Consider the following 57,516-nt stretch of genomic DNA (forward strand, 5'->3'; position numbering starts at 1 on the left):
CGGGCCGCGCGCGACGATGAGCGCGGGCATGAGCCTGATGGGAGCGGGCCTGCTGGCCTTGAGCTGGGCGGCAGGCGAGACCGGCGGCGCGTTGCCGCTGGCCGGGCTGATGGCCCTGTTGCTGCTGCCGGGCATCGGCCTGGGGCTTAACACCGGTCCGGTGATGTCGGTTGCCGTGAGCAGCGTGCCGGCGGAGCGCACCGGCACGGCCGCCGGCCTGATCAACACTGCGCGAATGGTGGGCGCGACGCTGGGCGTGGCGGTGCTGGGCGCCGTCGCTGCGGCGCACATGATGCAGGCCGCGGGAGTGCATGGCTGGCCGGCGGGCTACGCGCTGGCTTTTCGCGGCGGCGGCTGCGTCGAGCTCGCCGGAGCGCTGGTGGCGTCGTGGAAAATCGAGCGCAATGCGCTGGTGCGGCAGCCGTCGTGAGCGTGAGGCGAGCGTCACGCTTGACTGCCTGGCCCGAATATGGATGACTATTGCTTTATCCACCCCACCAAAAGGCTCCCATGACCATGCACACTTGGCTCGCATTCGCGGGTGCAAGCCTCATTCTATTGATGATTCCCGGGCCGACGATTCTGCTGGTGATCGGCGATTCACTGGCCAACCGCGGCCGTTCGTCGTGGAGCACGGTGGCCGGCGTGGCCGCGGGCGACTTGACCGCAATGAGCCTGTCACTGGGCGGCGCGGGCGCCTTGCTGGCGGCGTCGGCCAATGCCTTTACCGCGCTGAAGATCGTTGGCGGCTGCTATCTGGTTTATTTGGGGCTCAAATCGATATGGGGCGCTCGCCACGCGCACCGAGCCCCGCTTGCCGCCGTCGAAAAGTCGCCGTCGCAGCGTTTCGTCGCGGCCTGGGCGGTGACGTCGCTCAACCCCAAGAGCATCGTTTTTTTCGTGGCCTTTGTGCCGCAGTTCATCTCGCCCGAAGGCTCCTTTTTGATGCAGGCCGTCGTTTTCCTGGTGACTTTCGTCATGCTGGCCGCGCTCAACGCCGCCGTGTTCGGCTTGCTGGCGCGGCGTTTGGCCAGCGGGCTGAGCGGCGCCGCCGCGCAACGCCAGATCGGCTACGCCGGCGGTGCGGTGCTGGTGGGCGCCGGCGCTTTGACCTTGGCGCTGCGCTCCCGGTGAGCGCGCATTGCCAGTCGGATCCGAGGCCGCGGCCCGGAAAAGGAGTCATTCGATGTCCAGCGACGCCTTGGTAACCTACTCGCCGCTCAATACCCTCAAGCCGATCGCGGAGCATCTGTGGATTGTCGACGGCCCGGCGATCCGCTTTGGGATCGCCGGTCTCAAAGTGCCGTTTCCGACCCGCATGACGGTGATCCGGCTGGCCGGCGGCGACCTGTTCATTCATTCGCCGACCGCACTGACGCCCGAACTGCAGGCAGCCGTCGGGCAACTCGGCAGCCCGCGCTGGATCGTCGGCCCCAATCGCATCCATTACTGGTGGATACCGGACTGGCACGCCGCCTTTCCCGCGGCCAGCGTATATTTGGCGCCACGTGCGCGCGAGCAGGCCGGCGCACACATCGCTTTCGAGTGCCTGCCGCTCGAGCGCGTCGACGGCTATCCGTGGGACACCGAACTGGCGACGCTGCCGGTGGTTGGCGGTTATATGACTGAAGTCGAATTTTTCCACCGGGCGAGCCGCACGCTGGTGCTGACCGACTTGATCGAGAACTTCGAGCCGGCCAAGGTCGGCTCGGGTCTCATGCGCTGGCTTATGCGCGTGGGCGGCGTGCTCGATCCCGACGGGCGCATGCCGCGCGATATGCGCATGACGTTCGCGAAGCATAAGCGGCAACTGCGCGCGGCCGTCGAGCAAATGATCGCGTGGGATCCCGAGCGCATCATTTTGGCGCACGGCCGCTGGTATGAAGGTCATGGCGCGGCCGAACTGCGCCGCGCATTCGACTGGGTGCTCGACTAGCGCGGGCAGGCGCTAATGTCCGCCGCTGACCGACGGTGCGTTGGTGCCGCGCGCGATTTCGTCGCCGGCGTTGGCCGGCAGGCGCGAGGTCACCGGGATCGAGCCGAACGAGAACAGCCCGACCAGCAGGAACGCCGGCCAGAAATCCGACCAGCGCGCCGTCTCATGCCCCTGCAGCACGCTGCTGGCCTGTACGGCGATGCCGGCAATGGTCACCCCCAGCCCCAGCGAAATTTGCTGGATCACGCTGGCCAGGCTGGTGGCCCGTCCGACATCGCGGCTCTCGATGTCGGCATAGGCGAGCGAGTTCAGGCTGGTGAATTGCAGTGCCGGGAAAAAGCCGCCGAGCAGCACCACGCACCAGATCGCCCAATGCGGCGTGCCGGGGAAAAACAGGCCGCAGGCGGCGATGGCGATGCCGGAGAATGCCGCGTTGATCGTCAGGACCGAGCGAAAGCCGTAACGGCGCAGCAGCGGCGAGGCGATGGTCTTCATGAACATGCCGCCAAAGGCGGACGCGCAAGTGATCAGCCCCGAGCGAAAGGCCGTCATGCCGAGCCCCTCTTGCAGCGTGAGCGGCAGCAGGAACGGCACGGCACCCAGCCCCATGCGAAACAGCGAGCCGCCCAGCACGCTGGCCTGAAACGTCGGGATGCGCAGGAACCGCAAATCGAGCACCGGCAGTTTGACGCGGTTGGCGTAGAACCAATACACGACCAGCAGCCCGGTGCCGAGCAGCCACGTCAGCAGCGCGGTGCGGCCCGAGGCGAGTTCGCCGCCGACCAGCGACAGACCCAGCAGAAAGAGGGCGCCGCCGCCGGCCGAGAGCATAAAGCCAAACCAGTCGATCGGTCCCGGGTGGGGTTCCTGCAGATTGGCGATATGCCGGTTGGTCAGGTAAATGCCGCCAATGCCGATCGGCACGTTGATGAAAAAGATCAGGCGCCAGTGCAGGTAGGTGGTGATGAAGCCGCCCAACAGCGGCCCCACTGCCGGGCCCAGCAGGGCCGGCACGCTCAGGTAGTTCATCGCGCGGATGAATTCGGATTTGGGCACTGCGCGGAAAATGATGATGCGTCCGACCGGCACCATCATCGCGCCGCCGATACCCTGCACGAAGCGCGCCAGCGTAAAGGTGAACAGTGAATTCGACGCGGCGCACAGCAGGGAGCCCAGCACGAAGATACCGATCGCAGTGCGAAACACGGTGCGGGCGCCGAAGCGGTCGGCGACCCAGCCGCAAATCGGAATGAACACGCCCAGCCCGACCACATAGCTGGTCACGGCGATCTTGAGCGAGACGGGGTCGCGCCCGAAGTCCCGCGCCATTGCCGGCAGGGCCGTGACGATCACGTTGGCGTCGACGCTCTCCATGAACAGTGCGCACGCAACGATCAACGGGACCAGCAAGGCCTTGGGGACGGGCGACGACATAGCGATCGGGGGGGAATGGCGCCAGTAAAGTCGCGATTATCGCACCGCGCACGGCCGGCTGCAGGGGTTTCCGAGGGGGCGGCTATGACGCGCCGCGCCGGCGCGAGCCGCCGCCCACGCTTTGACCGGCATCGTGCGCCATGCGCAGATAGCCGGCCAGGGAGGCCAGCGTGAGCAGGCCGGCAAACAGAAACGCCAGCCGGAAGTCGGCCAACGAAAAATGCAGGCCGCTGTGTACGCCGTCCTCCTGGTTCAAGGCCGCCGCCACGCGCAGCGCGACAGCACCGAAAGCGATGCCCAGCCCGATCGTCATTTGCGCGGCGGCACTCCAGAGCGTGCTGGCGGCGCTCATTCGCTCGGCGTCGACATCGGCATAGGCGAGCGTGGCGAGGGTCGAAAACTGCATCGAGCGCGCCAGACCGTAAACAAAGATGACTACCAGCACCCACGCCAGGGGCGAGTGCGGCGTGAGCATGCCGCAGGCCACGATCGATGCCGCGGCCACCACCACGTCGACGATGCACACCCGACGAAAGCCGAAGCGCTGCAGGATGGCGGTCGTGAGCGCCTTCATGCTGAGATTGCCCAAGGCGCTGGCCAGCAGCAGCAAGCCCGACTTGAAGGCCGAGAGTCCGAAGCCGATCTGGAACAGCAGCGGCATCAGATACGGGATCGCGCCGATGCCGATGCGGGTGATCGACCCGGTGACCACCGTTACGGAAAACGTCGGAATTCTCAGAGTAGTGAAATCGATCAGCGGATGGCGTTGGCGCGCCGCATAGCGCAACGCCAGCGCGCCGAGCGCCACGCCGGCGCCCACGCAGCCTGCCGCCACCCACGGGTCGGTGGCCGGTTGGCTCGCCAGCTCGGCGCCATACAGAATGGCGGTCAGCGAGGTGCCGCTCAGCAGCAAGCCGATAAGATCGAGCGGTTTGCGCTGGGAGCCGTGCAGATTCGGCACCAGCGCGACCACGGCGGCCAGCGCGGCCAGTCCGAACGGTACGTTGAGCAGGAAGATCCAGCGCCACGACGCGTAGGTGGTGATGAATCCGCCAATCGGCGGGCCCACCACCGGGGCGACGATACCCGGCCAGGTAATGGTCGCGATGGCCTGCATCAAGCGACTCTTGTCGGTAATGCGCACGACGACGAGGCGCCCGACCGGCACCATCATCGCCCCGCCGATGCCCTGCAGCACGCGGGCCGCGGTGAATTGCAGCACGCTGTTCGACATCCCGCACAGCACCGAGGAAAGCGTGAATCCCACGATCGCGGCGGCAAACACCGTGCGCGAGCCATAGCGATCGGCCACCCAGCCGCTGATCGGGATGAAAATCGCCAGGGCAAGCATATAGGCGGTCATGCCCAGGCTGAGCGCATTCGGGCCGACGCCGAACGAGCGAGCCATCTGCGGCAAGGCGGTGGCGATCACCGTGGTGTCGAGGTACTCCATGAAAAATGTCGCCGCAACGATATACGGCAACCAGTGGATGCGTCTGGCCGACAAAGGAGCGTTCATGCGGCGGGGCTCCTCCCCGAGCGCACGTGCTGCAGGCGCTGATAGAGCAGTGCACACAGCGTGACGATCACCGGCCAGATCAGGTACCAGCCTGTCATGATCAGCAGGGCCGCGTCGGCCACCAGCGCCACCAGCGCGCAGCGATGCGCCCAGCTGCCACGCTCGAGCAGACGCAATGCGGCGGCCGTGCCGAGCGCGTAGACCGTGACGAACGAGCCGGTGGTCAGCAAGACCAACGGTTTGGCGCCGACGTTGGCCAGCGCCGTCGCCGCGAGCGCTCCGATCGACAGACAGGCGATCACCGCCAGGCTGCGGCGCGGCACTTCGCCGGCGCTACTGCCCTCGGCCAGCCACGCCGGCAGCGCGCCATCGCGACCGAGCGCCGCGCCCAGCTTGGCGGCCCCGGCAAAATACGCATTCATGGTGCCGAGCGTGAGCAGCAGCGCGGCGGCCGCCGCCAGTACCTGAACCCTGCCGCCGACGCCAATCGCCAGCAACTCGGCCAACGGCGCGCGCGTCGTGCCCGCCGCGCTGCCCAATACCAGGATCGTGGCACCGGCCACCGCCAGATAGAGCAGCCCGACCACCACCACCGCGATAGCGGCCGCGCGCGGCATGTCGCGTGCCGGCTGCTGGAATTCGGCGGCCAGGTGCGTGATCGCTTCCCATCCGGCGAAGCTCCAGACCAGCAAGGCGGCCGCTGAGCCGACCGCCAGCCAGCCGTGCGGTGCGAACGGATGCAGGTTGCGAGGATCGGCGTGCGGCGCCGAGAAGAGCACCGCCGCTAGCAGCAGGGCCACCAGCAGCGCCGCCAGCAGCAGTTGCAGCTTGCCCGAGATGGTGACGCCGAACGCATTGATCAGCACCACCAGCGCGATCATCGCCGCCGCTGTGACGATCACGGTATGCGTGCCGCCGCCGATGGCGGCCGCCACATACGCGCCGGCAAAGGTCGCTGCGGCAGGTGCACCCGCCGGAATCGCGAAAAAGAAACACCAGCCGACGACTGCCGCTGCGCGCGGGCCGAAGGCGCGGCGCACGTAAGTGGAGACTCCGCCGGCATCGGGATAGCGCGAGCCGAGCGCCGCGAAGGTCGCGGCCAGCGGCACCGACAGCAACACCAGCGCAAGCCAGGCCAGCAGCGATGCCGGCCCGGCGGCTTGTGCCGCCAGCGCGGGCAATGCGATGACGCCCGTGCCGAGCACCGCGCCGATGTAAAGGGCGGCGCCTTGCAGGACGGTCAGGCGTCCGCCGCCGTGGAAATGGATCTCAGACTGTACAGGCTGTGCCATGAAAAACGCTCGATGGTGCGGTGCCGCATCGTGACGCGCAAAAGCATCGCTATGCGAATCATCTTGTTCGGAATATCGTCGGCTCGCGGCGAATGGCAGATCGTAGCGCAATTTGCCGATGGTTGCCGGTGCCGCCCCGGGGCGACGACCGACGACGGCCTGGCGCGTGTCGAGGCCGCTTTAGCCGAAGCTCATGTCGTCTGTGAGAAAACCTCCTTGAGTACGATCAGCGCGTTGCGCACCGCTGGCCCGCCAGCGTAGAACGTGAGCTGCAGCACCGTCTCGACGACCTGTTCGCGCGTCGCGCCGATCTGCAGCGCTGCTTCGACGTGCGCCCGCAGTTGAGGTGTCGCGTAACCGAGTGTCACGCACGAGGCGACCAGGATCAGTTCTCGCGTAACCAGATCGAGGCCGGGCCGGTCCATGATCGAACCGATGGCCCAGTCAATCGTCATATCGGCAAAGGCTGGGCAGACATCGCGCATTTCTGCAACCATTGCCTCGCCGGCATGCCCGCCATGCAATTGCGCGAGTAATTCGAGACCGCGGCGACGTAAAGGATTTGGGGCACACATAAAAGCTCCTGGAAGTGATCTTGCGTTGGGACGAGGAAGCTCGGGCAGTCCAAACCCGGTACACAGTTCCAGTATCGTCAGGGTGTGGCGATTGATAAACTGGCTGGCAGTTGGATCACTTGAAACCGGGAGTTGTTAATGCTTGATCGCTTCGTCAGCATGGCAGTGTTTATTTGCGTCGCCGACAAGCGCAGCTTCACGGCCGCCGCCGACGTGTTCGGCATCTCGGCGACGATGGTCGGCAAGCACATCCGCACCCTGGAGGCGCGGGTCGGAGCCAAGCTGATCAATCGCACGACGCGGCAACAGTCGCTGACCGAAGTCGGGCGTCTCTACTATGATCGCTGCAAGCAACTGCTGGCCGACGCCGACGCAGCCGACGCTTGCGCCGAAGATCTGCGCGCAGCGCCACGCGGGGTGCTCAAGATCCACGCGCCGGTCTCGTTCGGCAGCCAGCGCCTGGCGCCCGCGCTGGCCGATTACTTGCGGCGCTACCCTGAGGTCAGTGTCGATCTGGCGCTGACCGATCGCGCCGTCGATCTCATCGAAGAAGGCTACGAAGCCGCCATTCGCATCGGCGCCTTACCTGACTCGAGTCTGGTTGCCCGCGCCCTGAAGCCCTATCGTATGTGGCTGTGTGCCTCCCCTGCCTATCTGAGCGAGAGCGGCACGCCGCGCACGGCGCAAGATCTCGCCGGCCACAATTGCCTGGGCTTTGCCTACTGGCACAAAAAAGACACGTGGCGCCTGCGCAAGTCGGGCCAGACCGAACATGTCCGTGTACGGGGACGCCTCAATGTCAACCATGGTCATGCATTGCGCACCGCCGCCGTCGCCGGCCTGGGCATCATCATGCAGCCCGAGGTGCTGGTCGAAGACGAGATTGCCGCCGGCCGCCTGATTCGTCTCTTGCCCGACTACGAGCTCCCTTCACGTCCGATGCACGTCGTCTACCCTGCCGACCGCCGACCGACCGCCAAGCTGCAAACTTTTATCGAGTTTGTGGTGGGAGCATTCGGGGAGGACCGCGCTGCAAGCGGCTAATAATGGCGGCATTCCCGTGGTTTCAAATATTCATCGCCGGACTATTCATCGGTGAGGACAAGACGGCCGGGCCGGCAGGTTCACACGACCATTCGCCTGTGGACCGGCTCGATGACGGCGACGAGTTCGATAATCCGCGCGCTGCGTCCGACAATCACGTGAAATGGCAGATTTTGTCGTATTACGTTGATTGAAGACGGGCTTCCCCCTGCGGAAAATGAAACCTGTTTTCCATGGAGGTCCATCATGACTTTGAACGTTGCCGGGATTGCCGTCCCCGATAGCCAACTGGCCCGCGAGATTACCGAACTCGTCAGAGATACCGCCTCGCCCCTGTTGTTTCATCACTCCAGCCGCGTGTATTACTTCGCCGCGCTGGCCGGCTTGCGTCGCGGCCTGAGATTCGACCCGGAGTTGCTCTATTGCGGGTGCATGTTCCACGATATGGGGCTGACACATCGGCACAGCAGCGCATGCGAGCGCTTCGAAGTGGACGGCGCGAACGCCGCCCGGGATTTCCTGCAACGCCACCGCATTCATCAGCAGGACATCGATACGGTGTGGACCGCGATCGCGCTGCACACCACGCCGGGCATTCCGCAGCACATGCATCCCGTGGTCGCTTTGGTGACCGCGGGGGTCGAAATGGATGTCCTGGGTTTGGCGTATCAGGAATACAGCGATGCCGAGCGCGAGGCGGTGGTGCGCGCACATCCGCGCCCGCCGCACTTCAAAGAGGACATCATTCAGGCCTTCTACGACGGGATCAAGCACAAGCCGGAAACGACCTTCGGCAACGTCAAGGCGGATGTGCTGGCTGACAAGGATCCGCATTTCCACGCTGGAAATTTCTGCAGCGTTATTCGCTCGTCGGCGTGGTCGGCGTAGCGCGCGGCGGCAAGCGGCCCGCTTTTCGCGCGCCGTTCCCGAATGGCATGAAAATCCGTCATGCGGCCTATACTGCCAAATCATCAGTCGCTCGAAAGGGCTTGGGGGCTTCCCGGGAAATGGCAAAAACCGTCGCGATCCTGGCATTGCCGGGCGTCCAGCTACTGGACGTGTCCGGGCCGCTGGACGTGTTTTCTCAAGCGAACATCGAGGCATGCCAGACCTATTACGAATTGCGGGTCATTGCCTGTGAGTCGGGGCCGATCCGCAGTTCGTCCGGCGTGCGGCTGCTGCCAGACGCGATAGCGGGTCAGTGCGATCAGCATTTCGACACGGTGCTGGTGGCTGGCGCGCCCAACGCCGAACGGCTCGCATTGCCGGTCGGCGCGCTGGCCTGGCTGCGGGCAAGCGCCAGGCGTGCCCGCCGTTATGGCTCGGTCTGTACGGGCGCCTTCGTGCTGGCGGCCACGGGGTTGCTCGATGGGCGCCGTGTCACCACTCATTGGGCGGCGGCCGAGGCCTTGGCCCGCGCCTATCCGTCGGTCACCATCGACGAGGATGCGCTCTATGTGCGCGATGGCAAACTGCGCACGGCCGCAGGTGTAACGGCGGGACTCGATCTGGCGTTGGCCCTGGTCGAGGAAGACTTGGGGCGCGAGCTCGCCAGACGCGTCGCCGCTCAATTGGTGATGTTCTTCAAGCGGCCCGGCGGGCAACTGCAATTCAGCCGCAAGGGGCAGACGCGACCGGCTGGCCGCTCGGTGCTGCAGGAGGTCCAGCGCTGGGTTGCCGCCCACCCGGAATTGGTGCATACGGTCGCCAGTCTGGCGCAGCATGCCGGCCTGAGCCCTCGGCACTTTGCGCGGTTGTTTCACGCCGAGGTCGGCATGACCCCCGCGGCATGGGTCGAGGCTGCGCGCATCGCAGCTGCTCGCTCACTGCTCGAGGAAGGACACGACACGCCGAAACAGGTCGCCGCCAAGTGCGGCTTTGCGAGCGTCGACACGCTGCGACGGAGCTTCACCAAGCACGTCGGTGTCACACCGGCGGCATATCGCAAGTGCCAGACCGTGCCAACGAACTAGCGCATGCGGCGCCTGCGGCTGGGCGCGGCGGCGCTGCGGGCGCCAGATCATCGGACCTTCACCGCTGTCGACTCGCCGCCGCGCCGCCTGTCCCTGCCGGCGCGAAGGCCCTCGCATTGACCCCACCCCCCCGCGATGCGAGAATCGCTTCCAGTACAAAACAACGAAATATCAAGGAGACTGGATGAGCCCCCTGCGTCGTTTCCCGCTTGTTTGGCTGCTGCCCGCGCTGCTGGGCGCGAGCGCCCTGAGTGCCGGCATTGCCGGCGCGACCGAGCCGATCAAGGCCGGCACCATCACCAACAGCCCGCCGATGGTGTCGTATGCGTCGGACGGCACGACCTTGCAAGGGGTCATCGTCGATCTGGCAGCCGCCCTGAGCAAGCAGGTCGGGCGGCCCATCGAACTGACGGCGATTCCGTTCAGCGGCCTGCTGCCGGCCATGGAGGCCAAGCGCATCGACATCACGTTTACCGTGATGAACGATACGCCCGAGCGCGAGCAGCGTCTCGATTTTGTCGATTTCTTCAATTTGGGCACCAAGCTGCTGGTCAGAAAAGGCAATCCCGATCACGTGACGGACCTGGCGAGCCTGTGCGGCAAGACCGTGTCGACGGTGCAGGGCTCGACCCAGGTGCAGCTGGTGGATCAAGCCAACGCCCAATGCAAGGCGCACGGCAAACCGCTGATCACCAATTTGCAGTATGCGCAGCCGTCCGATGCGCGCCTGCAGGTGCAAACCGGCCACGTGGCCACCTTTTTCGGTAATTCGCCGGTGATGGTTTATCTGGCCAAGACGGCGGGCGGGGGCAAGGTTTTCGACGTGGTGCAGGGACAGGAGTATCAACCCGTGCCGCTCGGCATCGGCGTGGCGAAGTCCGACGCGGCCCTGCGCGATGCGCTGCAAAAGGGGCTCGACACCCTGATCAAGAACGGCACCTACCTGAGCATCCTGAAGAAGTACGGTGTCGAGGGCGGTGCGGTGAAATCGGCCACCATCAACGGCGGGCATAATCTTGCGATGTAGTAGCCGGGGCGATGCCGGGCAGGGGTTGATCCGATGAAGCAGGCAAGGCGCCCCGCCTCGACGGCCGGTGGCATGCAAACCGGCGGGCATGCCGACGATGCGCTGCGGGTGGTGCCGCTGCGCCATCCATGGCGCCGCGCGAGCAGCGTGCTGGTGTTTGCGATGCTGGCGTGGCTGGCATGGTCGATCGGCACCAATCCGAAGATCGATCATGCGGCGATCGCCAGGTATCAGTTCGCGCCGGCGATCCTGACGGGCCTTGCGGTGACCGTCGAACTGGCGCTGCTCGCCGAGGTCATCGGGGTGCTGCTGGGTACCGTGCTGGCGGTGATGCGCCTGTCGCCCAGCCCGGTGCTGCGGCTGAGCAGCGGCTTCTACTCATGGCTGCTGCGCGGCACGCCGCTGCTGGTGCAGATTCTGCTGTGGGGCAATCTGGCGCTGCTGTTCGAGCATATCGGGCCGTTCAGCACGAATGCGATCCTCACGCCGTTCGTGGCCTCGGTGGTCGCGCTGGGCCTGAACGAAGCGGCTTACATGTCGGAGGTGGTGCGCGCCGGCATCATCAGCGTCGACCAGGGGCAGCATAGCGCGGCGCAGGCGCTGGGCATGTCGCGCATGATGGCCATGCGCCGCATCATCCTGCCCCAGGCATTGCGCGTGATCATCCCTCCGGCGGCCAACCAGTTCATTTCGCTGCTCAAGGCAACCTCGCTGGTGTCGGTGATTGCCGGCGGCGATCTGCTCACGCAGGCCCAGAATATTTCGTCGGCGAACCTGCGCACCATCGAGTTGATGCTGGTCGCCACGTTCTGGTATCTGGTGCTCACCACCGTGACCAGCGTCGCGCAGTTCTTCCTGGAGCGGCGTCTGGGCCGCGCAAGCCATGCCGTCCATGCCTAGCCAAAATGCTCCCGACGCTTCGCCGGCGACGCTGCCCCAACCGATGGTGACAGTGCAGCGCGTGCGCAAGCGCTATGGACACGAAGAGGTGATCAAAGGCGTCGATCTCGAGGTGGCGGCCGGCGAAGTGCTGGCCCTCATCGGTGCGTCCGGCTCGGGCAAGAGCACGCTCCTGCGCTGCATCAATCATTTGGAGCGAATCGACGCGGGCCGCATTTATGTCGATGGCCAGCTCGTCGGTTACCGCGAGCGCGGCGGCCGCCTGTATGAGATGCCGGAGCGTGACGTATGCCAGCAGCGCGCGCAGATCGGCATGGTGTTCCAGCGCTTCAATTTATTTCCGCACCTGACGGTGCTGCAAAATGTGATCGAGGCGCCGCTGCAGGTCAAGCGAGAACCCCGTGCGCAGGCGGTGGAGCGCGCCATGGCGCTGCTCGAACGGGTTGGGCTTGCGGCCAAGGCGCAGGCCTATCCCGGTCATTTGTCGGGCGGGCAGCAGCAGCGCGTGGCGATCGCCCGGGCGCTGGCCATGCGGCCCAAGCTGATGCTGTTCGACGAGCCGACCTCGGCGCTCGATCCGGAACTGGTCGACGAAGTGCTCGCGGTCATGCGCGGACTTGCCGACGACGGCATGACGATGATCGTGGTCACCCACGAGATTGCCTTTGCGCGGGACGTGTGCGATCGCGTGGCCTTCATGGCCGACGGCGTCATCCTCGAACAGGGCCCGCCGGCCGAAGTGCTGGCGCGGCCTCGGCACGAACGCACCCGAACGTTTTTGTCGCGAGTGATCGGCGCGCAGCAGGCGCAGGAATGAGCGCGCATCATATTGGCCGCTCGCGGTCCGTCGAATGATTGGTTGGCCCGGGTGTGCGTTGCCGCGGCTTATTCCTTGACGCCGGCTGAGGAAAGCGCAAAAAAGTGCGGTGGCATAATGAGCGCCTTTTTGCGTCTGGATTGATATCGAGGGACCACACGATCATGAAAGCACACAGCTCTTCCAATGTTTCTCAGGGGGCGCGGCCGGTTGCCGACGAGGCGAAGCATCACGCGGACCTGCCGCGCATCGCGGTGCTCGGAACCGGAGGCACGATCGCATCCTCCGGCGGCAGCGCCACGCAACTGCACGACTACGACGTGACCGCCACCGTCGGCGAGGTGCTGAGCGCCGTGCCGCAACTCGGGGAGATTGCAACGATTTCCAGCGAACAGGTGCTGAATATCCCCAGTCACGATATCGATAATGCGATGCTGCTGAACATCGCCCGGCGGGTGAATGCGGCGCTTGACGACCCCGGGATCGATGGCGTGGTGATCACGCATGGCACCGACACGCTGGAGGAAACGGCCTACTTTCTCAACCTCGTTATCAAGTCGAACAAGCCCGTGGTGGTGGTCGGGGCCATGCGGCCGGCTTCGGCGCTGAGCGCCGACGGGCCGCTCAATCTCTATAACGCGGTGCTGGTGGCAACCTCTCCGGCGGCGCGCGACAAGGGTGTGCTGGTGCTGCTCAATGACCGCATCGTCGCTGCACGCAATGCGGCGAAACGGCATACGACCGGCACCGATGCGTTCCGCGCGGCGGAGTATGGAACGCTTGGCGAAGTCAGCGCCGGCGTGGTCCGCTTCCTTTGTGCGCCGCTGCTCTTGCACACGACGGCTACCGATTTTTCGGCCGGGCAGATCGACGACCTGCCGCTCGTGGACATCATTTACGACCACCAAAGTGCGCGCACGCATTTCTATCAGTCGGCCATCGCGGCCGGTGCGCGCGGCATCGTGCTGGCGGGGACCGGCAACGGTAGTTTGTCGACTGCGGCGCGTGCCGGCGCGCGCGAGGCGCTGGAGCATGGTGTGCGCGTGGTGAGAGCGAGCCGCGTAGGCGACGGCACGGTGACGCCGCTGTCCGAAGACGAAGCGTTGCAGACTATCGCAGCGAACTCGCTCAACCCGCAAAAGGCCCGCATCCTGCTGATGCTGGCGCTGACCAAAACCAGCGATTTTCGGGCGATTCAGCGCTATTTCGATACTTGCTGAAACAGCGTGATCGCCCCCAGGCTGCAGGCTTCCGGTTCGCGTCCGGTCTGAAGATGAACTATAGAAAGTCCGGCACGACCGGCGAAAATCGCCAACTGCGCTCACCCACGAACGAGGGGCCAGACCTGTGGCCGGCCGGATCGGTTTCGTCGGGGCTGGCGCGGGCCCACGCCGGTGCTATGTCGGGCGCTTGCCCGCCTCGCCCTGGTGCGTGACCCACAGGCGTCGGGGCCCCGAGCCCTGCGCGCCGAGCCGGTCCAGCGGGTTGCGCAACCGGCATCGGTCGATCGACAAACAGCCGCAGCCAATGCAGTCGTCGAGGGTGTCTCGCAGTTTCTCCATTTGTTCGATGCGCTCGTTCAGGGCGGCGCGCCATCCGCGGGACAGGCGCGCCCAGTCGGCCCGGCTGGGCGCGGCATTGGCGGGCAGGGTGGCCAGGGCCGCCTGGATGTCGGCCAGTGCAATGCCCACGCGTTGCGCCACGCGAATGAATGCCACGCGCCGCAGTACGTCGCGCGCGTAGCGGCGCTGGTTACCCGCCGTTCGGTGGCTGCTGATTAGCCCTTTCGTCTCGTAGAAATGCAGCGTGGACACCGATACGCCGCTGCGGCGCGCGAGCTCGCCAACCGGCAGCGCGGCAGGAAAGCCGGCTTGTTCGAGCGCCGCCTGGGCAGGTTTGAACGTCATCGCAAATCCCCTTGACCTCAAGTTAACTTGAGGTTTTATTATGCGCGAGACTTTCAACCAGCGCGAGAGCGCGTTCTTCATGAGGGTTTCACGCCATGCCCAATGCATCTGCTTCCGATCCCGCCGCCCCGGTGTTTCGTGTTGATAAATTCGTCGTGCCCGCCGAGGCGCTGCCCGAGGTCATTGCCCAGATAAAACGCGTGCACACCATACTCGAGAAGGTGCCGGGTTGCCTGCGGCGCCGGGTGCTGAGTCAGACCGGCGGCGCCGGCGAGTTCAACGTGATCAACTATATCGAGTGGGCCAGCGCCGACGCGATTGCCGCGGCGGTTCAGTTGGTGCAACAGCAGTTCGAGCACGAGGGGTTCGATCCGGCGGCGTTCATGAAGCAACTGGGGGTGAGGGCCGACATGGGGTTTTATAGCGAAGTCTGACGATTGGAGTGAACGTATGCACCGGCGGGCGTCATCGGTGGATCTTCGCTGACCCGATACAAGCCGGTGTCATACGCAGCAACGCGGGCCATAGCCGGGCCCAGTCGCCATCATGGCCAATGCCGGGCACCACGCGTGTCTTGGCGCATCGCCGGCCAGCGGCCGCGACAAAGCGTTGTGCCACGGCCGGCGGCACGACGGTGTCGTCGGCGCCGCTGAAGTGAATCTGCGGAATCCAAGCGACGCGGCTCGCAAAGTCGATGGGGTTGTCCGAATCAGGCATTGGCGACACATGGTGCAGTCGGTTGACGAACGCGTCGTCCAGATTACCCGCTACCGTGCGTATTGATGCGACATCGTGTCGGCGCGCGGCGATCAGCACGGCCAGTGCGCCGCCGCCCGAGTAGCCGATCAGGTTGATGCGCTGCCCGGGCACGCGCGCCGCAAACTGAGTCAATGCAGTGTTCATCGACGTCACAACTTCGGGGGAGAAGCGCTTGCTGGTCCAATACGGGATGGTGCAGCGCGGGTTCATCGCCATTGGGGTGAATTGGCATGGGCGCGCCAAATAAACGACATTCGGTGCGGGGTCTGCCGCAGCCAAAGCCAACGCCGTTGCCACGCGCGGCGTAGGGTCGAGCGAAGGCTGATAGCGCGTGATCCAGGCCAGGCCGTCACCTTCGATGTAGATGTCGAGAGGGGCGTCGGGCCGTGTGATGCGAGAAAACGCCGTGAGTGTGAAGCGGCCGCTATCGATCAGTTCGCGATGCAGGCCCGCAGGGGCGGCGAGCGCATCGGCGTGACCATTGCGGTCGAGCGACGCGCAAGCGGAGATCAAGCCGCTCAGGACGAGGCAGGCCAGCAGGGCGGTAAGTCGCTTTGCCGCGTTCGATAAATGCATGACGCGCTCAGGCTGAAAGGAGTTCAAGTTCTCGCGCCATCGCCGCCAGCACACCCGTCCAGTCTGCGCGCGCGGTTTGCCGGAACAGGCGCATGCCGGGGTACCAGGGTGTGTCGGGGCGCTCCAGCAGCCAACGCCAATCCGGCACGAAAGGCAGCATGACCCAGGCCGGTCTGCCCAGTGCGCCGGCCAGATGGGCCGGCGAGGAATCGACAGAGATCAACAGGTCGGCGACGGTCAGTATGGCGGCGGTGTCGTCGAAGTCCTGGATCTCGTCGCTTAACGACAGAAGCGACATGCCAGGCGGAGGGCTCGCGGCCTGCGCGGCGGCGGGGCCCTTCTGAATCGACAGGAAGGTGATGCCCGGCCGCGCCAGCGGCGCGAATTGCGCCAGCGCCAACGAGCGGTTGGCGTCGTTCAGGTGGGTCGGCCGTCCGGCCCACACCAGCGCCACCAGCGGCCGAGGCAGACTGGCCAGGCGGATCTGCCACTTTGCCAGGCGCTCAGGGTCGGCGCTCAGGTAGGGTACGGGGCCTGGCAGGTCGCTCAACTTCAGGCCGAGGGCCAACGGCAGGCTCATCATTTCGCAGTGCAGATCGAACCGTGGCGGCAAGGTGCCGCGCGCCAGGATGTCGTCGAAGCCTGCGCTGCGACGCGCGAGCGGGAGCGTTTCGGCGTTGATTTCGAGGATGATCCTTGCGCCGCTACGTTGCTTGGCCCATTGCACCAGGCGCATGAACTGAAAAGTGTCGCCGTAGCCCTGCTCGTCGTGAATCAACAACGTCTTGCCCGGAATCGGTTGACCGTCCCAGCGCGGTCGCTGCACTTTACGCTCGATCGCGGTGGTGTGCGGCAGGCTGTAGCGATAGCGGTACTCGCGCCAGCCGCGTTCGAATTCCCCTTGCAGCAACAGGGTCTCGGACAGATCGAAGCGTGTCGAGAAGTCGCCCGGCGCGTGCCTGACCAGCATCTCCTGAAGAGCCCGGGCTTCGGCGATGCGCCCTTGCGGACGGATCGCCGCGACCAGCAGCTTCCACAGCACCAAGGGGCCACTGCCCGAGGCGAGAGACTGTCGCAGCCGCGCCTCGGCTCGCTCGAAATCCCCGGCCGCGAGCAGCGCACGAACCTCACGCTCGATACTGGGCACATCGAATGCGTGGCCGGCGTCGATGGTCATGGGGCGGCGATCTCGAGCGCTTCGAGCAGCGGGCCAAGGTAAGGCGCGTATGCGTGCCAGCGGCTTTGCGGCGATTTGCGGGGCGGCTGTTCGATCTGGTTGGGGTTCACAATGCGGGTCATACCGCGGCTTTGCTCGCGCCAGCTCAGGCAGGCGTCGTTCCAGGGCAGGTCGAGGAAATCGATCAGCCGCCGGGCTTCGCCTTCGAGATTGCCGATCACCGCCTCATAATCGGTTTCGATGAGATGCTCGCGCGGCAATATCGCGCGCCAGTGTGCCATGAGTCGTTCGTAATGGCGATAGAACAGGCCAAGCTCGGTCTGGTCGTATGCAAATGGGTACGGCCCGTCCACCAGTTCGGTGTAGCAGGCCAGGCAGGTATTTACCGGGTCGCGCCTGACGTGAACGATGCGAGCGCCGGGCAGTATCAGCGGAATCAATCCTGCGTACAAAAAATTGCCGGGTGCTTTGTCGATCAAATGGGCTCGGCCCTGGGCGAGCGGACTCACGCGTGTCAGATATGCCTGCCCGCATTGGCGCAGCGCGGTTTGGACACCTGCGTCGTCGAGCGCGCAGACCCAGTCCGGAAAGACCCCGGCGCCCTCAATGGCCAAACGCAGCGCGGACAGCTCGCCTGCGCGGGCAGCCCGAGGGTGAGAGCGGAGAACCCGGTCGACCAGGGCGGTACCCGAACAGGGCATGCCGATAATGAATATGGGCAGCTCGGACGGCTCGCCCGCGCCATGCAATCGCTCATACCGCGCCGGCGAGAGGGCCAGGGCCAAGCGTTCCATCCACTGCTCGGTCAAGCTTGTGTCGTAGCTGAACGTCGCGCGCTTCTGACGGTTGCCCTCCTCGAAGTGCCGAAAGGCTTGCTCCGGATCGTCGATGTCCAGGTAGGCTTTGCCGAGGGCGAAATGAGCCGCGATCTGTTCCGCGAGCGGGCGATATCCGCTCTGGGCAACGGCCGCTTCGAGTGCCGCGATATCAGGATCGCCGGCCTCGAAACGACGGATGACGGCGCGACTGGCCCGAGCCGGCACCGATTCCGGAAAGGCCTTCAGCGCCTGGTCGAATGCGATAAGGGCCTCAGGCTCGCGACCATCTTCGAGCAATAGCCCGGCGCGCCCGATCAGCGCTTGCTCGGTCACTGTGCCTGGCAGTTGCGCGGCTTGCTCGAAGTGCACCAATGCCTCATCGGCGCGCCCGAGCGCCTGGCATACCAGGGCGAGCACGTAATGCGCGTCGGCCGTCTGCGGGGCCACCGACACGGCCTCGGTTGCGATGGCCAATGCGTCGTCGAGACGATCGAGTTGGCGCAGGACCTTGGCGCGTGCCAGCAGCGCGGTGGGATGGCGCGGCGCGAATACGACAAGCATGTCGAGGGTACGCAGCGCCGCATCGTGACGGCCCCGGCAGACCTCCACGTCAGCCAGATTCACATAGGCCTCGATCATGCGCGGATTGATGTCGATCGCGCACTGCGCCCGTGAGGCCGCTTCGTCGTAACGCCCCTGCGTAGACAGCAGGAAGGCCAGGTTGCAGTGCGCTTCGGCATAGTTGGGGTTGAGCGTTAGCGCCTGGCGATAATGTTGTTCGGCAAAATCCATGCGGCCCAGACGCCGTGCGGTGTTCGCCAGATTGTTATGGGCTTCGGCCCAGTCCGGGCGCAGCGTGATGACCCGCTCCAGGCCGGCAAGGCTCTCCTGGAGTTTGCCGGCCTCCTGTAACACGATGCCCAAGTTGTTCCAGCCCACCGCCAGTGCCGGGTCGATCGCCACGGCGCGCCGCGCGGCCTCCTCGGCTTCGCTCAATCGAGCTTTCTGGCGATACATCTCGGCGAGGTTGCTCCAATAGACGGCCGGCACGCGCGGCGCCATGCAGGCTTGGCGAATATGGGCGATCGCGACGTCGAGATTGCCATACGCATGTGCCATCAGGCCCAGCAGGTGCAGCGCATCGGTCTGGCCGGGCCAAACGGCGAGCACGCGTTGACAATATTGCTCGGCCTGGTCGGCCTGGCCTGCTTCCCAGTGGGCATGCGCGCGCGCGAGCGCCTCAGGGATGCTCAGGGTTTCCGGGCTGCTGAGAAAGGTCGACATGAGTACGGCGGCAAGGATTCGGGACGAATGATGTTGGCATGCTACTACGCATTTGCCCGCAGATCCGGCGCGCGTGCCGTGTGCTTCGCGCCAAGCGGCGCGGGCGGGCACGCCCGCAGGCGCGCGACGGATCGCGATAGCGGCGGGGCGAACCACGCCGCCCGGCCGCGTCGCTTCAGAACAGCTGCCTCAGACGCAGGGTGCCGGTCTGCGACATGAAGCCGGGTGCGGCCTGTATTTCGTAACGCACTGACACGCTCAGATTGTTCGCGCGCAGCAGCGTAGCCCCCAGCGTGATGTCGGCCAGGTCGGACACCGGTGTCGCCCCAACCGTCGTGAACGCAGTCTGGCCGGTCGGGTCGCCCGCGAAATCGGCGCCCGTGACTTGCCGCGTCCGGTTGTACTCGTGAATCCATTGCATCTGCAGCGCCGGCACGAGTTCTCCGTAGCGGGTCGAGAAGCCGCGCGACAGTCTTGCGCCGAGGCTGCTCTTGACTGAACTGGCATGACTCGCGTCGACCGACAGCGCGGCGCCATTGCCGCCGCTTTCCGTATACGCACTCTGGTTCAGGTAACTGTAGGTCAGGCTCGCCAGCGGCGTGAGCGCAACGTTGCCCAGTGCCAGCGGATACCCGAACTCCGCTCGCGCGACGTATTGTTGGCCACTGAAGCTTCCGTTGGCGATGCCCGAGAATCCCTGGAAGTTCACCGCGCGGGTGGTGTCATATCGCTGCTGCACCATGGCGCCCGAGAGATTGACGTACCAGGGATTGCCCGAGTAGCTTGCGTAACCGATCAGGCCATAAGCGTTGACGCGGGTCGTGTCGCCGGCTGTGTCGCCGCTATTGTTGATCCGCGTATTGCTGTAAGTGAGCGCGCCGCCGGCCCGCCAGCGCTCATTGAGAGCCCGATCCGCGCCGAGCAGCAGGCCGCCATAGTTCGCACTGTAACCGTCCACATGATCGCGCTCGCTCGCACTTGCGTGACCGCCGTAGGTTTGTCCCCATACGCCCCAAGGCGGCGGACCTTCGCCGGTCGACACACCGCTTTGGCCACCGGCCTGCGACAGGCGCAGGGTATTGAGGTGTGATCCCACCACGTTCAGCGCACTGAACGTCGGCGCGGCGGGCGCCCAACCTATCCGGGGTGCGCCTAGCTGCTTGCCGATGCGGTTAGCGGTGTCCGTCGAGCCGGTGCTGAGCGAACCCTGTGCGGCGTTGAATAGATTCAATAACTCGGGGTCGGCAACGCCTGTGTAGCTCAGCAACCCGCCGAGCGAGGCTATCGCATTGGGCACGCTTGGCTGCGCCGCCGGCGCGGGCGTCGGTGTGGGGGTCGGCGTTGGCGTCGGCGTGGGCGTCGGTGTTGGATTACTCAGCGTCACCACCAGATACGTGTGCCCTGAGGCTGTGGTCGAAGAACCAGTGGCGGTTATCGTGCCGGCCGAATAGGTCAGGCCGGATCCATAGTTCGCTGTGCCTGCCGTGTCGACAACGACATAGCGCTGCCCGGCAGCCAACGCATAACCGTTCGGCACGAGGCTTACCGCCCCTGAGGTCATCGCCGTGTTGCCGGTGACGACAAGTTCGCCGTATTGGCCCGTGGTGGTCCCGGCTGCCCCCACCTGCAGCGTGCCACCGGCCTGATTGTAGTTGCCCGTGATCGTGACAGGCCGGTTGACCTGCAGCACAGCCGTTCCGTTGTTGTTGACAGCGTGAGTGCCGACGTTGATGTTGTCGTTGAGCAGCAGATTGCCCGCGCTGAAGGCCACGTTCGCGCCGGTGCTGGTTATGGTGCCGACCGATCCGCCGCTGTAGCCGGTCAGCGAGCCAAATATCGCGCCTGAGCCGCCGTCGATGGTGAGATCGTAGCTGGACGTGTTCTGGATGTTGCCTGCGATGACACCCGAGTTGGTGATCTGGCCAAACGACCCGTTATCCTTGAGGGCGACGCCCGCGCTGGAAATCGTGCCGCTGTTGGACAGCGTGCCGATATTTGCGTTGTTGTACAGGCCGTAGCTGGACCCGGTAATCACGCCTTCGTTGATCAGTGCCCCGACGGGTGAATTGAAGGCGATGCCCACGCCGATCCCGTTGCTGCTGATCGTGCCGGTGTTGGTCAGCGTGCCGATCGTGCCGTAGCTGACGACACCGAAACTATTGCCGTCGATGGCGCCGCTGTTGGCAAGCGTGCCGATCGAGCCGCTGCTGGATACGAAGATGCCAGTGTTTGCTCCATGGATGGAGGCGCCGCCGCCGACGTTGTCCAGCACGCCGATATTGGCTGTGTTGTTGATGCCATAGGTGCTGCCAAAAATGGTGCCGTCATTGGTCAGCGTGCCGATGGTGCCGCTGTTGTCGACCCCGAGCAGGGTCGTCCCAATGGTGCCGCTGCTGATCAGCCCGCCGGCCGAATTGGTCAGTACGCCGATGTTGCCGCTGTTGGTGACGCCTGAGGACGTGCCTGAGATGGTGCCGCCGTTGGTCAGCGTGCCGACCATACCGCTGTTGATGACGCCTGTCGGGCCGCCGAGAATGATGCCGTTGCCCGAATTGTCCAACGTAACGATGGTGCCGCTGTTGAAGATGCCGCCGGTGCTGCCTGAGATGGTGCTGTCGTTGAGCACGTTGGTGATCGTGCTGGACAAATTGTAAATGCCATAGTCCGGCGAGATGATTCCACCCGTACTGGCGATGGACAACAGGTTGAAGTTGCCATCTGTGGCGATGCCTTGGGTGAGCTGTCCAACGACGGTGCTGGTGTTGGTAATCGTTATATAACTGGCAGTCGCCGTATGGGCCATGACGGACAAACCCGCCGCGATGCTCAATGTGAGTGCTTTTTGTTTTGGTCCGCGGCTAAGATCAGTCACTCCGACTCTCCCCCTGAGTATTGTCTGCATGTTCCATCGGCCTGAATCCGCATGAGCTTTAGGCCAAATTCGGGGGAGTTTACCGGATTCTGTTACGAATTGTTACGGGTTTGCCTGGATCCGACGCTTGAGGCCAGGTTGTTTTTCCAATGATCGGCGAGATGCGGATCCGAAGCGGCGCCTGCCGCTCCGCCTCAGAACTGCTCCTCCGACAGTGCCAGCACGCCCTGCATGCCCTTTGCGCTGGTGATCGAGATTTCGAGCGCCGTCGCCTGAGGCAGGATGTGTTCGGCGTAAAAGCGCGCGGTCGCGATTTTTGCGCTGCAGAAGGCCGCATCGCGCGTTTCGTCGGATGACGCCGCCAGCAGCGCACGCGCCATCTGCCAGCCGCACAGGACGATGCCCGCGAGCTTCAGGTATGGAACGCTGCCGGCGAACACCGCGTTCGGGTCGCGCTTCGCGTTCGCCAGAATGAAGTCGATCGCGGTCGCAAGCGACCGATGGCCTTTGGTGAGGTGCTCGCGCATCGATTCGAAATCGGGCTCTTCGCGTGCCGCGAGTGCGTCGAGGGTCTGCGACACGGCGGCGAGAAGCCGTGTCGCGACTGCGCCGCCGTCGCGCAGCGTCTTGCGCCCGACCAGATCGTTGGCCTGGATCGCCGTGGTGCCTTCGTAGATCGGCAGGATGCGCGCATCGCGCAGGTGTTGCGCGGCGCCGGTTTCCTCGATGTAGCCCATCCCGCCATGGACCTGTACGCCCAGGCTGGTGACGTCGATCGCCAGTTCCGTGCTCCAGCCCTTGACCACCGGCACGAGGTACTCGTAGACGGCCTGATGATCGGCGCGTACCGCGGCATCGGGGTGATGATGCGCGATGTCGCTGTGCGCCGCGGTGACATAGGCGAGCGCGCGGGCGCCTTCGGTCAGGGCGCGCATCGTCCCCAGCATGCGGCGCACGTCCGGATGATGGATGATCGTCACGGCCGCCTTTGCGGAGCCGTCCACGGGGCGGCTTTGCACGCGCTCCTTCGCATACGCGACCGCTCGCTGGTATGCGCGATCGGCGAGCGCAACGCCCTGTACGCCGACTGCGAAGCGCGTCGCGTTCATCATGATGAACATGTATTCGAGGCCGCAGTTGACCTCGCCGACCAGATAGCCGATGGCGCCGCCGTGATCGCCGAATTGCAGTACCGCGGTCGGACTCGCCTTGATGCCGAGCTTGTGCTCGATCGAGACGCAATGCACGTCGTTGCGCGCGCCCAGCGAGCCGTCCTGATCGACCATGAACTTCGGTATGATGAACAGCGAGATGCCCTTTACGCCGTCCGGCGCATCGGGCAGACGCGCGAGCACGAGATGCACGATGTTCTCGGCCATGTCGTGTTCGCCCCAGGTGATGAAAATTTTCGTGCCGAAGATGCGATAGGTCCCGTCGCCTTGCGGCTCGGCACGCGTGCGTACCAGCGCGAGATCGGACCCCGCCTGCGGCTCGGTAAGGTTCATCGTGCCGGTCCATTGGCCGGAGATCAGCTTCGGCACGTAGCGCTGCTTTTGCTCCTCGCTGCCGGCGGTCAACAGCGCCTCGATGGCGCCGTCGGTCAGCAGCGGGCACAGCGCGAACGACGTGTTCGCGGCATTGAGCATCTCGATGCAGGGCGTCGCCACCAGCTTGGGCAGGCCCTGCCCGTCATAGTCGGCCGGATGCTGCAGGCCCTGCCAGCCGCCCTCGGCATACTGCTGGAATGCTTCCCTGAAGCCTGGCGTCGCGGTGACCATGCCGTCCTTCAAACTGCTCGGATTTTTGTCACCTTCGGCGTTCAATGGCGCGAGCACTTCGCCGCACAGCCTGGCCGATTCGTCGAGCACGGCGCGAGCCGTTTCCTCGGTCGCGTCCTCGAAACCCGGTAGCGCAGCGATCTCGTCGAGACCGGCCAGCTCTTTCATAACGAACAGCATGTCCTTCACAGGGGCGGTGTAGCTCATGGCAGGTCAGTCAATTGTGCAGTTGTATCAGGGTTGTGTAGATTTGCCGCATTCCCGGCTAGTCCTTTTTCGCGGAGGCGCTCGGCGTATTGCCGGCCAGATCGATCGCGCGTTCCGAGCCGACCCGTGCTCGTAACTCGAATTTCTGGATTTTTCCGGTCGAGGTCTTGGGTACCTCGCCGATGTGTATTGCCTTGGGCAATTTATATCCAGCGAGAAAGAGACGGCAGTGGGCGATGAGCTCGTCGGCACTCGCGTCGATGCCCTCCTTGAGCTCGACGAATGCGCACGGCACTTCGCCCCATTTCGGATCCGGCATGGCGACGACCGCCGCGACCGACACCGCGGGATGCCGGTAAAGCGTGTCTTCGATCTCGATGCTGGAAATGTTCTCGCCGCCGGAGATGATGATGTCCTTGCTGCGATCCTTGATGCGCACATAGCCGTCCGGCGCCTGCACGCCAAGATCGCCGGTGTGGAACCAGCCGCCGCGAAAGGCTTCTTCTGTCGCCCGTTCGTTCTTCAGGTACCCCTTCATGCAGATGTTGCCGCGAAACATGATTTCGCCGACGGTTTCGCCATCGGGCGGCACAGGTTCCAGCGTCTGCGGATCGAGCACGGCCACCGCCGACTGCAGGTGGTAGCGAACGCCTTGCCGCGCGTTCAGGCGTGCGCGCTCGTCGTCGTCGAGCGCCTCCCAGCGCTCCTGTTTCGCGCAGACCGATGCGGGGCCGTAGACCTCGGTCAGGCCGTATACGTGGGTCAGATCGAAGCCGATTTTCTTCATGCTGGCGATCATCGAAGGGGACGGCGCCGCGCCGGCCACCATGGTCGACACCCTGTGATCGAGTCCTTCGCGCCATTGTGCCGGGGCATTGGCGAGCGCGCTCTGGACGATCGGCGCGCCGCAGTAGTGGGTGACTTGCTCACGCCGGATCAGGTCGAACACGGTGGCGGCATCGAATTTGCGCAGGCATACGTTGACCCCTGCGCGCGCCGCGATGGTCCACGGGAAGCACCAGCCGTTGCAATGGAACATCGGGAGTGTCCACAAATAGACAGCGTGCTTGGGCATGTCCCATTCGAGGATGTTGCTCAGCGCATTCAGGTACGCACCGCGATGATGGTAGACCACGCCCTTCGGGTCGCCCGTCGTGCCCGACGTGTAGTTGAGCGCAATCGCGTCCCACTCGTCGGCCGGCAACTTGTATGAAAACCGTGGATCTCCTTCCTGGAGAAAGGCTTCATAGTCGATCGAGCGCGCGAATGCATGGGGATCGGCGTGCATGACATCGCTCACACTGACGATGCGCAACTGCGGGAACTCGATGGCCGCGCGACGCGCAAGCTCGCCGAATTCCGTGTCGACGATCAGCAGCCTGGCCTCGCCGTGCCGCAACATGAACAGTAGCGATGCGACGTCAAGACGCGTGTTCAGCGTGTTGAGCACCCCGCCCGACATCGGCACGCCGAAATGGGCTTCGACCATCGCGGGAATGTTCGGCAGCAATACCGCCACGGTGTCGCCCCGGGCGATTCCGGCTCGCTGCAGCGCACTGGCAAGACGCCTGGCGCGCTCGTAGGTCTCGCCCCAGGTGCGGCGCACGTCGCCGTGAACGACCGCAAGGCGGTCTCCATAAACGTCGGCCGCTCGCGCGATAAACTCGATGGGCGTGAGGGGAACGTAGTTGGCCTCCCGGCGATCGAGCCCCTCATCGAACATGTGCGTCATGACGCCGTCTCCTTATTTTTCCCAATCTTGATCGACAAAGACTATCAACGTATATTGCCCAACGTCTGTCATTTCGATGACAGAGCCTTCCCGAGCGCGGCAAGTGCTCTTTTTTTTGCGATTCATCCATGAATGACGCTCCAGACACACCGTCCACCCCGCTCGGGAATAGTACGCCCGAAGCGCTCGGACAGGCCGAACTGCCGCGATTATTTGAGCGCTGCGCTTGGTTTCGCGCGCTTGCCGGTGAACACCAGCGGCTCGTGCTGGAGCAGGCGCATGCCGAATATCGGGAAACGGGAGCGCTGATCGCTCGCCGGCAGGCACCGTCCGACTACTGGATCGGCGTTCATTCGGGCCTGCTCAAGCTCGCCCTTTACACGCCATCCGGCCGCAGTTGCACCTTTTCCGGTGTGCCACCGGGAGGCTGGTTCGGGGAGGGGAGCGTCATCAAGCGGGAGCTTCGCAAATACGACGTCGTGGCAATCCGGCCTTCCGTCGTCGGGTTCGTGCCGTCGGCAACCTTTCACACGTTGCTCTCCGCCAGCCTGCCGTTCAACGCGTTCGTGATCCATCAACTGAACAACCGGATGGGGGAATTCATCGCGTCGATCCAGAACAGCCGTCTGCTCGACGTCGACGCGCGGGTGGCCCAATCGCTCGCGCAACTGTTCAACCCCGACCTTTACCCCGAGACGGGGCAGACACTCGCCATCTCGCAGGAAGAAGTCGGCCTGCTGGCGGGCGTCTCCCGCCAGCGCAGCAATCAGGCACTGCAAAACCTGGAGCGGCTCGGCATTGTGCGCGTCTCGCGTAACCAGATCGACGTGCTCGACGTCGACCGGCTGTGCGCATTCGGGCGTGAGCAGATTTAGTCTCCGTCACGCGGCGGCAGAGGCGCGTATTTCTCAGTTTCGAGGGCGGCATCAGTCCAGAAAAATCAGCCGCGAGGCATGCCCATTGCGCGGAAACCATTCGTCACAGGCCCGGTTGGCGACTGGTGACGCTTCCTCAAAATGCCTTGACGTGAATGCGGTCACCGTGACCAGTGTCGGCTCTCGCCTTTTCGATCGCTTAAACGATGGCGATGTCGATCAGGGTAATTACCTAGACGGGTCGATGGCATCGCGGTTGCTACCGTAGTTCTTCTAAACTAATATCCAGAACGTCTTCCCCGGTTTGCAAGGCCGGAAGAAGCTGTATACTGCGCGACCGGTTTTCTTCGTTAGTACCAAGAAATGATATCTCGGGTGGCCGATCGGGCCGGTGGCGTAGTCGACGCCATGCGGCAGTGCCGATGCGTGCACGCCCAGCCGTTCGATAACCCAGGCACTACCAGGATAGAGGGGCCTTGCATGCGAGCGTGAGCGCCGGCACAGGCGCAAGATACGTGGATCGCTCTCGGGCGCGCCGCGCGAATACGACAGTAACAACAATAGGCCGCCGTCGGAGACGCCAGCCAGACGAATAACAATCAACGAGCGGGGGCTTGTTTGCTGTTCATCCCTACCCATGCCGGGTCGCTTGCGGCGATCGGGCAACGGTCCACTTGGGCACCGCCGGCGGGCAATCCGTCGACGCGGCGCTCCCGCATGCACACCCCGGCACTCCGATGAATGCGCGCCGACAGCCACGAACAGCATGGCCGGCGCGCGTCGGCCATGCGTGGCGTGCAACTCTGACCCCGGTTTTAACGTCGTCATCGCGATGCAAGGACGATCCCCCCGGCGCGGGCGGTGAACGCATGCCGCGTTTTCGGCTTGCCCTCGAGGACATCAAGCGATGAAATTCGCCGCCCGCCTGTCGAAACTGCTGCGCGTCATGCTCGCGCCCGACAAGAGCGCGCGCCGCGCGGTCGCCGCCATGCCCGCGCCGCTCATCGTGGCGCTCGAGCCGCGCATCGTCTACGACGCGTCGGCAGCGTCGATCGGCGCGACCGCGGTCGCGCCTCAGCATCACGCGAGCGGCGACGCGCAGCCCGTGGGCGTCATGCGCGATGTGCCGGTGGCGGCGAATCCGGCCACGGACGCTTCCGCGTCGGCGCGTACGGTGCATGGCTTCACCGATACGGCGGCCCAGGCGGCCAACAAGCAGGTCGTTTTCATCAATGGGAACGTCGCCGATTTGCAAACACTCGTCGCCGGTTTGCCGGCGGGCACGCAGTATGTGGTGCTCGACTCCACCAAGGACGGGCTTTTGCAAATCGAGCAGTATCTGCAGACGCACTCGGGCGTCAGCGCGATCCACCTCGTGTCGCACGGTTCCGACGGCAACGTGCAGGTTGGCAGCACGTGGCTCAACCAGGGCGATATCGCGGCCTATAGCGCGGAACTCACGCAGATCGGCGCAGCGATGCGGCCGGGCGGCGACTTCTTGATTTACGGCTGCGATGTCGCCCAAAACGCCGACGGCAAGGCGCTCGTGCAGCAGATTGCTTCGATCTCGGGATTGAACGTGGGGGCATCGACCGATGCCACCGGGGCGGCCGCGCTTGGCGGCGACTGGGCGCTCGAGTACGACGCCGGCGCCGTGCATACGTCGGTGATTTTTTCGCAGGCTGCCGAGCAGCGATATGCCGGACTATTGGCCGTCACCGATGAAACATACGATGGACAGATCGGCTATGACACGGCCGGCGGTGCGGTGGGCGTCACATCGTTCGACCTGGACGGCATCCACTACACATTGGACCAGGCTGCGGAATTCGCCGTCGACAGCACGACCGTCAACCAGTTCGGCCCTCCGCCGCTCACTACAGGGCCGACCGATGGGGTGTTGTTCGGCAACGTGCAAGGCACTTCGCTGACATCGATGACCATGTCGCTGCAAAACGGCGACAAGATGGCCGTGCAGAGCTTCGATATCGACATCAATGCGCCTTCTGTGGTCGCGGTCGAAGCGCTGAATTCCTCCGGAAACGTGATAGGCACGCTTACGCTTGATACGTCGACGAATGGCGGCAGCTCGGTGTTTCACGTCAATTTGTCGGGCAACGCTGCTTTCTCAGGCATCGCGAGCCTAAGATTCCGTGAGACGGATTCGGCGTTTCTCACGCCGACGCTCAACAACTTCGCTTACGTCGACCTGTCCTCGCCACCGGTGGTGACGGCTACAGGCGGCGGCACGCCGTTCGTCGAAGCCGATAACACCACATCGACCCCCGTCGTGATCGATAGCGGGATCACCCTGGCCGATGGCGATGCGACCACCGCGAAAGCCGGCACAGTCAGTATCACGGGCAACTTCGCGAGCGGGCAGGACGTACTGGGATTCAACAACACGAGCACTGCGCTGTATGGCGACATCGGCGGCTCCTACAACGCGGCCACCGGCGTGATGACGCTGACGTCGGCGAGCGGTACCGCCACGATCGCGCAATGGCAGGACGCGTTTCGCGCGGTTACCTACACCGATACGGCTGTGACACCGACCACTGCCACGCGTACGGTCAGCTTCGAACTGACGAGCGACGCCTACTACTCATCCAGCAATGTGGCCACGAAAACCGTGACCGTCACGGCAACCGATCAAAGCCCGATCGTCCGGACGACGGGCAGCACGACGAGCTACAGCGGTGGGGCGTCCGCCATCACCATCGACGGCGGCATCACGGTCAGCGATCTCGACAATACGACGCAATTGTCGGGTACGGTGTCGGTTTCGGGCGGCTTCCATAGCGGCGATACGCTGGCGTTCAACAATACGAGCTCGGCCACGTTCGGCAACATTGTCGCTTCGTACAATTCGGGCACGGGTGTGTTGACGCTGACGTCTTCCGGCGCGACGGCCACCGATGCGCAGTGGGCCGACGCGCTGAAATCCGTAACATTCTCGAGCACGAGCACGACGTACGGCAGTCGCACGATTTCGTTCGCGACAAGCGATGGCACGAAGACGAGCACCGCGGCGACCGATACGATCAATGTCGTGAACCCTGTGCAAGTGACGACTGACTCGGGGTCGGCGGCGTTCGTGGCCGGCGACAACACGACGTCGACGCCAGTGGCGATCGATTCCGGATTGACAGTGACGGACACCACTGCCACGACGCTGGGTTCCGCGACGGTGGCGATCACGGGTAACTTCCACAGCAGTGAAGATGTGCTGGCGTTCACCAACGACGGCGCGACGATGGGCAACATTGCGGCTTCGTACGACTCGGGCACGGGGGTGATGACACTGACCTCGGGCAGCGCCACGGCCACGCTGGCGCAATGGCAGAGCGCGCTGCGATCGGTGACTTACACCGACACGGCGATCACGCCGAGCAACGCGACGCGTACCGTGAGCTTTGCCGTTGTCGACAGTTTGAGCAATACGAGCACCGCTGCCACGCGTACCGTCACGGTCACGGACACGGATCAAACGCCGATCGTGACGACGACGGGCGGGACGACCTATTATGTCGGCGACGCCGCGCCGGTGACGATCGACGGTGGAGTCGCTGTCAGCGATCGGGACAACACGACGCAATCGTCGGCCACCGTGGCGGTGACAGGCAACTTCCACAGCGGCGACACGTTGAGCTTTATCAACGACGGCTCGACAATGGGGAACATCCAGGCTTCCTACAGTGCGGGATCGGGCGTTTTGTTGCTCACGTCGATAGGGGCGACGGCCACCGATGCGCAATGGGGCAGTGCGTTGAGAGCCGTCACGTTCTCGAGTACGAGTACGACATACGGCAACCGCACGATTTGGTACCAGATCAACGACGGCACGAAAAACAGCCCGCAAGCCGCCGATACGGTCTATATGACGGCGCCCCCGACGATCACGACCGATTCTGGCTCGGCCGCGTTTGTTTCTGGCGATAACGCGACGTCGACGCCAGTGAAAATCGATTCTGGCCTGACGGTAACCGACGGCAGCGCGGCGACGCTTGCCTCCACGACGGTGGCCATCACAGGCAACTTTCACGGCAGTGAAGATGTGCTGGCGTTCACCAACGACGGCGCGACGATGGGCAACATTGCGGCTTCGTACAATTCGGTAACGGGGGTGATGACACTGACCTCGGCCAGCGCCACGGCCACGCTGGCGCAATGGCAGAGCGCGCTGCGATCGGTGACGTACACCGACACGGCGATCACGCCGAACAACGCGACGCGCACCATGAGCTTCACGGTGGTGGATGGGGCGGGCAACACGAGCGCCACGTCCACACGCACGGTGACGATCACGGACACGGATCAAACGCCGATCGTGACGACGACCGGGGGCACGACGAACTACATCGGCGGGACGTCGGCGGTGACCATCGACGGTGGGATCACGGTCAGCGACCGGGACAATACGACGCAATCGTCGGGTACGGTGTCGGTGACAAGCGGCTTCCACAGCGGCGATACGCTGAGTTTCATCAATACGAACGCGACCACGTTCGGCAATATCGTCGCTTCGTACAATTCGGGCACGGGTGTGCTGACGCTGACGTCTTCCGGTGCGACGGCCAGCGATGCGCAATGGGCGAGCGCGCTGTCGGCGGTGACGTTCTCGGCGGGGTCGAGCGCGACGCCGGGCAACCGGACGATTTCGTTCGCGACGAGCGACGGCACGAAGACGAGCGTGGCGGCGAGCGATACGGTTGCGGTGCTTGGTCCGCCGACGATCGTGACCGATGCGGGTTCGGCGACGTTCGTGGCGGGCGACAACGCGGCGTCGACACCGGTGGCGATCGATTCGGGGTTGACCTTGACGGATGGCGCCGCCTCGACGCTGTCCTCGGCGACCGTGGCGATCACGGGCAACTTCCACTCGAGCGAGGACGTACTCGGGTTTGCGAACACGAGTTCGGCGACTTACGGCAACATCGCCGCGTCGTACAACGCGGCCACGGGTGTATTGACGCTTTCCTCCGCGGGTAATGCGGCCACGCTGACGCAATGGCAGGCGGCGCTCGACGCGGTGACATATACCGACACGGCGGTCACGCCGAACAACGCAACACGTACCGTGAGCTTCACGGCGGTGGATGCGGCTGCTGTCACCAGCAATACGGCGACGCGCACGGTGACGGTGACCGACACCGACCAAACACCGATCGTGACGGCCACGGGGGGCACGACGAACTACGTTGGGGGCACGTCGGCCGTGACGATCGACGGCGGGATCACGGTGAGCGATCTCGACAACACGACGCAATCGTCGGGTACGGTGTCGGTGACAAGCGGCTTCCACAGCGGCGATACGCTGAGTTTCATCAATACGAACGCGACCACGTTCGGCAACATCGTCGCTTCGTACAATTCGGGCACGGGTGTGCTGACGCTGACGTCTTCCGGTGCGACGGCCACCGATGCGCAATGGGCGAACGCGCTGTCGGCGGTGACGTTCTCGGCGGGGGCGAGCGCGACGCCGGGCAACCGCACGATTTCGTTTGCGACGAGCGACGGCACCAAATCCAGTACGGCCGCAACCGACACGGTGAGCGTGCTCGGCCCGCCGACGATCACGACTGACCCCGGTTCGGCTTCATTCGTGGCGGGTGACAATACGGCCTCGACGCCGGTTGCCATTGACTCGGGGCTGACCTTGACGGACGGCAGCTCGCCGACGCTGGCTTCAGCCACCGTGGCGATCACGGGCAACTTCCATAGCGGCGAAGACGTACTGGCGTTCACCAATACAAGCTCGACGACATATGGCAACGTCGCGGCGTCGTACAACGCGGCGACAGGCGTGTTGACGCTGACGTCGTCGGGCGCATCGGCCAGCCTTGCGCAATGGCAGGCGGCGCTCGATGCGGTGACTTACACCGACACCGCGGTCACGCCGAACAATGCAACGCGCACGATCAGCTTTGCGGCGGTCGATACGGGCGCCGTGACTAGCAACACGGCCACGCGCACCGTCACGATCACCGACACCGATCAAACACCGATCGTGACGACCACGGGGCATACGACGAACTACGTCGGCGGTACGTCGGCGGTGACGATCGACGGCGGGATCACGGTGAGCGATCTCGACAACACGACGCAATCGTCGGGCACGGTGTCGGTGACGGGAGGTTTTCATAGCGGCGATACGCTGGCGTTCATCAACACGAACGCGACCACGTTCGGCAACATCGTCGGTTCATATAACGCGGCCACGGGCGTGCTGACGCTGACGTCTTCCGGTGCGACGGCCACCGATGCGCAGTGGGCGAACGCGCTGTCGGCGGTGACGTTCTCGGCGGGATCGAGCGCGACGCCTGGCAACCGGACGATTTCGTTCGCGACGAGCGACGGTACGAAGACGAGCATGGCGGCGAGCGATACGGTGACGGTGCTCGACCGGCCACATGTCGGGATCGATCCAGGTGCTGCCTCATTCGTCGCCGGCGACAATGCGGCGTCCACGCCGATCGTCGTTTCGCCGGGCCTGAGCCTGACCGACGCCAGCAGCACGACGGCGAGCCAGGCCAGCGTATCGATCACGGGCGGCTTTCACACGGGCCAGGACGTGCTCGCGTTCGACAACGACGGCGCGACGATGGGCAACATCGCCGCCAGCTATGACGCAAGCACCGGCGTTCTGAGGCTGAGTTCGGCTGGCGGGACGGCCACGCTCGCCCAATGGCAGGCGGCGCTGGCCTCGGTGACTTACACCGATACGGCCGTCACGCCCGCTAACACGACGCGCTCGATCAGCTTCACGGTGACGGACGGTAACGGCACGGCAAGCGACATGCAAACACGCAGCGTGACGGTGACCGATACCGATCAGACGCCGCTCCTGAGCGTGGGCGGCGACGCGGCGTTTACGGCCAGAGGGAACGGCTCGACGCCGGCCGTGGTGGCCCCGCAAGTCACCATCAGCGACCTGGACAACACCACGCTGGCCTCGGCGCAAGTATCGATCGGCGCCGGGTTCGATGCGGCGAACGATACCCTCGGGTTCGCGAGCGGCGCGGCGACCGGCAACATCACGGGGAGCTACAACGCTGCTACCGGTGTGCTGACGTTGACCTCCGTCGGCGGTACGGCGACGATCGCGCAATGGACGGCCGCACTGAAATCGGTCACGTACGGCAATCAGGCGCTCAACGCCGGCAGTAGCCGCACGGTAACGTTCACGGTCAACGATGGCGTGAAGACAAGCGCGGTCGCTTCCAACACGGTGGCGATCACCAATGCGCCGGCTTTCCCGCCGATCCTGCCCGCCGAGCCTCCAACCATCATCGAGATGCCCGCACCGACGCATTCTTCGTCGTTCACGGGCAACGACCATACCGCGCCGGCCGACGTGCTGGATGAGTTCGCTCAGCCGCTGCCGATCGGCGCGGTGCCTGTCGTGCCAACCATGACGTTTACCGATCCGAGCGCCCCGGCACATGCCTATTCGCTGGATCGCGCATCCGTGCCGCGCGCCGACACGACGGCACTCAACGGTGCGATCGCCGTGCTGCCTATCGACGCGCCGCTGGCGCTGCCGAACGTGTCGTTCGAGGTGACGCCGAACAATCCGTTCTCGATCAGCGTTGCGACCTTGCTGCCGCTGTCCGAGGCAATGCACGGCGGCTCCGGCGTCACCGTCGAACTCGCCGACGGCCGCCCGCTGCCGGGCTGGATCCGCTACGACGTGGTGAATGGCGTCTTGCAAGGCAAACTGCCGCCGGGTGTCGGGGATGTCCATATCGTCGTGCTCACGCGCGATGCGGCCGGCCACCAGACGCGCCGCGAGCTGGTACTGGCTCCGCACGACGGGCATGGCGGTGAACATGGCGGCTCGCACGGCGTCGCCAAGCCGGGGACGCCTGGCCATGCCGGGCTCGCCCAGCCGCCCGTGGCGCGAGCGGCACGCCCTGCCGGCAAGCCTTCGCTCGACCAACAATTCGCCGAAGCTCGAGCGGCGCTGCACGTATCGAAACCGGGCGCCGCTGCGCGTCGCGTATGAATCCCCGTCATCCCTTGAGACCAATGAGACTACAACCGTCAGTTGCCGAAACGATGCCAGCGCCCACCTTGGCACCTGCCGCAAACACCGCGCACGAGCCGCGTTCGAAGCGCGCACTGCGTCCGTCGCTGGCCGTCATCGCAGTGGCGGCGTTATGGCTTTCCGGCTGCGCGATCAGACCGACGCCGTTTACCGACGCCGAGCGCGCACAGAGCGCGCATGCCGATCGCATCGCCATGTTCGCAAACCAGCCGCCGCTGACCGGGCCCGTCACACTCGAGGAAGCCATGGCGCGGGCGATCCGCTTCAACCTCGACCATCGCCTGAAGATGATGGAAGAGGCTCTGGCGCAGAAGCAGCTCGACGTGGCGAACTTCGACATGCTGCCGCGTCTGACCGCCGCGGCCGGCTACACGTACCGAGACCATCCGCTCGCATCGGAGTCGATTTCGCTGCGCACGCATCAGGTGTCGTTGGAGCCGTCGTACTCGACCGATCAAAACGACCGCACGGCCGATCTCGCGTTCTCGTGGAACGTGCTCGACTTCGGCGTCAGCTACTTCGAGGCCAAAGAGCAGGCCGATCGCGTGCTCGTCGTCGAGCAGCGTCGGCGCAAGGTCGTGCAGTTGTTGATGCAGCAAGTGCGCGAGGCTTACTGGCAGGCGGTCGGTGCGCAGCGCCTGGAGAAGCAGGTCGGTCCGCTGCTTGCACAGGCCAGGCAAGCGCTGGACGATTCACGCGAGTCTCAGCAGGAAGGGCTGCGCTCGCCGCTCGATACGCTGGCCTATCAGCATGCGCTGCTCGATATCATGCGCCAGCTCGAACTCGTGCGCGACCAGCTCGACGAGGCCAGGCCACGGCTTGCATCGCTCATGAATGTCGCGCCCGGCACGGACATCACGCTTGCGCCGCCCAAGGGCTTTGCGGTACCGCAATTCGCCATGCCGATGGACCGGATGGAGGAGACCGCGCTGGAGCGCCGGCCGGAACTGGTCGAAGCGAGCTACAACGAGCGCATCAGCGTCAACGAAACGCACAAGGCCATTGCCAAGCTGCTTCCGGGCATCGAGGTGCAGTTGGGCACGCACTACGACAGCAACAGCTTCCTGGCCTATCATGCGTGGCGCGCGGCCGGCATCAATGTGAGCTGGAACCTGTTGAATCTGCTCAACGCGAAGAACATTCGCGGCATGGCGCATGCGCAACGCGACGTCGCACATGCGCAGCAGCTCGCGCTGTCGATGGCTGTGCTCACGCAAGTGCACGTCGCGCGCGCCGAGTTGAGCGCCAAGCAGCGTCAGTTCGATTTGTTCAGGCAGATCAACGATGTCGATGCACAGATCCTTCAGCATATGCATAACGCCACCGTCGTGAACGCGCAAGGCAAGCTCGAGGAGATCCGTGCGGCAGCTTCCGCGATGATGTCGGAGCTGCGTCTGTATCAAAGCTATGGCGAGCTCGAAGGCGCCTACGGTCAGCTGTTGGCGACGCTCGGGCTCGATCCGTTGCCCGCTGGCGCCGGCAAGCGCGATTTGAAATCGATCGAGCGGTCGATCGACAAAGAGCAAACGCGTTGGGCCCAGTTGGGCCGCGCCGACGGAGTCAAAGCGCAATGAATTCATGGTGCAGGGCAGGGCTGCGCGGCGCGGCCCTGGTGGTAGTGGCTTACAGTTGTTTCTCCGGGGGTGCCCGAGCGGCAGGATCGCAAGCCGCGGCGCCGCGCGCGTTGGCCGCCGCACCAGCGGTGCCTAATGCGCCGGCCGCGCTTGGCGTTTCTTCGTCCGTGCATGCCGAAGACGATGGCCGGATCCGGGTCCAGCTCGTCGCGCGCGACCAGGTCGATATTTCGAGCGAAATCAGCGCGAAGATCGCTTCGATGCCATTTCGCGATGGCGATGCATTCCGCACTGGGCAGACGCTCGTGTCGCTCGATTGCTCGCTCTACCTGGCGCAATTGCACAAGGCCCAGGCGGAAGCGGAGGCCGCCGCGCAGCTCGAGCGCGTCAACGAGCGTCTCTCGCAATTGCATTCGATCGGCGAGGTCGAGGTGCAGCAGGCTCAGGCCAAAGCGAAAGCGAGTGCGGCGGAAGTGGCTTACATGCAGGCCACGGTGAGAAAGTGCAGTATTTCCGCGCCGTTCGACGGGCGCGTCGTCAAGCGCAGCGCCTCCGCGCAGCAATTTACCGAGCCCGGCAAATCGCTTCTGACGATCATCGACACGAGTCATCTCGAACTGAAGATGATCGTGCCGTCGAAGTGGCTCGTCTGGCTCAAACCCGGCCACGCGCTCACGGTGAGTGTCGATGAAGTCGGCAAAAGCTATTCGGCCAAGGTCGTGCGGATCGGCGCGCGCGTCGATCCGGTGACGCAGACCGTCGACGTGACGGCCGCGCTGTCTGCCCACACGCCCGAGCTGTTGCCGGGCATGAGCGGCTGGGCGCGTTTTGCCGATCCCGGCCGTTAAAACGGCGGCCGCATCATGAATACCCCGCTGCGGATCGAGGCGAGCGCGCTTGCGGTGCTCTGGCAATTGTCCGCGCGCGCGCGCGAAGCGCCGAGCGAGCAGACGCTCGGCTTTGTCGTGGTCAATGAAACGCTCTCGCTCGTGCCGTACCGGCAGGCGGCATGGTGGCGTGCGCCGGCGCCCTTGCCGGGCGCGGTTGCCGCCGTCTCGGGCCTGCCGCAGAGCGACCCCGGCGCGCCGTACGTGCAGTGGCTCGGCGAAGTGTGCCGCGCGCTGGAACGTCGCGCGCAGGCAGGCTCGAACGAACCTTCCGCTTCCCAGGCCGATCAGCAGCGGGGCGCAGGCGAGGCGGGCCAGAATGCAGCGCAATCGAGCGCACCGGCGCAGAGTGCCGACGCCGCATCACCCGTTTGGCCGTATGCATTCACTGCCGACAGCCTGCCCGCCGCGCTGGCGGCCGAATGGGATGCCTGGTGGCCGACGCATGCCCTATGGGTGCCGCTGGTCGATCGGCTGGGCCGCTCGTTCGGCGGCGTGGTTTTCGCGCGTGAGCAGCCGTGGACGCCGGTGGACGAGGCGCTGCTCGCCGAACTCGCACGGGTCTGGTCGCACGCGCTCGCGGCGTTTTCTCCTCGGGCTTCCTGGAGCGAGCGCGCCAGGCTTGCGCTGCGCGCAGGCAAGTATCGGCGTCGCGTGCTGATAGCGGCCGCCTGTGCCCTGGTCGTGCCGGTGCCGCTGACGGTGCTTGCGCCGGCCGAGGTTACGCCGAAGGACCCGTTCGTCGTGCGCGCTCCGCTCGATGGTGTGATCGATCGCGTGTTCGCGCAGCCGAACCAGCGTGTCGCAGCGGGTACCCCCCTGTTTGCGCTCGACTCCACGGCGCTTGCCTCGCGCTATGCCGTGGCGAACAAGAACTACGCAACGGCGCAGGAGGAGTATCGGCAGACCGCCCAGCTTGCAGTCACCGACGATAAGGATCGGCTCGATATGGCGCTGCGCAAGGGCAAGCTCGATCAAAGCGCGGTCGAACTCGACTATACGGCGCACGAACTCGCACGGGTACGCGTGAGCGCACCGCGTGCCGGCGTCGCTGTATTCTCCGATCCGAACGATTGGAACGGCAAAGCGGTGTCGATCGGCGAGAAGGTGATGCTGCTTGCCGATCCGGCTCACGTCGAGCTCACCGCCTATGTGCCGGCCGCAGACAACGTCGACGTCGTGCCCGGTGCGAGCGTCACGCTTTATCCAAAGAGCTCGCCGTTCGCCTCCTACGAGGCGCGCATCGATACGGTGGCCTACCGCGCCGAGCCGACGCCCGATGGCGTGGTGGCCTATCGCGTAAAGGCCACGTTTACCGGCAGGGTCAAGCCCCCGCTCGGCGTGATGGGTACCGCCCGCATTCATGGTCATTGGGTGCCGCTTGTCTACTATCTGTTGCGCCGCCCGCTGGCGAGCGCGCGGCAGTGGCTCGGCTGGTAGGCCGTGCCGCGGCTTCCTTCATACTGACGCGGCGCATCGATGTCACACCTTCCTTCTCTTCGCCAGGAACTGAGCCTGACCCCGGGCGCGGCGACGCCCGATGGCGCGCCGACTTGGATGCTCCACGATCCGGCGGGCAATCGCTTCTTCCAGATCGGCTGGCCCGCGTTCGAAATGCTCTCGCGCTGGTCGCTCGACGACCCCGAGGCGATCGTGGCTTCGGTCAATGCGCAGACGACGCTGCGACTGACGAGGGATGACTTCGAAGCGCTCTTGCGGATGCTGCACTATCAGCATTTGCTCGTTGCGGCGAGCCCAGCCGATACCGGGCTGCTCGAGAATGCGGCGGCCGCGCACAAGCTCTCGCGTGCAATGTGGTTGCTCAAGCACTACTTGATGATTCGTGTCCCGCTTTGGCGTCCGATGCCGTTCTTGCGGCGCTTCGCGCGGTATGCGGAAATCGCTTATCGGCCGGCGTTCTGGATGGTGATCGCGCTGATGGCGCTGACTGGCCTCGTGCTCGTGTCGCAGCGCTGGGATGAGTTTATCCACACGTTCCATGGATACGCCGACCTGCGCGGGCTGATTGCGATCGGCGCGGCCATCGCCTGCGCCAAGATATTGCATGAATTCGGTCACGCATTCACGGCGCATCGCTACGGCTGCCGGGTGCCGACGATGGGCGTCGCGCTGCTCGTGATGGTGCCGGTGCTCTATACCGATACGACCGAAGCCTGGAAGGTCCCGGGGCGCGCGCAGCGCCTGCGCATCGGCGCGGCCGGCATGCTGACGGAGCTTGCGCTGGCTGCCGTGGCGACGCTTGCCTGGAGCGTGCTGCCCGATGGCCCGCTGCGCGCCGGCGCGTTTCTGCTCGCAACGACCACATGGATCGGCACGCTGACGATCAACGCGAGCCCGTTCATGCGCTTCGACGGCTACTTCCTGCTGTCGGACTGGCTCGATATGCCGAACCTGCACGACCGGGCCTTCGCATTTGGCCGGTGGTGGCTCGCAGAACGGCTATTCGGCTTCGGCGATCCGCAGCCCGAGCCGTGCGCGGTCAAACGCCGACGCTTTCTGATCGCCTTTTCTTTCGCCACGTGGCTGTACCGGCTGGTCGTCTTTTTTTCGATCGCTTTGATTGTGTATCACACGTTCTTCAAGGCGCTGGGTTTGATGCTGTTTTTCGTCGAGTTCGGCTGGTTCATCGCGCGGCCCGTGGTCCGCGAAATCGCTGCGTGCTGGCATCGCCGCGCGCAGTTGCACTGGCGTCGCGAAACGCGGCGCACCGCGATCATCGGCGCGTTGCTGATAGGCTTTTTCGTGCTGCCTTGGCACGGCGGCGTCAGCGCCCCCGCGGTGCTTGGGCCGTTGCGTGCGCAAGGACTCTACACGCCGGAGGCCGGCTATGTGACGGCGCAGGCGCCGATCGCGCATGACGGGCAGCGTGTGCGCGCGGGGGACGTCCTCGCGGTCCTGGCCTCGCCCGATCTCACGCATCGGCTGCAAGCGGCGCAGGCCGATGAGACCCTGTTGGGCTGGGAGGTCGCGCAACAGCCGTTCGATGAGCGGTTGCTCGAACAAGGGGCGGCGTTGCGTCGCCGATGGGACGCAGCGCGCCAGGCCGTAACGGGGCTCACCGCGCAAGTTGCCCAATTGACGCTGCGCGCTCCGTTTGACGGCATCGTGCAGACCGATGACGCGCTTGCGCCGGGGACATGGCTGCCGCGCGGCGAACACGTATTCGACGTTGTCGGGCCGATTGGCGTGAAGGGGGAAGCGTTCGTCGGCGAGGGCGACGCGGCGCGCGTCGCGGCGGGCGATCGGGTGGATTTCGTCGCAGCGGTACCCGAACTCGGTGTGGTGCACTGCCGGGTGAAGGCTGTCGATCGCGTGAACGCGGCGACGCTCGATGTCCTGTCGCTCGCGAGTGTCTATGGCGGGCCGCTACCCGTGCGGCAAGAACCGGGTACGCATCGACTCGTGCCGCTCACGGCGATCTACCGCGTACGAATCGGAGAATGTCCCGCGCACGAAGCCTGGCCCCGTGAAATCGACGGGACCGCTACGATTGGCGGTGCACGACAAAGCTTTGCGTGGCGTGGGTTGAAGTACCTCGCGTCCGTTTTTCGGCGCGAGGGTGGCGCTTAGGCAGCTGCGAGCGTCAAAGCGTCGCGGATCAGCCGATCATCGAGTGCGCCCGGGGCGAGAGCTGGCCGATAGGGAACGGCGATAGCGGTTGCCGTCGTCGCGCGAGCAATGGCCGGTTGAGCTTGTGCAAGATTCACCGTAACGCGGGCAATGGCATCGCCAAGCGTTACTTGCGACAAAAGAATTTGCATTTTCCCCCACTTCTTGCCTTGAAATTGCAAAACCCCGTCCCTATAATTAGCACTCGTTGGCGCAGAGTGCTAACAATCCTGAATTCAATGAATATGCATCGTCTTGCATATTCCGGTTTGGCAATTTCACTAGAGAAGAGGAGTTTGTATGAACCTTCGTCCCTTGCATGACCGCGTCATCGTCAAGCGCCTGGACAATGAAACGAAAACCGCTTCCGGTATCGTTATTCCTGATGCAGCCGCCGAAAAGCCCGATCAGGGCGAGATTCTGGCCGTCGGTCCGGGCAAGAAAGATGACAAGGGCAATTTGATTGCGCTGGACGTTAAGGTCGGCGATCGTGTGTTGTTCGGCAAGTATGCTGGCCAAAGCGTCAAGATCGACGGCCAGGAATTGCTGGTGATGCGCGAAGAAGACCTGATGGCCGTGGTGAACAAGTAAGCGTCTACTTGACCTATTTCGCAAAGAATTCAAGGAGTTAATGTTATGGCAGCAAAAGAAGTCGTATTTGGTGATGCCGCTCGCGCCAAGATGGTCGAGGGCGTCAATATCCTCGCGAACGCAGTGAAAGTGACGCTCGGCCCGAAGGGTCGCAATGTCGTGCTGGAGCGCAGCTTCGGCGGCCCGACGGTGACCAAGGACGGTGTGTCGGTCGCCAAGGAAATCGAACTGAAAGACAAGCTGCAGAACATGGGCGCGCAAATGGTCAAGGAAGTTGCTTCCAAGACCAGCGACAATGCCGGCGACGGCACCACCACGGCAACCGTGCTGGCACAGTCGATCGTTCGCGAAGGCATGAAGTATGTGGCTTCGGGCATGAACCCGATGGATCTGAAGCGCGGCATCGACAAGGCCGTCGCCGCGGCAGTCGAAGAACTGCACAAGGCCAGCAAGCCCTGCACGACCAGCAAGGAAATCGCGCAAGTCGGCTCGATCTCGGCCAACAGCGATTCGTCGATCGGTGAGCGCATTGCCGAAGCGATGGACAAGGTCGGCAAGGAAGGCGTGATCACCGTCGAAGACGGCAAGTCGCTGGCTGACGAACTGGATGTCGTCGAAGGCATGCAATTCGACCGCGGCTACCTGTCGCCGTATTTCATCAACAACCCGGACAAGCAAGTCGCCGTTCTGGAAAGCCCGTTCGTGCTGCTGTTCGACAAGAAGATTTCGAACATCCGCGATCTGCTGCCGATCCTGGAACAAGTGGCCAAGGCCGGCCGTCCGCTGCTGATCATCGCTGAAGACGTCGAAGGCGAAGCCCTGGCGACGCTGGTGGTCAACAACATTCGCGGCATCCTGAAGACCTGCGCCGTCAAGGCTCCGGGCTTCGGCGATCGTCGCAAAGCCATGCTGGAAGACATCGCTATCCTGACCGGTGGTTCGGTGATCGCCGAAGAAGTGGGCCTGACCCTCGAAAAAGCGACGCTGCAAGACCTCGGCCAAGCCAAGCGCATCGAAATCGGCAAGGAAAACACCATCATCATCGACGGTGCTGGCGATGCCAAGAGCATCGAGGCGCGTGTCAAGCAAGTGCGCGTGCAGATCGAAGAAGCGACCAGCGACTACGACCGTGAAAAGCTGCAAGAGCGCGTTGCCAAGCTGGCTGGCGGTGTGGCAGTGATCAAGGTTGGCGCCGCTACCGAAGTCGAGATGAAGGAAAAGAAAGCGCGTGTGGAAGATGCATTGCACGCGACCCGCGCAGCCGTGGAAGAAGGTATTGTTCCCGGCGGCGGCGTGGCTCTGTTGCGCGCTCGCACCGCGATCGCGGCCGTCAAGGGTGACAATGCCGACCAGGACGCCGGCGTGAAGATCGTGCTGCGTGCGATGGAAGAACCGCTGCGTCAAATCGTATCCAACGGCGGCGAAGAAGCCAGCGTGGTAGTGGCCCGCGTGATCGAGGGCAAGGGTAACTTCGGTTACAACGCCTCGACCGGCGAGTACGGCGATCTGGTGGAAATGGGTGTGGTTGACCCGACCAAGGTCACCCGTACCGCGCTGCAAAACGCCGCTTCCGTGGCCGGTTTGCTGCTGACGACCGATTGCGCCGTCGCAGAACTGCCGAAGGAAGACGCCGGTATGCCGGCTGGCATGCCCGGTGGCATGGGCGGCATGGGCGGCATGGGCATGGATATGTAATATCCGGCACGTGTCGGGGGCGTTTGGCAACAGGCGCTCCGGTCATGAAAAAAGCTCGCGTGCGAACGCGAGCTTTTTTTTCGTGTGCTGCAGCCGAGGGGCGTTGCAGCGATTCCTACGCCGCCACCCAATCTCCCGACTTGCCTCCGTGCTTCTCCAGCACGCGTACGTCGGTCATCGTCATCCCGCGGTCGACCGCCTTGCACATGTCATAGATGGTGAGCAACCCAACCTGCACGGCGGTCAGTGCTTCCATCTCCACCCCGGTGCGGCCCAGCGTTTCGACCTGAGCGCGGCAGTGTACGGCGCTGGCGGCCTCGTCGAGCAGAAACTCCACCGCCACGCGCGTGAGCGCCAGCGGATGGCACAGGGGGATCAGGTCGGCGGTGCGTTTGGCGCCCTGAATCGCCGCGATGCGCGCCACGCCAAGAACGTCGCCCTTTTTAGCGGATCCGCTGCGGATCAGTTGCAGCGTCTGCGGCTGCATGACGATCGTACCGCGCGCGATCGCGACGCGGTGCGTGACATCTTTATTGCCAACGTCGACCATATGGGCCTGACCGGTGGCGTCGAAGTGTGTGAGATTTGCCATGTGACTGAAAATGTACAGAGACGACTCGGATGGCGAACATCATAGCAGCGCGCGTTGGCGCGCAACTCATCGCGTCGTGTCGGTGTCCTTGCGCGGCTTTGCGGCAGGGTGTGGTTCATAGCCGTAGCGCGCAGGCATACTGGCACGCGTGATGGTCCGTAGCGGCAGCATCCGGCCGGTGCCCCAGTGCAGCCGCGCCTCATGCGGCGGCTCGGGCAGCTCGTCCGGCAGGGCATCGTGCTCGCTCAGCAACCCCAGATCGTGATCGTGCAGCACGCCTATGCGTGCCGGTGCGCCGGCCGTGGCCGCGCTCTCGAACAGCACATTGCCTTCGTCGTCGAGCAGGCACGCGACGGGCTCGAACGGCGAGTCCGTCTGATCGGTCAGCGCGGGCGCCTTGTCGCGCCAATCGAGCCGCAAGACGAACGGCGTATAAGCCAATTCAACGTAGACGCGCTGCGGACCATTCTGGAAATACCACTGACCTGAATCATCGCAGCCATAGTTGCGATTGATGAAGCCGTTCAAGGCGGCATGCCGGATTGGCTCGCCCAGACTGCCGGCACGCTGTGCGGCCTCGTCGCGCATGCGCCAGATGCCGCGCCGGTCGAGTGCCAGCCAGCCGAAGCAGTGGGGGACGTTGGGCCATTTGGCCAGCGCTTGCGTGACGATCTCATCCATGGCGAATGAACTTTCCAAAGTAGCCCAGCACGGTGTCGGGCAGCCACGACAGGCGCCCTGGAAAGGGCGACGTCATGAACCCGACATGTCCGCCCTGGGCTGGTTGCAGCAATTCGACATGCGCACCGACTTCGGCCGGACCCGGCAAATGCGCAGCCGGCAGGAACGGATCGTTACGGGCATTGAGCACCAATGTCGGCAAGGTGATGGCCGGCAACAGGGGTTTGCTGGAAGCCCGTGTCCAGTAGTCGAGGGTATCGCGAAAACCGTGCAGCGGCGCGGTAACGACGTTGTCGAAGGCAGCCAGGTCGGGTGCGGCCAGCATGGCGTCGCGATCGAACAGGCCCGGATACTGAAGCAGTTTGGCGAGCGATTTTTTCTTGAGCGTGGCCAGGAAATTGCGCGTGTAAATGCGATTGAACCCTCGCCCGAGCGCGGCGCCGCCGGCATTCAGGTCGAGCGGTGCGGAGATCGCGCAGGCGGCATCGACGATGGCACTTGCGTCGGTACCCTGGCGCCCCAGCCAGCACAACAGCACGTTGCCGCCGAGCGAGACGCCGGCCGCGAAAATCGGGCCGGCATGCTGGCTGCGCAGTCGCCGCAGAATCCAGTCCGCTTCGGCGCTGTCGCCCGAGTGGTAAAAGCGTGGCGCCTGGTTCAAGCGCCCACCGCAGCCACGAAAGTGCGGTACCACACCGCGCCAGCCGCGTGCGTTCAGGGCAGCCATGAGAGCCCGTGCGTAGTGGCTGTCGGACCCACCCTCGAGCCCATGAAACAGAACCACCAACGGTGTTTGCGCGGTGGTCGTTCCGTTTGTTGCAAGCCAGTCGACGTCGATGAAGTCGCCGTCCGGCGTGCACCATTCTTCGCGCCGGTAGGCGGGCGTCGGCGTGCGGCCAAACAGGGCGGGGTAGATCGTCTGGCTGTGGGCCTCAGGCAGCCAGCCTGGGGCGCGATAATCGATTCGGGCCGTGAGATGCTTCGGCGGCACGCCGGACATCTCAGTGCAACCCGTCGGGGCGTGAGCGCATCAGCGAGCCGAATTGCTCGATAGCCGGCTGCGGCAGCGGGCTCGAATGGATGTGGGCGAAGCGCCAATCGCCGCCGTCGTGCACCAATACATAGGTGGTGTGAATCAGGCGTGCGGGCGCAGCCGGCGCGCTCCCGCCAGTGCCGCTTCGCAACGCTTCGGTGGCGGTGTGAACCACCGTGCCGACGGTATCGTACTCGGCGGTCTCCACCGGCTCGATCAGAATGACGCTTTGCGCGAGTTGCTCGGCCAACCCCTGGCGGATCTGCTCGAGGCCCGCCAGGCGCATGCCGTCGGGGCGGATATAGCTGACGAAATCCTCGTTGGCCCAGAGCAGCATCGCCTGATCGGTCTGCCCGCGACGCAGTGCATCGTAGAAGGCGGTGATGGTGTCAGCGGCGGCGTCGAAGAGGCGAACGAAGCGAGGCATGGCGGTTACCGTTGCGTCAGGAGCAAATTGCGTAGGTTGGCGAATGCGTGCTCCGGTGTCAGCTCGTTCAGGCAGCGCAGGTGCCCGAGTGGGCATTCGCGTGCAAAACACGGACTGCAATCCAGGTGGAGCCAAAGCACGTGCGCGGCACTCGACAGCGGAGGCGTGTGCCGCGGATCGGACGAACCGAACAGCGCGATTTGCGGCCGCCGCAGGGCGGCCGTCACGTGCATCAGCCCGGAGTCGTTGCTGACCACGGCGTTCGCTCGTCCGAGTATCGCACAGGCTTCCGACAAAGAGGTCTGGCCGCACAAATTTTGCACGAACGGGGCTGCCGCGGCGATTTCCTGCGCCAACGCGCCATCTTTGGCCGAGCCCAGCGCGATGATCTGCGTATAGGGAAACGAGCGCCTGACCAATTGCGCCAGCGCGGCGAAATGCCCGCTCGGCCAGCGCTTGGCAGGACCGTACTCGGCGCCCGGACAAAACACGACCAGCGGCACGCGCAAGTCCAGGCCAAAGCGCTGGTAGACGCGGGCCGATTCGTTCAGGTCGGAGTCGATGCGCGGGGTTGGCAAGTCGGCCGGCAGGCTGGCGCCCGGCGCGAACGCCAGCGCGGCGTAATGGCGCACCATCGGCGGACGCTCGGTCTTGGGCGGATTGGCGTGCCGCACATTGAGCAGCCCATAGCGTTGCTCGCCGGTATAGCCGATGCGCAGCGGAACACGCGCGAGCCACGGAATCAGCGCCGACTTGAACGAGTTCGGCAGCACATAGGCGGCGTCATAACCTTCGTCGGCCAGCGCGCCGGCCAATTGCCAGCGTGCGATCGGCTGCAGCTTGCCGTGCGCCAGATCGGTCGCCACCACGCGGTCGACCTCCGGCATGCGCTCCAGGATGGGCGCCACCCAGCCCGGCGCGATGGCGTCGATCTGCAAGCGGGGGTGAAGCCGTTTGAGCAGCACGAACAGCGGTTGGGCCATCAGTGCATCGCCGATCCAATTGGGGGCGATTACCAGAGCTTTACGCATTGTGCCTCACGGCACGTGTCTGACTGGAGGCGCGATAGGCTTTCAATGATGGCCTTTCACGACGGCGCCTTCTTTCAGGCGGTAACGCGTGCCGCAATAGGGGCACGCGGCTTCGCCATGCATCACGTCGATGAATACGCGCGGATGTTCATTCCACAGTTCCATGCGGGGATTCGGGCAATGTACGGGCAAATCTTCGGCGCCGACTTCGACCAGCGGCATTTCTTTTACTGCACTCATTGGGGGCCTCGAGAAAAAGACGCAATGGCCGGCGCATCGCAGATGTCGCCGGCAGTTTGTTATCGGTTAGATTTTAGTGAGCCACTCTTTGTATTTGGGATTCTTGCCCCCGACCACGTCGAAAAAGGCGCTTTGCAGCTTTTCCGTGATCGGGCCGCGCCGGCCTTCGCCGATGGTGCGATTGTCCAGCTCGCGAATGGGCGTGACCTCGGCGGCGGTGCCGGTGAAGAAGGCTTCGTCGGCACAGTACATTTCGTCGCGTGTGATGCGCTTTTCAATGACGGGAATGCCATGGTCGCGCGCCAGCGTCATTACCGCGTCGCGTGTGATGCCGTCCAGGCAGGAGGCCAGATCGGGCGTGTAGATCTTGCCGTCGCGCACGATAAACACGTTCTCGCCCGACCCTTCCGAGACGTAGCCATCGGTGTCGAGCAACAGCGCTTCGTCGTAGCCGTCGGTAGTCGCTTCCTGGTTGGCCAGAATCGAGTTCGCATACCAGGCACAGGCCTTGGCGCGCACCAGCGACACGTTCACATGATGGCGCTGGAACGATGACGTCTTGACGCGAATGCCCTGCGCCATGCCTTCTTCGCCCAGGTAAGCGCCCCACGGCCAGGCTGCAATCGCCACGTGGATCGTGTTGCCCTTGGCCGAGACGCCCAGCTTTTCCGAGCCGACCCAGATGATCGGGCGGATATAGCAGGATTCCAGCTGGTTGGCCCGCACCACCTCGAGTTGGGCGTTGGCGATGGTGGCTTGATCGAACGGCACCGCCATCTGGAAGATCTTGGCGGAATTGAACAGCCGCCGGGTGTGTTCCTTGAGACGGAAAATCGCCGTGCCCTCGGTGGTCTGGTAGGCGCGGACGCCCTCGAAGACGCCCATGCCATAGTGCAAAGTGTGGGTCAGGACGTGAATCTTCGCATCGCGCCACTCGATGAGCTTGCCGTCCATCCAGATTTTGCCGTCGCGGTCGGCCATTGACATAGTGATCTCCAGTGAAAGGGGGCGGTATCTTGATCGTTGGAGCGCGCCTCACGCGCGCCATTCCGTAGACCGCTATTGTAAAACAGCCGCCCGCCTTGCGGGCCGCTTGTCGTTGCCGTGCCGCTGCCGTGCCGTCGCCTTCTCGCGCCGCCCGCCGGGCGTTGTCCGCGTGCGACAGCACAGCAGCAAACGCTATTAAGCATTCGCTTACATTCGCTATAATGCCCGACATTCCGCTCACAATGAAACGAGACAAGCCGTCCTCTCGGCCGTGCGTGCCTGCCCGGGCCGCGCGCCGCCGGCCACCCTATGCTGAACCGCCTGCCCGAATTTGAACGCCGCGCCTTCCTGGCCGGCATGCGAGTTATTTCCCCCACGGCGATGGCGGTTTTCTCCTGGGGGCTGGTGACCGGCATCGCCATGAGCAAGTCCTCGCTGACTTTGCCGCAGGCGATTGGCATGTCATTGCTCGTATACGCCGGCTCGGCCCAACTGGCCACGTTGCCGCTATTCGCCGCCAACCTGCCGCTGTGGATGATCCTGTTGACTGCGGCGATGGTAAATCTGCGTTTCCTTATCTTTAGCGCGGGCCTGCAGCCGCATTTTGCACATTTGCCGCTGTGGCGGCGGGTGATTCTCGGTTTTCTCAACGGCGACATTGCCTTCGTCATGTTCATGCGCCAGGGGTACGAGCCAGGTCACGTACCTGGCAAGGAGAGCTTTTACCTGGGGCTGACTTTGACGAATTGGGTTGCCTGGCAAGTTTCGTCGATCCTGGGCATTCTGCTGGCCAGCGCCATTCCGGACTCCTGGGGGCTCGAATTTGCCGGTACGCTGGCGTTGATCCCGGTGCTGGTGCACACCGTCATTAATCGCTCCACCGCAATGGCCGTGCTGGTCTCCTCGGTGCTGGTGCTGTTGGCATTCAACCTGCCTTACCGGCTGAGTCTGCTGCTCGCGGTGGTCGCGGCAATCGCCGCGGGCATGGCGTGCGACGAGATGGCGGAACGCGTCAAGTTGCGCCAGATCAACGCGATGGCGGCGTCCGGCCGCAAGACGGAGGAGCGCTCATGAGTGCCTGGGAAGTCTGGCTGGCCATCGTTGCGATGATGGTCGTGACGATCTTGCTTCGGTCGGGTTTCCTGCTCGCGGGCGAGCGCGTGGTGCTGCCCGCGCGCGTGCAGCGCGCCCTGCGCTACGCTCCAGCGGCGGCGCTGGCGGCCATCGTGGTGCCCGATACGCTGCTCTGGCACAGCCATTTCGCATTCTCCGTCGGCAACCCGCAACTGGTCAGTGGCGTGTTCGCCGTTGCGTGGTATGCGTGGCGGCGCAATATGCTCGAGATGATCCTGCTTGGCATGGCGGTCTTTACCGTCGCTCGTCTGTATCTATAGCAGATTCCGGGGCGACGATACGGAGCCTAGATTCGCGTTTTATGGATAGGGGTTCAGGTAAAATGGTCGTTTTTTCGACTCATCTCCTTTCCTTGCCATGTCCACTGTTTTGCGTCTTTCCGATTTGATTGCCCAGGGCAAAGTTGCCGGCCAACGTGTCTTTATCCGCGCCGACCTGAACGTGCCGCAAGACGATCATGGCAATATTACCGAAGACACGCGGATTCGCGCCTCGGTGCCGGCCATCGAGATGTGCCGCAAGGCGGGCGCCGCGGTGATGGTCAGCTCCCACCTGGGCCGCCCGACCGAGGGCGAGTTCAAGCCCGAAGACTCGCTGGCGCCGGTGGCGGCCCGGCTGTCCGAGCTGCTGGGTTGCGAGGTCAAGCTGATCAGCCAGTGGGTCGACGGCGGCTTCGATGTCACGGCGGGACAGGTCGTGCTGCTGGAAAACTGCCGGTTGAACAAGGGCGAGAAAAAGAATAACGACGAGCTGGCCCGCAAGATGGCCAAGCTGTGCGATATCTACGTGAACGATGCGTTCGGCACGGCGCATCGCGCCGAAGCCACCACCTACGGCATCGCCCAATATGCGCCGGTGGCCTGCGCCGGTCCGCTGCTGGCGGCCGAACTCGATGCGCTGGGCAAGGCGCTCGGGCAGCCCGCGCGGCCGCTGGTGGCGATCGTTGCCGGCTCCAAGGTATCGACCAAGCTCACCATTCTGCAGTCGCTGGCCGACAAGGTCGATCAACTGATCGTGGGCGGCGGCATCGCCAATACCTTTATGCTCGCTGCGGGGCTGCCGATCGGCAAATCGCTGGCCGAGGCCGATCTGGTCGAACAAGCCAAGTCGATCATCGACACCATGGCCAAGCGCGGCGCGTCGGTGCCGATCCCGGTGGACGTCGTGTGCGCAAAGGAATTCAGCGCCGACGCCTCGGCCACGGTCAAGGACGCCCGCGACGTCGCGCCCGACGACATGATTCTCGATATCGGTCCGAAATCCGCGCAAGCACTCGCCGAACAGCTCGCCAAGGCCGGCACGATTGTCTGGAACGGCCCGGTCGGCGTATTCGAATTCGACCAGTTCGGCCACGGAACCGAAACGCTGGCGCGCGCGATCGCCGCGTCGTCGGCCTTCTCGATCGCCGGCGGCGGCGATACGCTGGCGGCGATTGCCAAATACGGGATCGCCAATCAAATTGACTATATTTCAACTGGCGGCGGCGCATTCCTGGAATTCCTCGAGGGCCGGAAACTGCCTGCCGTCGAGATCCTGGAAAAACGCGCTTGAGCGCTCGTGTCGGTGCTTCGCGCCGGTTTCCCGCAGTGCACCATGAGGACGACAAGATGGATGTTGACGTATTGAAGCGTGCCACCAAGATCGTTGCCACCATCGGCCCGGCCTCCAGTGCGCCGGAGGTGCTCGAGCGCATGATCGCCGCCGGGGTCGACGTGGTGCGGCTGAACTTCTCGCACGGCACGGCGCAGGACCACATCGATCGGGCCACGGCGGTGCGCGAAGCGGCTCGGCGGGCCGGGCGCGAAGTGGCGATCATGGCCGACCTGCAAGGGCCGAAGATCCGTGTCGGCAAGTTCGAGCAAGGCAAGGTCATGCTCGCGGCCGGCGCCGGCTTCATTCTCGACGCAACCTGCGAGCTCGGCAATCAGGAACGGGTCGGGCTCGACTACGTCGATTTGCCGCGCGATGTCAGACCGGGCGACAAGCTGCTGCTCAACGACGGCCTGATCGAACTGGTGGTCGACCGCGTCATGGGCAGTCAGATCTTCACCACCGTCAAGGTGGGCGGCGAGCTCTCGAACAACAAGGGCATCAATCGCCAGGGCGGCGGGCTGACCGCGCCGGCGCTGACGGCCAAGGATATGGAAGACATCAAGACGGCGATGGCCCTGCAGGCCGATTTCGTCGCGGTGTCGTTTCCGAAAAGCGCCACCGACATGGAGATGGCGCGGCAATTGGCCAATATCGCTGGCGCGCCGCATGGCATCCGGCCACACATGATCGCCAAGATCGAGCGCGCCGAGGCGATTCCGGCACTGGCGGAAATTCTCGGGGCGTCCGACGGCATCATGGTCGCGCGCGGCGATCTGGCCATCGAAGTCGGCAATGCGGCGGTGCCGGCACTGCAAAAGCGCATGATCCGCATGGCGCGGGAGGCCAACAAGGTGGTCATCACGGCCACCCAGATGATGGAGTCGATGATCCATAATCCGGTGCCCACGCGCGCCGAGGTGTCCGATGTCGCCAACGCGGTGCTCGACGGTACCGATGCCGTCATGACGTCGGCCGAGACCGCCGCGGGCAAGTATCCGATCGAAACCGTCGAGACCATGGCCGCGGTTTGCCTGGAAGCCGAAAAATCGGAGCACGTGGAACTCGATCACGATTTCATGGACCAGACCTTTACCCGCATCGACCAATCGATCGCGGCAGGGGCCTTGTTCACCGCCCATCACCTGCGTGCCAAGGCGATCGTCGCGCTCACCGAATCCGGCGCCACCGCGCTGTGGATGAGCCGCCACAAGATCCACGTACCGGTCTTCGCGCTCACGCCGCAGGTCGCCAGCGAACGCAAGATGGCGCTGTACCGCAACGTTCGGCCGCTGCACGCCGACGCCAGCCTCGACCGCGACGTCGCGCTCAAGCAGGCCGAACAACTGCTGCTCGAGCATGGCATCGTGCGGCGCGGCGATACCATCGTGCTCACCGTGGGTGAACCGATGGGACAGCCAGGCGGCAGCAACACCCTGAAAATCGTCCAGGTCGGGCGGGTCTGAGACACGCGCAAGGGCGCCACTGACCGATTCGCTACTGAATTTATTTGCATCAAGGAGATAACCATGCCTCTCGTATCCATGCGGCAACTGCTTGACCACGCCGCCGAGCACAGCTACGGCTTGCCGGCCTTCAATGTTAACAACCTCGAGCAGGTGCAGGCCATCATGGCCGCGGCCGACGAAGTCGGCGCGCCGGTCATCATGCAGGCCTCGGCCGGGGCCCGCAAATATGCCGGCGAAGCGTTTTTGCGTCATCTGATCGACGCGGCGGTCGAAGCCTATCCGCACGTGCCGGTCGTGATGCACCAGGATCACGGCCAGTCGCCGGCGGTGTGCATGGCGGCGATCCGCAGTGGCTTTACCAGCGTGATGATGGACGGCTCGCTGCAGGCCGACGGCAAATCGGTTGCCACCTATGAATACAACGTCGAGGTGTCGCGCCAGGTGGTGGCGTTCTCGCACGCGATCGGCGTGACCGTCGAAGCCGAGCTGGGCGTGCTGGGCTCGCTCGAAACCATGAAGGGCGACAAGGAAGACGGGCACGGCGCCGAGGGCACGATGACCCGCGAGCAGTTGCTGACCGACCCCGATCAGGCCGCCGATTTCGTCAAGCAGACGCAATGCGACGCGCTGGCCATCGCCATCGGCACCTCGCACGGCGCCTATAAGTTCAGCCGCAAGCCGACGGGCGACATTCTCGCCATCGAGCGCATCAAGGAAATCCACCGCCGCATCCCGAATACCCATCTGGTGATGCACGGCTCGTCGTCGGTGCCGCAGGAGCTGCTGGCCGAGATTCGCCAGTTCGGCGGCGACATGAAGGAAACCTACGGGGTGCCGGTCGAGGAAATCCAGGAAGGCATCAAGCACGGCGTGCGCAAGGTCAACATCGATACCGACATCCGGCTGGCGATGACCGGTGCGGTGCGCCGCTTCCTGTTCGAGAATCCGGGCAAGTTCGATCCGCGCGACTATCTCAAGCCGGCCCGCGAAGCCGCCAAACAAATCTGCAAGGCCCGCTATCTGGCCTTCGGCTGCGAAGGGCAAGGCGCCCGGATCAAACCGGTGGCGCTCGAAAAAATGGCCGAGCGCTACACCAAGGGCGAGCTCGCGCAGATCGTCCAGTAAGCCGATAACGGCAAATCGCGGCCGGGCACCTTGCCCGGCCATGCACGGGAATCCCTCCCGGGCGGACTGCCCGCGAGGGATTTTTCGTCGGCGCCGCCGTCCCGGCGCGGGCGTCATTTTTGCGGCCGACGAGTATAATTCGCTCTTTGCTCCCTCTTGAACGAGCCCGCCGTGACTGCCAACGCCATCCCAGCCCTCTACGAATCCCATCTCACCAGCCTGCCGCTGCTCTCGCGTGGCAAGGTGCGCGACAACTACGCCGTCGGCGACGACAAATTGCTGATCGTCACCACCGATCGGCTGTCGGCGTTCGACGTCGTGATGGGCGAGCCGATTCCCGGAAAGGGGCGGGTGCTCAACCAAATGGCCGAATTCTGGTTCGCCAGGCTCGGGCATATCGTGCCCAATCACCTGACGGGCGTCGAGCCGCGCAGCGTGGTCGCGGCCGACGAAGCCGCGCAGGTCGAGGGCCGGGCGATGGTGGTCAAGCGGCTCAAGCCGATCCTGGTCGAGGCGGTAGTGCGCGGCTACCTGGCGGGCAGCGGCTGGAAAGACTATCAAGCCAGCGGTGCGGTGTGCGGCGTCAAGCTGCCGGCCGGCCTGCAAAACGCCCAGCGCCTGCCGGAGCCGATCTTCACCCCGGCGGCCAAGGCCGAAATGGGGCATCACGACGAAAACATCACGTTCGACGAAATGCAGCGGCGCATCGGCCCGGCGCTGGCCGAGCGCATTCACGACATCAGTATCCGCCTGTATCGCGAAGCCGCCGAATACGCCGCCACGCGCGGCATCCTGATCGCCGACACCAAATTCGAGTTCGGTCTGGACGACCAGGGCGAGCTGTACCTGATGGATGAGATCCTGACCGCCGATTCATCACGATTCTGGCCGGCCGACTCCTACGTGGTGGGCAGCAATCCGCCGTCGTTCGACAAGCAGTTCGTGCGCGACTGGCTGGAAACCCAGCCGTGGAAAAAGGAGCCGCCCGCGCCCAGGTTGCCGGCCGAGGTGATCGAGAAAACCGCCGCCAAATACCGCGAAGCGCTCGAGCGCCTGACCGGCCAGGCCTTGAAGTAATGGGCGGCGCCGACATGACTGCTACTGAACAAGCCGCCGCACCCGCTGCCCAGTCTGCCCAGGCGCCGCTGGTGGGCGTCGTGATGGGCTCCAGTTCCGACTGGGACGTGATGCAACACGCTGCCGCGATTCTGCGCGAATTCGGCATACCGTTCGAGGCGCGGGTCGTCTCGGCGCACCGCATGCCCGACGACATGTACCGTTACGCCGAGCAGGCGCGCTCGCGCGGCCTGCGCGCGATCATTGCCGGCGCCGGCGGCGCCGCGCACCTGCCGGGCATGCTGGCGGCCAAGACGATCGTGCCGGTGCTGGGCGTGCCGGTGCCCAGCAAATACCTGCGCGGCGAAGACTCGCTGCTGTCGATCGTGCAAATGCCCAAAGGGATTCCGGTGGCGACCTTCGCCATCGGCGAGGCTGGCGCGGCCAATGCGGCGCTGTGCGCGATCGCCTTGCTGGCCGCCGGCGACGCCGATCTGGCCGAGCGCCTGGAACAGTTTCGCGCGCGCCAGACCGAAGCGGCGCGCGGCATGCAGTTGCCGCAGCCCTGAGGTTGGCGGTTTGACCGTCCGCCTCGCGGGAGGCGGCGACCCCACACGTAAAAACGATGAAACCTGAACCGATTCTTCCGGGTGCCTGGCTCGGCATGTTGGGCGGCGGCCAATTAGGGCGCATGTTCTGCTTCGCGGCCCAGTCCATGGGATACAAGGTCTGCGTGCTCGATCCCGATCCGCGCTGCCCGGCCAGCGCCGTGGCCGACCGCCATCTGTGCGCGCCGTACCTCGATGAAGCAGCGCTGGCCGAGCTGGCGGCGCTGTGCGAGGCCGTCTCGACCGAATTCGAAAACGTGCCGGCCCAGGCGCTCGATTTTCTGGCGCGCCAGGTCAACGTCAGTCCTGCCGGCCGGTGCGTGGCAATTGCCCAGGACCGCATTGCTGAAAAGCGCTTTATCGCCGCCTGCGGCGTGCCGGTCGCGCCGCATCTGGTGATCGAATCGGGCCAGGCGCTCGCCGCGCTCGACGACGCGGCGCTCGCCGGCGTGCTGCCCGGCATTCTCAAGACCGCCCGTCTGGGCTATGACGGCAAGGGGCAGGTGCGCGTCGACAGCGCGGCCGACGTGCGTGCCGCACATGCGTCGATGAACGGCGTGCCATGCGTGCTCGAAAAGCGCCTGGCACTGGCGTTCGAAGTATCGGTGCTGATCGCGCGCGGCGTCGACGGCGCGGTGGCCGCGTACCCGCTTGCGCAGAACGTGCATGCCAACGGCATTCTGGCCACCACCACGGTGCCGGCGCCCGATGCCAGCGAGATCGTGCGGCAGGCCGCGCGCGACGCTGCGCAGGCGATCGCCGCCCGGATGGATTACGTCGGCGTGCTGTGCGTGGAGTTTTTCGTGCTGCGCGACGGCTCGCTGGTGGCCAACGAAATGGCGCCGCGTCCGCACAACAGCGGGCACTACACCATCGATGCATGCGCCGCCAGTCAGTTCGAGCAGCAAGTGCGGGCGATGACGCGACTGCCGCTGGGCGACACGCGCCAGCATTCGCCGGCGGTGATGCTCAATGTGCTGGGCGATGTGTGGTTCGCGCAGGGCAATCCGATCACGCCGCGCTGGCACGAAGTGACGGCGCTGCCGTCGGCGCGGCTGCATCTGTATGGCAAGGAAGAGGCCCGTGCGGGCCGCAAAATGGGCCACATCACCTTTGCCGCGCAGACGCTCGACGAGGCATGCGAGGCCGCGCGCGACGCTGCCCGCTTGCTGTGCATCCCCCTGGATGCGTGAGCGCCGACCTCTCATGATGCCGACCCAGGAAGAAATTCGCCAGGCAGCCGATCTGCTGGAAGCGGGCGAACTCGTCGCCTTTCCCACCGAGACGGTTTACGGTCTGGGCGGCGACGCCGAGAATCCGCAGGCGGTCGCCGCGATATATGCGGCCAAGGGGCGGCCCGCCGATCACCCGGTGATCGTGCATCTGGCACCCGGCGCGGACCCCGGCTACTGGAGCGATGCCATCGGGCCGGCCGCACGGGCGCTGATCGATGCGTTCTGGCCCGGCCCGCTGACGTTGATCCTCAAGCGCGCGCCGCATATCCACCCGGCGGTCAGCGGGGGGCAGGACTCAGTGGGTTTGCGTTGCCCGTCCCATCCGGTCGCGCAGGCGCTGCTACGGGCATTCAAACAGGGCCGCGGCGGTGTGGCGGCGCCATCGGCCAATCGCTTCGGGCGCGTGAGCCCGACCACCGCGCAGCATGTGCGCGATGAGTTCGAGGGCCTGCCCGGCGTCAAGGTGCACGTGCTCGACGGCGGCGCCACGCCGGTCGGCATCGAGTCGACCATTCTCGATCTGTCGCGCGGGTTCCCGGCGCTGCTGCGCCCGGGGCACATCACACCGGAGCAGATTGCCGAGGTAATCGGCGAGGTGCCGCGCATGCCGCAGACCGACAGCGACGCGCCACGCGCCTCGGGCACCCTGAAGGCGCATTACGCGCCGCGCACGCCGCTGTTTCTGTTCGATGCGCCCGCCTTGCCGGCCGCGCTGTCGGTGCGCCGTCCCGGCGAGCGCGTCGCCGTCGCGGCATTCGAGGCAACGCTGGCAACGGTGCACGGCGATGGCATTCTCGCCGTGCAATTGCCGGCCGAGCCGGCCGCGCTGGCCAGCGCGCTCTACGCGCTGCTGCGCCAGCTCGATGCGGCCGGTGTCTCCCATATCCTGTTCGAGCGCCTGCCGGCTCGCCCCGAGTGGGCGGCGGTCGACGACCGCCTGCAGCGCGCAGCCGCGGCCTTTTCAGCCGACTGAGCGCGCCACCTCCGGCACCCGGTCGAACCACGGCCGGGCCCGCTCCAATTGTCCGGCGAGGCGAAACAGCATGCCCTCGGCGCCGGCCGGCGCGATGAATTGCACGCCCATCGGCAGCCCGTCGGCAGTCCAATGCAACGGCATCGACATCGCCGGCACACCCGTCATGTTGGCCAGTTGCGTAAATGGCACCCAGCGCAGATTGCGCAGCGCGATGTCATGCACCACGCCCGAACGCAAGATCGGACGCGCCTGCCCAAGCGCCGTCAGCAGGCGTAACGCCGCGCCCCGCCAGGCCGGCGTGGTCACCTCGCCGATATGCGGCGGCGGGTGGGCCACGGTAGGCGTCAAGAGCAGATCGAAGCGCTGGTGGAATTCACCCAACTGGCGAGCCACACGATTGACG

General features: G+C 64.6%; 49 protein-coding genes (2 of these 49 cut by a window edge). 29 read left to right on the forward strand and 20 right to left on the reverse strand.

Going from position 1 to position 57,516, the window contains the following annotated elements; all coding sequences use genetic code 11:
• From PATSB16_RS01350 to PATSB16_RS01360, 3 genes are all read left to right on the forward strand, one after another.
• Positions 1–430, forward strand: the end of a protein-coding gene (locus PATSB16_RS01350; RefSeq protein ID WP_047216104.1) for an MFS transporter. It extends 1,013 nt beyond the left edge of the window; the window shows 430 of its 1,443 coding nt (coding positions 1,014–1,443); its start codon lies beyond the left edge, outside the window; it ends in the stop codon at positions 428–430.
• Positions 431–510: 80 nt separating this feature from the next.
• On the forward strand, positions 511–1,134 hold the full coding sequence (locus PATSB16_RS01355; protein WP_047216105.1) for a LysE family translocator: 624 nt from the start codon (positions 511–513) through the stop codon (positions 1,132–1,134).
• A 52-nt stretch (positions 1,135–1,186) separates the two neighbouring features.
• Positions 1,187–1,936, forward strand: coding sequence for a DUF4336 domain-containing protein (locus tag PATSB16_RS01360; protein WP_047216106.1), 750 nt, complete (start codon positions 1,187–1,189; stop codon positions 1,934–1,936).
• Between the two features lie 12 nt (positions 1,937–1,948).
• Here PATSB16_RS01360 and PATSB16_RS01365 read toward each other — a convergent pair whose 3' ends face one another.
• The 4 genes from PATSB16_RS01365 to PATSB16_RS01380 form a co-directional block, all read right to left on the reverse strand.
• A complete protein-coding gene (locus PATSB16_RS01365) occupies positions 1,949–3,370 on the reverse strand; it encodes an MFS transporter (RefSeq protein ID WP_047216107.1) in 1,422 nt (473 codons plus the stop codon).
• Positions 3,371–3,452: 82 nt separating this feature from the next.
• A complete protein-coding gene (locus PATSB16_RS01370; protein ID WP_047216108.1) occupies positions 3,453–4,889 on the reverse strand; it encodes a DHA2 family efflux MFS transporter permease subunit in 1,437 nt (478 codons plus the stop codon).
• Positions 4,886–6,181 carry an APC family permease gene (locus tag PATSB16_RS01375; protein WP_047216841.1) on the reverse strand — a complete coding sequence of 432 codons (1,296 nt, stop codon included), beginning with the start codon at positions 6,179–6,181 and terminating at the stop codon, positions 4,886–4,888. Before PATSB16_RS01375 ends, PATSB16_RS01370 begins: the two co-directional genes overlap by 4 nt.
• A 191-nt stretch (positions 6,182–6,372) precedes the next feature.
• Positions 6,373–6,756, reverse strand: a complete 384-nt coding sequence (locus PATSB16_RS01380; RefSeq protein WP_047216109.1) for a carboxymuconolactone decarboxylase family protein — start codon at positions 6,754–6,756, stop codon at positions 6,373–6,375.
• A 138-nt stretch (positions 6,757–6,894) separates the two neighbouring features.
• Between PATSB16_RS01380 and PATSB16_RS01385 the strand changes: the two genes are divergently transcribed.
• From PATSB16_RS01385 to PATSB16_RS01420, 8 genes are all read left to right on the forward strand, one after another.
• Positions 6,895–7,800 carry a LysR family transcriptional regulator gene (locus PATSB16_RS01385; protein ID WP_047216110.1) on the forward strand — a complete coding sequence of 302 codons (906 nt, stop codon included), beginning with the start codon at positions 6,895–6,897 and terminating at the stop codon, positions 7,798–7,800.
• 2 nt (positions 7,801–7,802) lie between these two features.
• Positions 7,803–7,994 carry a hypothetical protein gene (locus tag PATSB16_RS01390; protein WP_047216111.1) on the forward strand — a complete coding sequence of 64 codons (192 nt, stop codon included), beginning with the start codon at positions 7,803–7,805 and terminating at the stop codon, positions 7,992–7,994.
• Positions 7,995–8,046: 52 nt separating this feature from the next.
• On the forward strand, positions 8,047–8,688 hold the full coding sequence (locus PATSB16_RS01395) for an HD domain-containing protein (RefSeq protein WP_047216112.1): 642 nt from the start codon (positions 8,047–8,049) through the stop codon (positions 8,686–8,688).
• A 119-nt stretch (positions 8,689–8,807) separates the two neighbouring features.
• Positions 8,808–9,773, forward strand: a complete 966-nt coding sequence (locus PATSB16_RS01400) for a GlxA family transcriptional regulator (RefSeq protein ID WP_047216113.1) — start codon at positions 8,808–8,810, stop codon at positions 9,771–9,773.
• 184 nt (positions 9,774–9,957) lie between these two features.
• Entirely contained in the window at positions 9,958–10,800 is an 843-nt protein-coding gene (locus tag PATSB16_RS01405; protein ID WP_052892782.1) for an ABC transporter substrate-binding protein, read from the forward strand.
• Positions 10,801–10,833: 33 nt separating this feature from the next.
• Positions 10,834–11,700, forward strand: coding sequence for an amino acid ABC transporter permease (locus PATSB16_RS01410; RefSeq protein ID WP_237170274.1), 867 nt, complete (start codon positions 10,834–10,836; stop codon positions 11,698–11,700).
• Positions 11,693–12,517 carry an amino acid ABC transporter ATP-binding protein gene (locus tag PATSB16_RS01415; RefSeq protein ID WP_047216115.1) on the forward strand — a complete coding sequence of 275 codons (825 nt, stop codon included), beginning with the start codon at positions 11,693–11,695 and terminating at the stop codon, positions 12,515–12,517. Before PATSB16_RS01410 ends, PATSB16_RS01415 begins: the two co-directional genes overlap by 8 nt.
• Before the next feature lie 164 nt (positions 12,518–12,681).
• On the forward strand, positions 12,682–13,737 hold the full coding sequence (locus PATSB16_RS01420; RefSeq protein ID WP_052892783.1) for an asparaginase: 1,056 nt from the start codon (positions 12,682–12,684) through the stop codon (positions 13,735–13,737).
• 177 nt (positions 13,738–13,914) lie between these two features.
• Here PATSB16_RS01420 and soxR read toward each other — a convergent pair whose 3' ends face one another.
• Positions 13,915–14,424, reverse strand: a complete 510-nt coding sequence (gene soxR / locus PATSB16_RS01425) for a redox-sensitive transcriptional activator SoxR (RefSeq protein WP_047216117.1) — start codon at positions 14,422–14,424, stop codon at positions 13,915–13,917.
• Positions 14,425–14,519: 95 nt separating this feature from the next.
• On the opposite strand from soxR, the gene PATSB16_RS01430 reads away from it, so the two are divergent.
• Positions 14,520–14,858, forward strand: a complete 339-nt coding sequence (locus tag PATSB16_RS01430) for an antibiotic biosynthesis monooxygenase (protein ID WP_047216118.1) — start codon at positions 14,520–14,522, stop codon at positions 14,856–14,858.
• Positions 14,859–14,889: 31 nt separating this feature from the next.
• Here the strand turns inward: PATSB16_RS01430 and PATSB16_RS01435 are convergent, their stop codons facing one another.
• The 6 genes from PATSB16_RS01435 to PATSB16_RS01460 all read right to left on the reverse strand — a co-directional run bounded on the left by PATSB16_RS01435 (position 14,890) and on the right by PATSB16_RS01460 (position 25,627).
• Positions 14,890–15,759, reverse strand: coding sequence for an alpha/beta hydrolase family protein (locus PATSB16_RS01435; protein WP_047216119.1), 870 nt, complete (start codon positions 15,757–15,759; stop codon positions 14,890–14,892).
• A gap of 7 nt (positions 15,760–15,766) precedes the next feature.
• Positions 15,767–16,936: a tetratricopeptide repeat protein gene (locus PATSB16_RS01440; RefSeq protein WP_047216120.1), complete on the reverse strand. Its 1,170-nt coding sequence runs from the start codon at positions 16,934–16,936 to the stop codon at positions 15,767–15,769.
• On the reverse strand, positions 16,933–19,038 hold the full coding sequence (locus PATSB16_RS01445) for a tetratricopeptide repeat-containing sulfotransferase family protein (RefSeq protein WP_047216121.1): 2,106 nt from the start codon (positions 19,036–19,038) through the stop codon (positions 16,933–16,935). The genes PATSB16_RS01440 and PATSB16_RS01445 overlap by 4 nt, the downstream gene beginning before the upstream one ends.
• 175 nt (positions 19,039–19,213) lie before the next feature.
• Positions 19,214–21,841, reverse strand: coding sequence for an autotransporter outer membrane beta-barrel domain-containing protein (locus PATSB16_RS01450; RefSeq protein WP_237170275.1), 2,628 nt, complete (start codon positions 21,839–21,841; stop codon positions 19,214–19,216).
• Between the two features lie 263 nt (positions 21,842–22,104).
• Positions 22,105–23,895, reverse strand: a complete 1,791-nt coding sequence (locus PATSB16_RS01455) for an acyl-CoA dehydrogenase (protein ID WP_047216122.1) — start codon at positions 23,893–23,895, stop codon at positions 22,105–22,107.
• 58 nt (positions 23,896–23,953) lie between these two features.
• The gene (locus PATSB16_RS01460; protein WP_047216123.1) at positions 23,954–25,627 is read right to left on the reverse strand and encodes an acyl-CoA synthetase; all 1,674 of its coding nucleotides are present in this window, start codon (positions 25,625–25,627) and stop codon (positions 23,954–23,956) included.
• A 128-nt stretch (positions 25,628–25,755) separates the two neighbouring features.
• Between PATSB16_RS01460 and PATSB16_RS01465 the strand changes: the two genes are divergently transcribed.
• The 6 genes from PATSB16_RS01465 to PATSB16_RS01490 all read left to right on the forward strand — a co-directional run bounded on the left by PATSB16_RS01465 (position 25,756) and on the right by PATSB16_RS01490 (position 40,604).
• Positions 25,756–26,502, forward strand: coding sequence for a Crp/Fnr family transcriptional regulator (locus PATSB16_RS01465; RefSeq protein WP_047216124.1), 747 nt, complete (start codon positions 25,756–25,758; stop codon positions 26,500–26,502).
• Positions 26,503–27,409: 907 nt separating this feature from the next.
• Positions 27,410–34,510 carry a DUF4347 domain-containing protein gene (locus tag PATSB16_RS01470; RefSeq protein WP_052892785.1) on the forward strand — a complete coding sequence of 2,367 codons (7,101 nt, stop codon included), beginning with the start codon at positions 27,410–27,412 and terminating at the stop codon, positions 34,508–34,510.
• A 53-nt stretch (positions 34,511–34,563) separates the two neighbouring features.
• On the forward strand, positions 34,564–36,126 hold the full coding sequence (locus PATSB16_RS01475) for a TolC family protein (RefSeq protein ID WP_052892786.1): 1,563 nt from the start codon (positions 34,564–34,566) through the stop codon (positions 36,124–36,126).
• Positions 36,123–36,974, forward strand: coding sequence for an efflux RND transporter periplasmic adaptor subunit (locus PATSB16_RS01480; RefSeq protein ID WP_083566637.1), 852 nt, complete (start codon positions 36,123–36,125; stop codon positions 36,972–36,974). The genes PATSB16_RS01475 and PATSB16_RS01480 overlap by 4 nt, the downstream gene beginning before the upstream one ends.
• A 15-nt stretch (positions 36,975–36,989) precedes the next feature.
• Positions 36,990–38,453, forward strand: coding sequence for an efflux RND transporter periplasmic adaptor subunit (locus tag PATSB16_RS01485; protein WP_047216125.1), 1,464 nt, complete (start codon positions 36,990–36,992; stop codon positions 38,451–38,453).
• Between the two features lie 39 nt (positions 38,454–38,492).
• The gene (locus PATSB16_RS01490; RefSeq protein ID WP_047216126.1) at positions 38,493–40,604 is read left to right on the forward strand and encodes an HlyD family efflux transporter periplasmic adaptor subunit; all 2,112 of its coding nucleotides are present in this window, start codon (positions 38,493–38,495) and stop codon (positions 40,602–40,604) included.
• On the opposite strand, the gene PATSB16_RS01495 is transcribed toward PATSB16_RS01490, so the two are convergent.
• Positions 40,601–40,795, reverse strand: a complete 195-nt coding sequence (locus PATSB16_RS01495) for a hypothetical protein (protein ID WP_047216127.1) — start codon at positions 40,793–40,795, stop codon at positions 40,601–40,603. The genes PATSB16_RS01490 and PATSB16_RS01495 overlap by 4 nt on opposite strands.
• A 148-nt stretch (positions 40,796–40,943) precedes the next feature.
• Here PATSB16_RS01495 and groES point away from each other — a divergent pair, with 148 nt between their 5' ends.
• Positions 40,944–41,234 (forward strand): co-chaperone GroES, encoded by a 291-nt coding sequence (gene groES, locus PATSB16_RS01500; RefSeq protein WP_047216128.1) that lies wholly within the window; start codon positions 40,944–40,946, stop codon positions 41,232–41,234.
• Positions 41,235–41,279: 45 nt separating this feature from the next.
• Positions 41,280–42,929 (forward strand): chaperonin GroEL, encoded by a 1,650-nt coding sequence (gene groL, locus PATSB16_RS01505; RefSeq protein ID WP_047216129.1) that lies wholly within the window; start codon positions 41,280–41,282, stop codon positions 42,927–42,929.
• Positions 42,930–43,044: 115 nt separating this feature from the next.
• Here groL and moaC read toward each other — a convergent pair whose 3' ends face one another.
• From moaC to PATSB16_RS01540, 7 genes are all read right to left on the reverse strand, one after another.
• Positions 43,045–43,521, reverse strand: coding sequence for a cyclic pyranopterin monophosphate synthase MoaC (gene moaC, locus PATSB16_RS01510; RefSeq protein ID WP_047216130.1), 477 nt, complete (start codon positions 43,519–43,521; stop codon positions 43,045–43,047).
• Between the two features lie 66 nt (positions 43,522–43,587).
• Complete coding sequence (locus tag PATSB16_RS01515; protein ID WP_047216131.1) at positions 43,588–44,202, reverse strand: DUF2946 family protein; 615 nt, start codon at positions 44,200–44,202, stop codon at positions 43,588–43,590.
• A complete protein-coding gene (locus PATSB16_RS01520; protein WP_047216132.1) occupies positions 44,195–45,202 on the reverse strand; it encodes a YheT family hydrolase in 1,008 nt (335 codons plus the stop codon). The genes PATSB16_RS01515 and PATSB16_RS01520 overlap by 8 nt, the downstream gene beginning before the upstream one ends.
• A gap of 1 nt (position 45,203) precedes the next feature.
• On the reverse strand, positions 45,204–45,662 hold the full coding sequence (locus PATSB16_RS01525; protein ID WP_047216133.1) for a YybH family protein: 459 nt from the start codon (positions 45,660–45,662) through the stop codon (positions 45,204–45,206).
• Between the two features lie 5 nt (positions 45,663–45,667).
• Positions 45,668–46,693 (reverse strand): lipopolysaccharide heptosyltransferase II, encoded by a 1,026-nt coding sequence (waaF, locus tag PATSB16_RS01530; protein WP_047216134.1) that lies wholly within the window; start codon positions 46,691–46,693, stop codon positions 45,668–45,670.
• Positions 46,694–46,735: 42 nt separating this feature from the next.
• Positions 46,736–46,933 carry a zinc-finger domain-containing protein gene (locus PATSB16_RS01535; protein WP_047216135.1) on the reverse strand — a complete coding sequence of 66 codons (198 nt, stop codon included), beginning with the start codon at positions 46,931–46,933 and terminating at the stop codon, positions 46,736–46,738.
• A gap of 66 nt (positions 46,934–46,999) precedes the next feature.
• A complete protein-coding gene (locus tag PATSB16_RS01540) occupies positions 47,000–47,920 on the reverse strand; it encodes a branched-chain amino acid transaminase (RefSeq protein ID WP_047216136.1) in 921 nt (306 codons plus the stop codon).
• A gap of 309 nt (positions 47,921–48,229) precedes the next feature.
• On the opposite strand from PATSB16_RS01540, the gene PATSB16_RS01545 reads away from it, so the two are divergent.
• The 9 genes from PATSB16_RS01545 to PATSB16_RS01585 all read left to right on the forward strand — a co-directional run bounded on the left by PATSB16_RS01545 (position 48,230) and on the right by PATSB16_RS01585 (position 57,110).
• Positions 48,230–48,994: an AzlC family ABC transporter permease gene (locus tag PATSB16_RS01545; protein ID WP_047216137.1), complete on the forward strand. Its 765-nt coding sequence runs from the start codon at positions 48,230–48,232 to the stop codon at positions 48,992–48,994.
• Positions 48,991–49,314, forward strand: a complete 324-nt coding sequence (locus PATSB16_RS01550) for an AzlD domain-containing protein (RefSeq protein WP_047216138.1) — start codon at positions 48,991–48,993, stop codon at positions 49,312–49,314. Before PATSB16_RS01545 ends, PATSB16_RS01550 begins: the two co-directional genes overlap by 4 nt.
• Before the next feature lie 97 nt (positions 49,315–49,411).
• Entirely contained in the window at positions 49,412–50,605 is a 1,194-nt protein-coding gene (locus tag PATSB16_RS01555) for a phosphoglycerate kinase (RefSeq protein ID WP_047216139.1), read from the forward strand.
• Positions 50,606–50,676: 71 nt separating this feature from the next.
• Positions 50,677–52,110 (forward strand): pyruvate kinase, encoded by a 1,434-nt coding sequence (gene pyk, locus PATSB16_RS01560; RefSeq protein WP_047216847.1) that lies wholly within the window; start codon positions 50,677–50,679, stop codon positions 52,108–52,110.
• Between the two features lie 63 nt (positions 52,111–52,173).
• Positions 52,174–53,238 (forward strand): class II fructose-bisphosphate aldolase, encoded by a 1,065-nt coding sequence (gene fba, locus PATSB16_RS01565; protein WP_047216140.1) that lies wholly within the window; start codon positions 52,174–52,176, stop codon positions 53,236–53,238.
• A 186-nt stretch (positions 53,239–53,424) separates the two neighbouring features.
• A complete protein-coding gene (locus tag PATSB16_RS01570; protein ID WP_047216848.1) occupies positions 53,425–54,315 on the forward strand; it encodes a phosphoribosylaminoimidazolesuccinocarboxamide synthase in 891 nt (296 codons plus the stop codon).
• 14 nt (positions 54,316–54,329) lie between these two features.
• On the forward strand, positions 54,330–54,863 hold the full coding sequence (gene purE, locus PATSB16_RS01575) for a 5-(carboxyamino)imidazole ribonucleotide mutase (RefSeq protein WP_047216849.1): 534 nt from the start codon (positions 54,330–54,332) through the stop codon (positions 54,861–54,863).
• 56 nt (positions 54,864–54,919) lie between these two features.
• Positions 54,920–56,095 carry a 5-(carboxyamino)imidazole ribonucleotide synthase gene (locus tag PATSB16_RS01580; RefSeq protein ID WP_047216141.1) on the forward strand — a complete coding sequence of 392 codons (1,176 nt, stop codon included), beginning with the start codon at positions 54,920–54,922 and terminating at the stop codon, positions 56,093–56,095.
• Positions 56,088–57,110, forward strand: coding sequence for an L-threonylcarbamoyladenylate synthase (locus PATSB16_RS01585; protein WP_047216142.1), 1,023 nt, complete (start codon positions 56,088–56,090; stop codon positions 57,108–57,110). Before PATSB16_RS01580 ends, PATSB16_RS01585 begins: the two co-directional genes overlap by 8 nt.
• Here PATSB16_RS01585 and PATSB16_RS01590 read toward each other — a convergent pair.
• On the reverse strand, positions 57,099–57,516 hold the final stretch of the coding sequence (locus tag PATSB16_RS01590) for an amidase (protein WP_047216143.1). It continues 1,082 nt past the right edge of the window; only the last 418 of its 1,500 coding nucleotides appear in the window; its start codon lies beyond the right edge, outside the window; it ends in the stop codon at positions 57,099–57,101. The genes PATSB16_RS01585 and PATSB16_RS01590 overlap by 12 nt on opposite strands.

Source organism: Pandoraea thiooxydans (assembly GCF_001931675.1).
Taxonomy (GTDB): Bacteria; Pseudomonadota; Gammaproteobacteria; order Burkholderiales; family Burkholderiaceae; genus Pandoraea; species Pandoraea thiooxydans.

What these genes read in the sequence shown, in the direction of transcription:
- PATSB16_RS01550 (WP_047216138.1), top strand. Translation starts at nt 48,991, where the DNA reads ATGAGTGCCTGGGAAGTCTGGCTGGCCATCGTTGCGATGATGGTCGTG.
- PATSB16_RS01455 (WP_047216122.1), bottom strand. Translation starts at nt 23,895, where the DNA reads ATGAGCTACACCGCCCCTGTGAAGGACATGCTGTTCGTTATGAAAGAG.
- PATSB16_RS01365 (WP_047216107.1), bottom strand. Translation starts at nt 3,370, where the DNA reads ATGTCGTCGCCCGTCCCCAAGGCCTTGCTGGTCCCGTTGATCGTTGCG.
- PATSB16_RS01495 (WP_047216127.1), bottom strand. Translation starts at nt 40,795, where the DNA reads ATGCAAATTCTTTTGTCGCAAGTAACGCTTGGCGATGCCATTGCCCGC.
- PATSB16_RS01470 (WP_052892785.1), top strand. Translation starts at nt 27,410, where the DNA reads ATGAAATTCGCCGCCCGCCTGTCGAAACTGCTGCGCGTCATGCTCGCG.
- PATSB16_RS01515 (WP_047216131.1), bottom strand. Translation starts at nt 44,202, where the DNA reads ATGGATGAGATCGTCACGCAAGCGCTGGCCAAATGGCCCAACGTCCCC.
- PATSB16_RS01400 (WP_047216113.1), top strand. Translation starts at nt 8,808, where the DNA reads ATGGCAAAAACCGTCGCGATCCTGGCATTGCCGGGCGTCCAGCTACTG.
- PATSB16_RS01385 (WP_047216110.1), top strand. Translation starts at nt 6,895, where the DNA reads ATGCTTGATCGCTTCGTCAGCATGGCAGTGTTTATTTGCGTCGCCGAC.
- PATSB16_RS01520 (WP_047216132.1), bottom strand. Translation starts at nt 45,202, where the DNA reads ATGTCCGGCGTGCCGCCGAAGCATCTCACGGCCCGAATCGATTATCGC.
- PATSB16_RS01540 (WP_047216136.1), bottom strand. Translation starts at nt 47,920, where the DNA reads ATGTCAATGGCCGACCGCGACGGCAAAATCTGGATGGACGGCAAGCTC.
- PATSB16_RS01410 (WP_237170274.1), top strand. Translation starts at nt 10,834, where the DNA reads ATGAAGCAGGCAAGGCGCCCCGCCTCGACGGCCGGTGGCATGCAAACC.
- PATSB16_RS01485 (WP_047216125.1), top strand. Translation starts at nt 36,990, where the DNA reads ATGAATACCCCGCTGCGGATCGAGGCGAGCGCGCTTGCGGTGCTCTGG.
- purE (WP_047216849.1), top strand. Translation starts at nt 54,330, where the DNA reads ATGACTGCTACTGAACAAGCCGCCGCACCCGCTGCCCAGTCTGCCCAG.
- waaF (WP_047216134.1), bottom strand. Translation starts at nt 46,693, where the DNA reads ATGCGTAAAGCTCTGGTAATCGCCCCCAATTGGATCGGCGATGCACTG.
- PATSB16_RS01435 (WP_047216119.1), bottom strand. Translation starts at nt 15,759, where the DNA reads ATGCATTTATCGAACGCGGCAAAGCGACTTACCGCCCTGCTGGCCTGC.
- fba (WP_047216140.1), top strand. Translation starts at nt 52,174, where the DNA reads ATGCCTCTCGTATCCATGCGGCAACTGCTTGACCACGCCGCCGAGCAC.
- PATSB16_RS01395 (WP_047216112.1), top strand. Translation starts at nt 8,047, where the DNA reads ATGACTTTGAACGTTGCCGGGATTGCCGTCCCCGATAGCCAACTGGCC.
- PATSB16_RS01555 (WP_047216139.1), top strand. Translation starts at nt 49,412, where the DNA reads ATGTCCACTGTTTTGCGTCTTTCCGATTTGATTGCCCAGGGCAAAGTT.
- groES (WP_047216128.1), top strand. Translation starts at nt 40,944, where the DNA reads ATGAACCTTCGTCCCTTGCATGACCGCGTCATCGTCAAGCGCCTGGAC.
- PATSB16_RS01475 (WP_052892786.1), top strand. Translation starts at nt 34,564, where the DNA reads ATGCCAGCGCCCACCTTGGCACCTGCCGCAAACACCGCGCACGAGCCG.
- PATSB16_RS01370 (WP_047216108.1), bottom strand. Translation starts at nt 4,889, where the DNA reads ATGAACGCTCCTTTGTCGGCCAGACGCATCCACTGGTTGCCGTATATC.
- PATSB16_RS01450 (WP_237170275.1), bottom strand. Translation starts at nt 21,841, where the DNA reads ATGGCCCATACGGCGACTGCCAGTTATATAACGATTACCAACACCAGC.
- PATSB16_RS01465 (WP_047216124.1), top strand. Translation starts at nt 25,756, where the DNA reads ATGAATGACGCTCCAGACACACCGTCCACCCCGCTCGGGAATAGTACG.
- moaC (WP_047216130.1), bottom strand. Translation starts at nt 43,521, where the DNA reads ATGGCAAATCTCACACACTTCGACGCCACCGGTCAGGCCCATATGGTC.
- PATSB16_RS01580 (WP_047216141.1), top strand. Translation starts at nt 54,920, where the DNA reads ATGAAACCTGAACCGATTCTTCCGGGTGCCTGGCTCGGCATGTTGGGC.
- soxR (WP_047216117.1), bottom strand. Translation starts at nt 14,424, where the DNA reads ATGACGTTCAAACCTGCCCAGGCGGCGCTCGAACAAGCCGGCTTTCCT.
- PATSB16_RS01460 (WP_047216123.1), bottom strand. Translation starts at nt 25,627, where the DNA reads ATGACGCACATGTTCGATGAGGGGCTCGATCGCCGGGAGGCCAACTAC.
- PATSB16_RS01390 (WP_047216111.1), top strand. Translation starts at nt 7,803, where the DNA reads ATGGCGGCATTCCCGTGGTTTCAAATATTCATCGCCGGACTATTCATC.
- PATSB16_RS01405 (WP_052892782.1), top strand. Translation starts at nt 9,958, where the DNA reads ATGAGCCCCCTGCGTCGTTTCCCGCTTGTTTGGCTGCTGCCCGCGCTG.
- PATSB16_RS01445 (WP_047216121.1), bottom strand. Translation starts at nt 19,038, where the DNA reads ATGTCGACCTTTCTCAGCAGCCCGGAAACCCTGAGCATCCCTGAGGCG.
- PATSB16_RS01380 (WP_047216109.1), bottom strand. Translation starts at nt 6,756, where the DNA reads ATGTGTGCCCCAAATCCTTTACGTCGCCGCGGTCTCGAATTACTCGCG.
- PATSB16_RS01525 (WP_047216133.1), bottom strand. Translation starts at nt 45,662, where the DNA reads ATGCCTCGCTTCGTTCGCCTCTTCGACGCCGCCGCTGACACCATCACC.
- PATSB16_RS01420 (WP_052892783.1), top strand. Translation starts at nt 12,682, where the DNA reads ATGAAAGCACACAGCTCTTCCAATGTTTCTCAGGGGGCGCGGCCGGTT.
- PATSB16_RS01545 (WP_047216137.1), top strand. Translation starts at nt 48,230, where the DNA reads ATGCTGAACCGCCTGCCCGAATTTGAACGCCGCGCCTTCCTGGCCGGC.
- PATSB16_RS01360 (WP_047216106.1), top strand. Translation starts at nt 1,187, where the DNA reads ATGTCCAGCGACGCCTTGGTAACCTACTCGCCGCTCAATACCCTCAAG.
- groL (WP_047216129.1), top strand. Translation starts at nt 41,280, where the DNA reads ATGGCAGCAAAAGAAGTCGTATTTGGTGATGCCGCTCGCGCCAAGATG.
- PATSB16_RS01430 (WP_047216118.1), top strand. Translation starts at nt 14,520, where the DNA reads ATGCCCAATGCATCTGCTTCCGATCCCGCCGCCCCGGTGTTTCGTGTT.
- PATSB16_RS01585 (WP_047216142.1), top strand. Translation starts at nt 56,088, where the DNA reads ATGCGTGAGCGCCGACCTCTCATGATGCCGACCCAGGAAGAAATTCGC.
- PATSB16_RS01415 (WP_047216115.1), top strand. Translation starts at nt 11,693, where the DNA reads ATGCCTAGCCAAAATGCTCCCGACGCTTCGCCGGCGACGCTGCCCCAA.
- PATSB16_RS01480 (WP_083566637.1), top strand. Translation starts at nt 36,123, where the DNA reads ATGAATTCATGGTGCAGGGCAGGGCTGCGCGGCGCGGCCCTGGTGGTA.
- PATSB16_RS01375 (WP_047216841.1), bottom strand. Translation starts at nt 6,181, where the DNA reads ATGGCACAGCCTGTACAGTCTGAGATCCATTTCCACGGCGGCGGACGC.
- PATSB16_RS01355 (WP_047216105.1), top strand. Translation starts at nt 511, where the DNA reads ATGACCATGCACACTTGGCTCGCATTCGCGGGTGCAAGCCTCATTCTA.
- PATSB16_RS01490 (WP_047216126.1), top strand. Translation starts at nt 38,493, where the DNA reads ATGTCACACCTTCCTTCTCTTCGCCAGGAACTGAGCCTGACCCCGGGC.
- PATSB16_RS01440 (WP_047216120.1), bottom strand. Translation starts at nt 16,936, where the DNA reads ATGACCATCGACGCCGGCCACGCATTCGATGTGCCCAGTATCGAGCGT.
- PATSB16_RS01535 (WP_047216135.1), bottom strand. Translation starts at nt 46,933, where the DNA reads ATGAGTGCAGTAAAAGAAATGCCGCTGGTCGAAGTCGGCGCCGAAGAT.